We start from the raw sequence: 57,671 nt of genomic DNA, 5'->3' as shown, positions 1-57,671 counted from the left end.
CTCCTTGAGCGCGGCGACCCGCTCCGGGGTGCACAGCTCGGTGCGCAGGCTGACCCGGAACGGCAGGCCCGCCTCCCCCGCACCCTGCAGCTCCGGCACGGCGAGGTCGTTCGCGATCAGCGACACCCGGTCGTCGCGCTTGTTGACCCGGCCCTTGACCAGCACGATCGCGTCCTCGGCCACGTCCACGCCGACCACCTGGTAGGCGCGCGGGAAGAACAGCACCTCGACGCCGCCGACCAGGTCCTCGATCTGCGCCGACGCCCACGGCTCGCCGTTCTTGTTCACCCGGCGGTTGACGTTGGCCAGGATGCCGCCGACGGTGACCTGCGCACCCTCGGGGACCGTCCCGTCGATGATGGCGGAGATCGGGGTGTCGGCCTTCGCCGCGAGGGACTGCTCGAACCCCTGCAGCGGGTGCCCGGAGACGTAGAGCCCGAGCATCTCCCGCTCGACCGCGAGACGGTGCTTGGAGTCCCACTCCTCGGTCGGGACCTTGACGTCGAAGATCCCGCCGAGCTCGTCGCCGCCGTCCGAGGTGCCGTCCATGGAGCCGAACAGGTCGAACTGCCCCATCGAGGCGGCCTTCTTCGTGCTCATGACGGCGTCGATCGCGTCGGCGTGCACGAGCAGCAGGCCCTTGCGGGTGTGCCCGAGCGAGTCGAACGCGCCGGCCTTGATCAGCGACTCGATGACCTTCTTGTTGCAGACCACCGCGTCGACCTTGCGCAGGAAGTCGGAGAAGTCGGCGAACTCCCCCTTCTCCCGGCGCGCGGCCACGATCGCGTCGACGACGTTGAACCCGACGTTGCGGATCGCGCCGAGGCCGAACCGGATGTCCGTGCCGACCGGGGCGAAGTTGCGCACCGACTCGTTGACGTCGGGCGGCATGACGGTGATCCCCATCCGCCGGCACTCGGCGAGGTAGATCGCGGCCTTGTCCTTGTCGTCGCGCACCGAGGTGAGCACCGCGGCCATGTACTCGGCCGGGTAGTTGGCCTTGAGGTAGGCCGTCCAGTAGGACACGACACCGTAGGCCGCCGAGTGCGCGCGGTTGAACGCGTAGTCGGAGAACGGGAGCAGGATGTCCCAGAGCGTCTTGACCGCGGCCGCGGAGTAGCCGTTGTCCTTCATGCCCTGGGCGAAGCCGTCGTACTCCTTGTCCAGGATCTCCTTCTTCTTCTTGCCCATCGCCCGGCGCAGCAGGTCCGCCTTGCCGAGGGAGTACCCGGCGAGCACCTGGGCGATCGACATGACCTGTTCCTGGTAGACGATCAGGCCGAACGTCTCGCCGAGGACCTCCTTGAGCGGCTCGGCCAGCTCCGGGTGGATCGGCGTGATCTCCTGACGGCCGTTCTTGCGGTCGGCGTAGTCGTTGTGTGCGTTCGCGCCCATCGGGCCCGGCCGGTAGAGCGCGCCGACCGCGGAGATGTGCTCGAACTCGGTCGGGGCCATCCGGCGCAGCAGGTCGCGCATCGGGCCGCCGTCGAGCTGGAACACCCCGAGCGTGTCCCCGCGGGAGAGCAGCTCGTAGGTGGTGGTGTCGTCGAGCTCGAGGTGGTCGAGGTCGAGCGTCGGCTTGCCGTTGAGCTCGATGTTCTCCAGCGCGTCGTCGATGATCGTCAGGTTGCGCAGGCCCAGGAAGTCCATCTTGAGCAGCCCGAGCGTCTCGCAGGCGCCCATGTCGAACTGCGTGATGATCGCGCCGTCGGCCTCGCGGCGCTGGATCGGGATGACGTCGAGCAGCGGCTTCGCCGACATGATCACACCGGCCGCGTGCACGCCCCACTGGCGCTTGAGGCCCTCCAGGCCGCGCGCGGTGTCGATGATCTCCTTGACCTGCGGGTCCGCCTCGTAGAGCGCGCGCACCTCGGTCGCCTCGGAGTACCGCTTGTGCGACGGGTCGAACACCCCCGACAGCGGGATGTCCTTGCCCATCACCGCGGGCGGCATCGCCTTGGTGATCCGGTCGGCCACCGAGTAGCCGGGCTGGCCGAACAGCACCCGCGCCGAGTCCTTGATCGCGGCCTTCGCCTTGATCGTGGAGTAGGTGATGATCTGGGCGATCCGGTCCTCGCCGTACTTCTCGGTGGTGTAGCGGATCATCTCGCCGCGCCGGCGCTCGTCGAAGTCCATGTCGATGTCGGGCATGGAGATGCGGTCCGGGTTCAGGAACCGCTCGAAGATCAGCTTGTGCCGGATCGGGTCGAGGTCGGTGATGCCCAGCGCGTAGGCGACCAGCGAGCCGGCCGCCGACCCGCGGCCGGGGCCGCACCGGATGCCGACCGACTTGGCGTGCTGGATGAGGTCCGCGGTGACCAGGAAGTAGCCGGGGTAGCCCATCTTCATGATGACGCCGAGCTCGTAGGTCGCCTGCTGGCGGTACTGCTCGGTGATGCCGTTCGGGAAACGCTGGTGCATCCCCCGCTCGACCTCCTTGACCAGCCAGGACTCCTCGGTCTCGCCCTCGGGCACCGGGGCCTGGGGCTGCAGGTCCTGGCCCTCGGTGAAGTCGACCTGGACGCGCTCGGCGACGAGCAGCGTGTTGTCGCAGGCCTCCGGGTGGATCGGGTCCCACAGACCGCGCATCTCGGCGGCGGACTTGAGGTAGAAGTCCTGCGCGTCGAACTTGAAGCGGTTCGGGTCGTTCATGGTCTTGCCGGTCTGCACGCAGAGGAGCACCTCGTGCGCCTTGGTGTCGTCCGGGTAGGTGTAGTGCAGGTCGTTCGTGGCCAGGCCCGGCAGGTCGAGCTTCTTCTTCAGCGCGAAGAGGTCCTCCTGGACCCGCTTCTCGATCTCGATGCCGTGGTCCATCAGCTCGCAGAAGAAGTTGTCCTTGCCGAAGATGTCGCGGTAGTCGCTCGCGGCCTGGCAGGCACCGTCGAAGTCGTTCTGCTGGAGCAGGCGCGCGACCTCGCCGGACGGGCAGCCGGTGGTCGCGATGATCCCCTTGCCGTAGCGCTCGAGCAGCTCACGGTCCATACGGGGCTTGTAGTAGTACCCCTCGAGGCTGGCCAGCGAGGAGAGCCGGAAGAGGTTGTGCATCCCCTCGGTGTTCTCGGCCAGCAGCGTCATGTGGGTGTACATGAGGTCGGGGTTGTCGCTGTTGCGCCCGAGGCTGCCGTCGAGCGAGACGCGCTTGCGCTCGTGCCGCGACCCGGGCGCGAGGTAGCCCTCCATGCCGATGATCGGCTTGACCCCGGCCGCCTTCGCCTTGCGCCAGAACTCGTAGGCGCCGTAGACGTTGCCGTGGTCGGTCATCGCGATCGCGGACTGGCCCATCTTCTGGGCCTCGGAGAACAGGTCGTCCAGTCGCGCGGCCCCGTCGAGCATCGAGAACTCGGTGTGGGTGTGCAGGTGGACGAACCCGTCGTTCGAGGTACCGCTGACCGCTGCCATGTGTGTTCCAGGCTCCCTTCACGCGCCCTGGGAAGACGCGGTACGACAACTCCCGCGACCCCGTGACCTGGGAGGGAACGTGTCCGGCGTCGGCGCGGTGGGGTCCGCGCCGGACCGGTCACGGTGGGATTCCCTCCGCAGCGTCCACGGGGTCGACGTGAGGACCAGACTAGCTCCGGGCACCGACAGTTCCGCCTACCCGGGCACCGGGGAGGTGAACCCCCAGCTCACCGCGCCGGGGCGTGTCGGACCCGCCTCCGGGCGGGTCCCCCGACCCGCCTCGGGCCCCGTCCCGGGACCCGTCGCGGGCCCGCCTCCGGGCACCGTCGGGGCAGCCCGTCATGCGGCCGCCGTCCGTTCCCGCGCGCGGCGGGTCACCCGGGTGCCGCACACCCGGGCGTAGAGGTCGGTGAACGCGTCCAGGGTGGCGTCCAGGGCGTGCGTGCCGGCCGTCTCGCGGGCGGCGGCGCCCATCCGGGCCCGGGCCGCCGGGTCGGCCAGCAGGGCGCTCAGCGCCGCGGCGAGCGCGTCCACGTCACCGGGCGGGTACAGCCACCCGGTCCGGCCCGGGCGGACGAGGTGCGGCAGCGCGACCGCGTCCGCGGCGACCACCGGCCGTCCGGCGGCCATCGCCTCGAGCGTGACCAGGCTCTGCAGCTCGGCGACGCCGGGGATGGCGAACACGGCCGCGCGCCGGTAGGCGGCCACGAGCTCGTCGTCGTCGACGAAGCCGCGGAATCGGACCCGGCTCTCGACGCCGAGGCGTCGGGCCAGCGCCGTCCACTCCGCCCGGCGGCTCCCGTCCCCGACGATCTCCAGCCGCACGTCCCCGGGGACCCGGGCGAACGCGGCGACCAGCTCCCCGACCCGCTTCTCCTGCTCCAGCCGGCCGACGAACAGCACGGTGGGCACCGGGTCCTCGGCCCCGCCGGCGAAGCGCGCGACGTCGATCCCGCAGGACACGGCCCGTCCGCCGGGCAGCCCGGCGCGCTCGTCGAGCATCCGCACCGCGCACGGGGTGGGCGCGGTCAGCGCGTCCGCCCGGCCGTAGACCCGGGCCAGGTCCCGCCACGCCCACCGGCTCACCCACCCGGCCGCCGAGGCCGGCACCGGGGCGTGGTCGAGCAGGTTCTCCGGCATGAAGTGGTTCGTCGCGACCAGGGGGACGCCCCGGGCGTGCGCGGCCACGGCCAGCCCGCGCCCCACCGAGAAGTGCGACTGCACGTGCACGACGTCCGGGCGCAGCTCGCCCAGAAGCTCGGCCGTCGCCGCGGCGGCCCGCCAGGGCAGGCTCACCCGGAACCGCTCCTGCGACGGGTAGGCGTGCGAGCGCACCCGGTGCACGACCGGATGCCCGGGCGCTCCCCCGCCGCGGCCCGGCGGGCCGGTCGGCGACGGCGCGACGACGTGCACCTCGTGGCCGCGGCCGGCCAGGCCGCCGGCGAGCCGCTCGGTGAAGCGGGCGGCGCCGTTGACGTCGGGCGGGTAGGTGTCGGCGCCGATCAGGACGCGCAGCGGTGAGCTCACGGGACACTCCTTCAGGGACGGGTCGGACGGACGGGATCGGTGAGGCGGGCGGGATCGGTAAGGCGGGCGGGCCCGGGGGCGCGAGCGGTGTCCCGCGCGCGGGCGTCGGGGTGGTGGCGGGCGAGCGCGACGACCCCGGCGACGGCGAGGAGCGCTCCCCCGCCGGCGAGCACGGCGTCGAGGGTCGAGGTGCCGATCCGCTCACCCAGCGCCGTGACGCCGAACCCGACCGCGACCATCGGATCCAGCACGGTCAGGCAGGCGAGCACCAGCGACGGCGGGCCGCTGCGGTAGGCGAGCTGCACCGCGACGCCGCCGACGAGCAGCGCCGCGACCAGCAGCACCCCGATCGCGGCGAGCACCGCCGCGGACGCACCGGGCCCGGTCAGGTGGGCGAGCCCGGCCCGCAGCAGGGCCGAGACCAGTCCGAACGCGACCGCGGCGGCGACCGAGCGGGCCAGGCAGCGGGCAGTGCCGTGCACCCGTCGCGACAGCAGGAGGGTGAGCGCGCCCGCGGCGGCGAGCACCGCGGCGGTCGTCAGCACGGTGCCCGGGTCGAACCGGACGCCGGACGGGCTCCCGGCGGAGACGAGGACGAACACCGCCACCCCGGCCACCGCGAGCGCCACCCCGGCCGTCGTCCCGGCCCCGGCACCGGGCGGGAGCCCCTCGCGGGCGGCGAGGCGGTGCTCGGCCAGTACCCCCAGCGGCACCGCGAGGACGCCGACGGGCTGCACCAGCGCCACCGGCGCGAGCCCGAGCGCGACCGCGTGCAGGCCGGCTCCGGCCACCGCGGCCCCGGTGCCGAGCAGCCACAGCGGGCGCCGGACGAGGGCCCGCAGCGGGGCCGTGCCCGTGTCCCCGGGACCACGGGCGGCGCGGTGCTGGGCCACCGCGGCGACGGCGAACGACGCCGCGGCGAGGACGGCCAGGACGACCGCGACCGTGGTCATCGCGACACCGCCGCGACCCGGGGCGTCGCCGGCGAGCCGGCACGACGCCCGAGCGCCAGGACCTGGCCGCACAGCAGGAGATGGGCCACCCGTTCGACGACACCGAGCAGCGGGAACGGCGGGGCGCCGGAGAGGACGGCCGGCGCGTGGCAGAGCAGGAACACCAGCGCCCCGGCGCCGGCGGCGACCGTCGGGGCCCACGCCGTCACCGGCGCCCCGGTCCGCCGCAGGACCAGCAGCCCGGCGACCGGCGGGAGGGCGAAGACACCGGCCCCGGCCCAGCGGTGCACCGCGGCGGCCAGGTCCGGCGCCGAGCCGGGCGCGTTCGTCGGGAACACCGCGACGAGCACCAGGGCGACGCACCAGGCCGACAACAGGACGGCCACCGCCCGCGGCCACCCGCGGCCCGGGACGGCCCGGACGAGGGCGGCGCCCGCGGTCGCGAGCCCGGCCGCGGCGAGCCCGAGGAGGACTCCTCCCCCGGGGACCGCGACGTAGTCGCTGACGGTCAGGGCGACCGGGTCGAGCGACCCCGCTCCGAGCACGTGCGCGAGGAGCACCGCCGCGACGGCGACCGCGACCCCGGCGGCCACGACGGCCGGTGCCGCGCCGGCGGCCGTGTCCGGTACCGCGCCGGTACGCTCGCCGACCCCCCGACCGCTCATGGGAATCATCGTGCTGACCAGCACGGGGGCGCATCATCGGGAACGACCCCGACCGCGGATCGGGGATGTCCTCCGGGTCCGGGGGCAGGCCCCCTCAGGGTCGGTCGGGTCCGCCCCTCGCCGGAGGGGACAGCGCTCCGCCGGAGGCCGTGAACGACGACCTGCCGGCACGCAGGAGCGATGCCGGCAGGTCGTTCAGCTCGGTCGGGCGGTCACCGGGGGCGCGGGCCTCACGGGACCGCCCGACCGGTTCTCAGGAGCTCGCGGGCGCCGGGCGTCCGGCGGGTCCCTGCTTGTTGTAGTCGGCCACGTACGCGGCCCGGGCGGTGTCGTCCATCTCGTTGAGCAGGACGTTCGGGCTCTGCAGCGGAGGGCACCGCTTCATGTGGTCGAGCGTCCACATGTTCTTCGGGTTCAGGTCCAGGTGCGGCTGGGCCGTCATCGTCTTGTCGTCGTCACGCACGAAGCCCATGTCGGAGACGATGTCGGCCCAGTTCCATCCGTGGTAGAGCGTCTCCCACTCGCGCTTGCCCACCAGGCGGCCCATGTTCGGGGTCTCCCGGCCGTCGTAGGTCGGGCGGAACGCCTCGACGTCGGTCCAGCGGCACACCTCGTGGCAGTAGGTGCGGTGCCGGCCCTCGACCTCGGCGGTGACCATGTCCTCGCGCACCAGGCACGGAACCATGCAGGTCCAGCACCGTGCGGGATAGACGTAGTCGACGTCTTCGAACACGATCGGGTTGTGCCCGTTCGGCTTCGACAGGCGGGCGTAGTTCTCCCACCATGCGCCGTACTTGTCGTACCAGCCCGGGTACTTGTGCTCGAACCACTCGAAGTCGGTGTCGTCCATCGGGTCGATGCGCCAGTAGTTGGCGAGCCAGCCGGTGGCGAAGAACTGCGCGACCTCGTGGACGTAGCCCTTGTTCCAGATCTGGTTCCACGACTCCTCGATGAGGTCGTGCGGGATGACGAGGCCGTACTTCTCGAGCGGGATCAGATAGGCACGGTAGTAGTCGTCGTAGACCCAGCGTCGCCACATCTCGGCGTAGGACTCGCGGTCCTGACGACGGTCCTTCGTGCCGTACTCGATGAACGTGCCGATCGCGGCGTCCACGACACGGTGGTTGTTCCACCACGCGTAGCGCAGGTCGCGCTCGAGCAACGCCCGGTTGTCCTCGTCCGACAGCGCCATCAGGAGCGTCGCGTAGCCGTTGGAGATGTGGCGGGACTCGTCGGACTGGACCGAGTGGAACACCGTCGGCAGCAGGTAGTCACCGTTCGCGGCGGCCTCGGCCGGCATGGCCACGAACAGCGTGTTCGTGAACGCCGTCTCGGCGACGATCGTCAGATAGACGCTGGCCGCGGTGATCGCGTCACCGGTGATGAAGCCCTCGGCGAACTGGCGGCCGATCGTGCCGCAGTAGTCGCTCTGGAACCCGCGCAGGCTGTTGTTGAACCCGGCCGGGTCGATGTAGTTCTGCATGTAGATGCGCTTGAGGTTCTGCTGGATCGTCGAGTGGCGGACCTCGTCGATCATCTGGATCGCCTGGCCGTTGTGCAGCTCCGGGTTCGGGACCACGGAGAACAGCATCGGCATCGAGCGCGCCGCGGAGATCTCGGGCAGCGGGATGATGGACAGGAACAGCTTCTGCCATTCCATCCAGCGTTCCTGGACCTGCCGGAACATGTTTCCGCGGATGGCTCCGTCGGACGCTCCGAAGACGCGGTGGTCCTTCTCCTCCTGCATGGGGAAGTACGACCGCAGCACCTGCTTGAGCGGGTCCTTCTTCGCCGCCTTGCGGAAGGTGTAGTCGGTTCCGTACTTCATGTACGGCTCGTGGTAGGCCGGCTCCCAGGACAGTTCCTGGATCTTCTGATGAGCCTTCGATAAACTCTGCCGACTCACGGCAGCTCCTCATGTCGATGGACAGGTGCCATCACCGGCGGCGTCGCCCTCACGGAACGTCGACGCGCGCGGGTGCGGATGGTGAGGTCCTGCGCCCGCGGCCCCCTGCGGGGACCGGCGCGAGCACCCTCGGCGGCGGCCAGGGCCGCGAGGACCGTTCATCCGTGGCGTACCGGGGTCCTCGCCGAGCGAGGCGTTCGTCCCGGGCCACGGTCCTGTCGGAGGCCGTGCACGTCACCCGCTCTCCTCGCGGAGGGGTCGAGGTGGATGTGACGACCGGCACGGTGGACGCTACCGCCGATCGGCCGGGAAAGATGCGCGCGTACGGGTGCGTCCGGACATGCGGGGTTACCGTGGCGGCGATGACCCCCACCACGGGCCCGACCGTCGTGTTCGACCTCGGCGAGGTCCTCGTCCCGTCCTCCGGGCTGGAACGCGTGCTCGCCGCCGAGCTCGGAGTCGCCGAGCCCGCCCTGCGCGACGCCTACTGGTCGCACCGGCCGCGCCACGACCTCGGCGACCCGCCGGAGCAGTACTGGCGGTCGGTCTTCACGGCGCTGGGCCTGGCGCCCGAGCCGGACCGGCTGGCGCGCGCCGAGGCGCTCGACGTCGCCCGCTGGGCCGCCCTGCCGTCGGCCTCCGCGCTGATGGTCGGTGAGCTGGCCCGGATGCGGGTCCGCCTGGCGGTGCTGTCCAACGCACCGCGCGGGCTGGCCGCCGCGGTCCGGGCCGCGTCCTGGAGCACGCCGTTCGACCGGCTCCTGTTCTCCGCCGACGTCGGGGTGGCGAAGCCGTCGCCGGACATCTACCGCCGCGCCGACCACGAGTTCCGGACCTCGCCGGACCAGGTCGTGTTCTTCGACGACCGGGCCGAGAACGTCCGCTCCGCCCGCGCGCACGGCTGGGACGCCCACGTCTGGACCGGCGCCGCCGGGGCCATGACGACCCTGCGCTCCCGGGGGATCCCGCCCCGGGCCTGACGCCCGCGACGGGTGCGGGGTTCAGGCCTGCGGGACCGGGCCGTCGTCGGGCAGGGGGTCCGCGGCGGTGGTCTGCTCGGGCAGGAGAGGGGCCAGGGCCAGGTCGGTGACCTGCGTCCCGACCGGTGCGGCGTCGACCGCGCGGACCCCCGGGGCGACCGCCAGGGCCTCGAGCCGGGCCCGGTCGGCGCGCACGACGAACGCCGGCAGGCAGGCACACGTCGGCGTGTCGAGCGCCCGCTGCTCGGCCGTCGCGACGGCGGCGGGGCGCCCGGTCAGGCGGGACACGTCCGCGCCGGCGGCGAACGCCGCCCGCTGCCGGGCGACGTCGAGGGCACCGGCGGCGTCCCCGGTGCCGGTGACCGGCTCGAACCGCAGCGCCGTCTGCACCCGCGGCAGCGGGACCCGGAACACGCCCGTGACCACTTCCGACGGTCCGGCCAGCGCGGCCGCGTCCGTCGTGTCGAGCGGGCGGGCGAGCTGCACCAGGGCCAGCGTCTCCTCCCCCGGCGCGGGGAGCCGCCGCGCCAGGTCCGCCCGGTACTCGGCGACGGCCTGGCCGGGGTCCGGGCCCAGGCGCACCGACCCTGCGGTGCGCGCCGGGGTGGGCGCGCCGCCCTCGTTGCCCGCGACGAACGCGGCCAGTACCACCACCAGCGCGAGCCCGGCCAGGACCGCGATCCTCGTCCGAGCGCGCATCAGTCGCGGAGGGTGTCCAGGGCGGCGGCGAGATCGGCCGGGTACGGGCTGGTGAACTCCACCTGCCGTCCGTCACCGGGGTGCTCGAAGCCCAGCATGCGGGCGTGCAGCCACTGCCGGGTCAGGCCGGTGCGGGCGGCGAGCGTCGGGTCGGCGCCGTAGGTGAGGTCCCCGACGCAGGGGTGGCGCAGGGCGGAGAAGTGCACCCGGATCTGGTGCGTGCGCCCGGTCTCCAGCCGCACGTCGAGCAGGCTGGCCGCGCGGAACGCCTCGACCGTGTCGTAGTGGGTGACGCTCGGACGTCCACTGGCGACGACGGCGTAGCGGTAGTCGTGGCGGGGGTGGCGGTCGATCGGGGCGTCGATCGTCCCCGACGACGGGTCGGGGTGCCCCTGGACGACAGCGTGGTAGCGCTTGAGAACGGTGCGTTCCTTGAACGCCCGCTTGAGCGCGGTGTAGGCGTGCTCGGACTTGGCCACGACCATCACCCCGGTGGTGCCGGCGTCGAGGCGGTGCACGATCCCCTGCCGCTCGGCCGCGCCCGAGGTCGACAGCCGCACGCCCAGCGCGGCGAGACCACCGGTGACGGTCGGGCCCTCCCAGCCGGGGCTGGGGTGTGCGGCCACACCGACCGGCTTGTCGATCACGACGATGTCGTCGTCCTCGTGCAGGATCGCCAGCCCGGCGACCTGCTCGGCCGGGGCCGAGATGTCGGCCGGCGGCGCGGCGTCGGGCAGCTCGATCTCCAGCCAGCTCCCGCCGGGCAGCCGGTCGGACTTGCCGGCGACCTGGCCGTCGACGGCGACCCGGCCCTCCTCGGCGAGCCCGGCGACGACGGTGCGCGACAGCCCCAGCATCCGGGACAGCCCGGCGTCGACGCGCATGCCGTCGAGCCCGTCGGGCACCGGCATCTGGCGGAGCTCACCCATCGGAGCGCTCCTCCTTGCCGGGCGCGCGCGAGCCGTCGATCTCGATGCCGCGCACGGCCATCACCACGAGCAGGATCCCGCCGCAGACGATCGAGGAGTCGGCGACGTTGAACACCGGCCAGACGCTCCCGTCCGGCGCGAACAGCGACACCATGTCCACCACGTGCCCGCGCAGCGGGCCGGGTGAGCGGAAGAACCGGTCGATCAGGTTGCCCAGCGCTCCGCCGAGGACCAGCCCGAGGCCGATCGCCCAGCCGGTCGAGGCGAGCCGCCGCGCGATCCGGATGATCACCCCGACGACGACGATCGCGACGATCGTCAGCACCCACGTGTAGCCGGTGGCCATCGACCACGCCGCGCCCGGGTTGCGCAGGAGCACCAGATAGACCGCGCCGCCGAGCAGCTCCAGCGGCGGGCGCTGCTCCAGCGTCGCCACGGCGGCGATCTTGGTCAGCACGTCGAACACGAGCACGGCGGCGGCGATCCCGGCCAGCAGCGGGACGCCGCGCCGGGCGACGGTGCTGCTCACGGTGCCCGGTCCGGCGCGGGGTCCTGCGGGGTCGTCGCGCTCCTCGGTCACCCCACGATTATGCGCGGTCGGCGCGGACGGCCCACACACGCGGGTCAGTCGGGCCGGTCGCCCTCGCGCCAGCGGACCAGGGCACCACCCCGGTCGACCGCGCGGATCCGGCGCTCGGCGGACTCCCGCACGTCGCGGGTGGCGACGACGAGCAGCTGGTCGCCCTCCCGCAGGCGGGTGCCGCCGTCCGGGGTGAACGCGGCCTTGTCCCGCACCACCAGGCTGATCGTCGCGCCGGTCGGCAGCCGCAGCTGACGCAGGTACACCCCGTGCAGCTTCGACCCGCCGGGCACCTTCACCTGCAGCAGCTCGGCGTTGACCTCGTCCAGGGGTGCGGCGTCGACCTCGACCTCGCGGGTGTCGGTCCGCGAGGACACCCCCAGGAGACTCGCCACCCACGGCAGCGTCGTGCCCTGCAGCAGCGTGAGCACCACGACCAGCACGAACACGACGTCGACCAGGGGCTGGTACGTCGGCCCGCCCTCGACCAGGGCGATCAGCGCGAGCACGATCGGCACCGCCCCGCGCAGGCCCGCCCAGGACAGGAACGCCTGCTCGCGCCACGGCATCCGGAACGGCACCGCCGCGACCATCACCGACAACGGCCGCGCGGCCAGCAGCAGCACCGCGGCGGCGATCAGGGCCGGGACGACGGCGTCGAGCAGCCGCGGCGGGCTGACGTAGAGCCCGAGCAGCACGAACAGACCGATCTGGGCGAGCCAGCCGGTGCCCTCGGCGAAGGAGACGACGCCGCCGCGGTGCGGCAGGCTGACGTTGCCCAGCACCAGGGCGCAGACGTAGGTGGCGAGCAGCCCGGACGCGTGCGCCCACTGCCCGCCCGCGTAGGCGAGGACGCAGACCGCCATCGCGGCCAGCGGGTAGAGGCCGGTCGAGGGCAGGGCGGCCCGGCGCAGGGCCCAGCCCCCACCGAACCCGAGCGCCGCCCCGATCACCGCCCCGGCGACGAGCTCGTAGCCGACCAGCAGCGGCGTCGTCCAGCCGATCGCCTCGGTCGAGGCGAGCACCGACACGGCGATGACGACCGGTGCGTCGTTCATGCCGGACTCCAGCTCCAGCGTCCCGGCCAGGCGCCGCGGCACGGCGACGCCGCGCAGCACGCTGAACACCGCGGCGGCGTCGGTGGACGACAGGACCGCGCCCCAGAGCAGCGCGACCCGCCAGTCCAGGCCGAGCAGGTAGTGCAGGGCCGTCCCGGCGACGCCGATGCTGACCACGACCGACACCGTCGAGAGCAGGATCCCGATGCCCAGCGCCGGGCGGACCGCCGACCAGCGGGTCGTCAGGCCGCCCTCGATCAGGATCAGCACCAGGGCGGCGAGGCCGAGGGTCTCGGTGAGGCGGGCGTCGGAGAACTGGAAGCCGAGGGCGGACTCGCCCAGGAGCATGCCGATGCCCAGGTAGAGCAGCAGCGACGGCAGGCCGAGCCCGACCGAGACGCGCACGGCGAGCACGCCGAGCAGGACCACCCCGGCGGCGACGCCCAACACGAGCTCCAGGCTCACCGTCCCCACCTCCGCGCCGTACCGGGACAACCTTATCGGCGCAGGTCGTGGGGTCCTCCGGTCGGGGTTGGCCCGGGGATCGGCGGGTCAGGTGCGCCAGAGCAGCGTGACGGCGTCGCGCCGCCGCAGCGGGACCTCCGCCAGCGCCGCGTCGACCTCACCGGAGCGCTCCGGGGGCAGGCACAGCCGTCGCGTCACCCAGTCCGGGTCGTGCGGGTGGCGCCGGGCGCGCTGCCAGTGCCGGACCTCGGGCTCCACCCCCAGCTCGACCAGCACGGCGATCGCGTCGTCGGCGGTCGCGGACGGCGGTCGGTGCAGATCGTGGAAGCGCACCCAGAGCGGGTCCAGCCAGGCCATCGGGTGCTCGGGCAGCATCTCGACGACGACGCCGCGGGTCGCGGCGGTGGTGAGCGCGGTCAGGAACGGCGCGAGGTCGACGACGTTGTGCAGTACGTGGTGACTCACCACGACGTCGGCGGTCCCGGCGTCGGACGCGACGTCCGGCCACCGCCCGGGCACCGTCGCGCACGGCACCCCGCGCTCCCGGGCGACCTCGGCGAACACCTCCAGCATGTCCGCCTGCTGGTCGGTGCCGACGGCACGTGTCATGGGTCCGAGCAGGGCGAACGCGGCGTCGCCTCCCCCGCACCCGACGTCGAGGACGGTGCCGCCACCGCCCAGCAGCTCCAGTCCGGCGTCGCGGGACGGGGTGTCGGCGGGGACCTCCGGGGCGCGGAAGTCGCGCGGGTCGTGCGTCCACGGGTCGGCCGGGGCGTGCGCCAGGATCTCCGGCGGGATCCCCCGCCCGGACTGCAGCTCCGCCCACCGCCGCGACGCCTCACCCATACCGCGACCCTAGGCCCGTCCGGCGACGACCCTAGGCCCGTCCGGCGACGACACGGCCACCGAGCGGCACACCCCTGCTGTTCGATCATGATTCGGCAGCACTCACGTGCCGCTCGCCGTACTCCGCGGTCAGGCTCGCCGCGGCGGCGGCCAGCGCGGAGAGTCCGAGAGCGATCGGGGGCCGGCCGGCACTGCCGCGGCGGACGCAGGTGAGCAGCCGTCGTCGCGGGGTCGGGCCGTCGCGCAGCGGGATGCGGACGACCGGGAGCTCGCCGGGGATCCGCACGAACCGCGGCACCAGGGCCACCCCGAAACCGTACGAGACCAGCGACGCCACGGCCGCCCACTCCCGCACCTCGTGCGCCACCGTCGGGCGGAAACCGGCGGCCGCACACGCGACCAGGGCCAGCTCGTACTGGTCGCAGCTGCCCGGCGCGGCCAGCACCCAGGGGTCGTCGGCCGCGGCGTCAAGCGTCGTCTCCGGCTCCCGCGCCAGCCGGTGCCCGGCCGGGACGAGCAGGTCCTGCGGCTCGTCGAGCAGCGCCGCCTGCTCGAAGCGCGGATCCTCGGTCGGCGGGCCGTCGATGTTCGGGACGATCACGGCGACGTCGACGTCCCCGGCCAGCACCCGGTCGAACGCCTCGGCCGTCTCGAGCTCGGTGATCGTGACGTCCAGGCGCGGCTCGCGGACGCGCAGGTCGGCCACGGCCGGGGCGACCACCATGTCCAGGCTGGACGGGAACCCACTGACCCGCAGCACACCGCCGGTCCACCCGGCCTCGTCGGCGACCTCCGCCCGCGCGGTCTCCCAGCGGGCGGCGAGCTCGTCGGCGTGCCGGATCAGGGTGTGCGCGGCCGGGGTGAGCCGGACCCCGCGCCCCTCCGGGACCAGCAGCTCCACCCCCACCTCGCGGGCCAGCACACGCAGCTGCTGCGACACCGCGGACGGCGTGAGGTGCAGCGATCCCGCGGCCGCGGTCACGGTGCCGAGGTGATGCACGACGCGCAGCACCTGCACCCGTCGCAGATCAATCATGAAGCCAGTGTGCACGGAACCGTCGAGAAACGTGAGATGGACCTTGACGGTTCCCACGCGGAGCCTGGTGCCATGACCACACCGGCACTGCTCTCACTCGTCGCGCTCGGACTGTTCGTGGCCGCCGTCGCCCGCGCCGGACTCTGGCTCGTCGGGGAACACGGCACCCGCGACGCGGACGTCGCGGCCCTGCGCGCCGGCGCCGTCACGTTCCTCGCCGGGCTCGGGCTCGTCGTCCTGGTGGTGCTGTTCGGCCCGGCGACGCCCGCGGTCCTCGCCACGATCATCGGCGCGGCCACGCTGTACCTCGCCGCCACCCGCGGCCCCGGCCTGCTGCGTCGCTGAGCGCTGCCTCACCGTTCCGCGACTCGCAGTTTCCTCCGGAGAGGAGCCGGCGTCACCGAGCGGGGCGTGAGGGCTGTCCGATCATGGTCGGACAGCCCTGGCGCCCCTCTCGGCACGCCGGGCCACGGGCCGGCGCGGCGGGTCAGGCCCTGGTCACCTCGGCCTGCACGGTGACCGACGTGCCGTCCGGCGCCACGACCTGCCCGGACGAGGCGGAGGTGCCCTCGCCGTAGCCGACCGAGGTCGCCAGCACCTCACCGGCGACGAACGCCTCGTGCGTGCGGACCGCGTCGAGGACCGCGTCCGGCCCGGACAGGGTCAGCCCGATCCGGTCGCTCACCTCGAGGCCCGCCTCGCGACGGGCCTGCTGCACGACCCGGACGACGTCGCGGGCGGTGCCCTCGGCGGCCAGCTCGGGGGTGATCGTGGTGTCCAGCACGACCAGGCCGCTGTTGCCCGGCAGCGACGCGGTGTGTTCCGGGTCCTGGGCCACCAGCTTCTCGGTGAACTCGCCCTCGACCAGGTCGATGCCGCCCGCGGTGACGGTGCCGTCCGGGTTCGCCGTCCAGTCACCGGCCTTCACGGCCCTGATGCACTTCTGCACGTCACCGCCCAGGCGTGGGCCGGCGGCGCGGGCGTTGACGGCCAGCTCGAACCGGCCGTGCCCGGCCACGTCGTCGGTCAGCGCCACGTCGCGGACGTTGACCTCGTCGCGCAGCAGGTCGACGAACGGCTCCAGCGTCGCCGCGTCGGCCGCGGCCACCGTCAGCGTCGGGAGCGGCTGGCGCACCCGGACCTTCGACGACTTGCGCAGCGACAACGCACCGGAGGCGACCTGACGGACCCGGTCCATGGCCGTGACCAGCGCGGAGTCGTGCGGCAGCGCGGCACGCTCCACCGTCGACGTCGACTGGGGGTCCGGTCCGCCCGGCCAGTCGGTGAGGTGCACCGAACGGCCGCCGGTCAGGCCCTGCCAGATCTTCTCCGCGGTGAGCGGCAGCAATGGCGCGGCCACCCGGCACGTCGTCTCCAGCACGGTGTGCAGGGTGTCGATCGCGTCCGCGTCGCCGGCCCAGAACCGGTCCCGGGAACGGCGCACGTACCAGTTGGTCAGCACCTCGGCGTGGTCGCGGATCGTGTCGCAGGCCCCGGCGATGTCGTAGACGTCCATCGCCTCGGTGACCCGGTCGACCAGGTCGGCGGTCTTGGCCAGGACGTACCGGTCGAGGACGTGCGTGGAGTCGAACCGCGTCGTCCCGGTCCGCCCGGCCGCTCCGGCGTAGAGCGACAGGAAGTACCAGGTGTTCCACAGCGGCAGGATCGCCTGGCGCACCCCCTCGCGGATGCCCTGCTCGGTGACGATCAGGTTCCCGCCACGCAGGATGGGGCTCGCCATCAGGAACCAGCGCATCGCGTCGGAGCCGTCGCGGTCGAACACCTCGTTGACGTCCGGGTAGTTGCGGCGCGACTTCGACATCTTCGCGCCGTCGTCGCCGAGCACGATGCCGTGCGCGACGCAGCTGCGGAACGAGGGCCGGTCGAACAACGCCGTGGCCAGCACGTGCAGCGTGTAGAACCAGCCGCGGGTCTGGCCGTTGTACTCGACGATGAAGTCGCCCGGGTAGTGGAACTCGAACCAGTCCGCGTTCTCGAACGGGTAGTGCACCTGCGCGAACGGCATCGAGCCCGACTCGAACCAGCAGTCGAGCACCTCCGGCACCCGGCGCATGGTGCTCGCGCCGGTGGGGTCGTCCGGGTTCGGGCGGGTCAGCTCGTCGACGTAGGGCCGGTGCAGGTCGGTCGGGCGCACGCCGAAGTCGCGCTCGAGCTCGTCGAGCGAGCCGTAGACGTCGGTGCGTGGGTAGCGCGGGTCGTCGGAGACCCACACCGGGATCGGGCTGCCCCAGTAGCGGTTGCGCGAGATCGCCCAGTCCCGGGCACCTTCGAGCCACTTGCCGAACTGGCCGTCGCGGACGTTCGCCGGCGTCCAGTCGATCTGCTGGTTGAGCTCGACCATCCGGTCCCGGAACGCCGTCACCTGCACGAACCAGGAGTCGACGGCGCGCTGGATCAGCGGGTTGCCGCAACGCCAGCAGTGCGGGTACGGGTGGTCGTAGGTCTCGTGGCGGAGCAGGACGCCCTGGACGTGCGGCGACGTGCCGTCGCGCAGGTCGCGGATGATCTGCGGGTTCGCGTCGAAGACCTGCATGCCGGTGTAGGGCGGGACCTCGGTGGTGAACTCGCCGCGGGTGTCGACCGGTACGACCGTCTCGATCCCGGCCGCGTCGGTGACCTCCTTGTCCTCCTCACCGAACGCGGGGGCGATGTGCACCAGGCCGGTGCCGTCCTCGGTGGTGACGTAGTCCGCGGCGAGCACCTGGTGGGCGTTCTCGCGACCGACGAAGAAGTCGAACGGCGGGGTGTACTCGGACCCCACGATGTCCGACCCCTTCATCCGGGCCAGCATCCGCGGCTCCTCGCCCAGCTCACGGGCGTACGCGGCGACCCGGGCCTCGGCGAGCACCCAGCGCTCGCCGTTCGCCTCGACGACGACGTAGTCCACGTCGGGGTTGACGGCCACCGCCAGGTTCGACGGCAGCGTCCACGGCGTCGTCGTCCAGATCAGGGCGAGCGCGCCGTCGAGGTCCTCGCAGTGCGGCGCGTTCAGTCGCAGCCCCACGGTGACGGCCGGGTCCTGGCGGTCGAGGTAGACGTCGTCCATCTTGGTCTCGGTGGCGCTCAGCGGCGTCTCGCAGCGCCAGCAGTACCAGAGCACCCGGAAACCGGAGTAGACCCAGCCCTTGTCCCACAGGGACTTGAAGGCCCAGATCACGCTCTCCATGTAGTCCAGGTCGAGCGTCTTGTAGTCGTTGTCGAAGTCGACCCAGCGCGCCTGGCGGGTGACGTAGTCGCGCCACTCGCCGGTGTAGCGCAGGACCGAGGTGCGGCAGGCCTCGTTGAACGCGGCCACACCCATCTGGTCGATCTCGGACTTGTGCTTGATGCCGAGCTGGTGCTCGGTCTCGACCTCGGCGGGCATGCCGTGGGTGTCCCAGCCGAAGCGCCGCTCGACCCGGCGCCCGCGCATCGTGCGGTAGCGCGGGACGACGTCCTTCACGTAGCCGGTCAGCAGGTGCCCGTAGTGCGGGAGGCCGTTGGCGAACGGGGGGCCGTCGTAGAAGACGTACTCGTTGTCGCCGTTCGTGCCGGCGGGGCGCTGATCGATCGAGGCGCGGAACGTGTCGTCGGCGTCCCAGGCGCGCAGGGTCTCGCGCTCGGCGTCGGGGAAGGACGGGTGCGCGTCGACGGCCGGATAGCCGGACGGGTTCGGGTCGTTCACGGCGGATGCTCCTCGTGCGGGTGCGGTCAGCTCCTCACACGGGGACGACGACGCCTGGCCGGCGATGCCGCGGTACCACCCCGCTTGCACGGTCCCCGCTCACGCAGGGAGCCGTGCCACTTCCTTCGCGCGGCGGTGACGGGCCGCATCCGTCCGGTTCTAGTCCGGACGTCCCGCCCGTGCGGAGGGGACGTCCGTTTCTTCCGGAGGCTCCCCGGTGATGGCCGGATCGACGCCTGTGACACCAGGGTAGCGCGGTCGCGCCACCCGGTTCTCCGGTCCCCCGCGGGGACCGGCGCGGGCCTAGCTGTTCTGCCCAGTGAGGTTGGGGACGCGGCTGGCGGGTGGGAGGCCCTGGAGGGCGGTGTGTCCGCGGTGGTGATTGTAGTGATGCAGCCAGCCGGCGAGGTCTGCTCGCCGGTCGGATTCGCGCTGGTAGGGGCGGGCGTAGGCCCATTCGTCGAGCAGGGTCCGGTTGAACCGCTCCACCTTCCCGTTCGTCTGAGGACGGTAGGGCCGGGTCCGTTTGTGGACGATGTCGTTGTCGCGCAATAGATCGCGCCACGGGTGGGACCGGTAGCAGGCGCCGTTGTCGGTCAGCACCCGGGACACGCTGATCCCTGAGGCGGTGAAGAACGCCTGGGCGCGGGCCCAGAACGCAACCGCGGTCTCGGCCCGTTCGTCGGGCAGGACCTCGGTGTAGGCCAGGCGGGAGTGATCGTCAACGGCGTTGTGCAGGTAGCTGTAGCCGACCCCGCGGGTCCGGATCCGTTTGCCGCGGGCTCGGCCCAGAACCCGGTGCCCGCCGCCGTCGGGGATGTTGCCCAGCTTCTTGATATCGACGTGCACCAGGTCCCCGGGCGCGTCGTGCTCGTAGCGGCGGGGCCGGCGGGTGCGGATCGGGCGCCCGGTGGCGCGATCGAGATCGGCCAGGCGCGGGACCCGGTAGCGGACCAGGACCCGATGCACCGTCGACGGGGCGATCCCGAGCCGGTAGCCGATCCGGGCCGGGCCCCACCGCCTGCTCACCCGCATCGACACGATCCGCCGTTCCCGCCGCGTCGCGGTCCGCGACGGGCTGTAATGCGGGCGGCTCGACCGGTCCGCAACCGCCGCACCGCCGATGCGGTAACGCTGTGACCAGCGGGCGGCGGTGTTCACAGCGACCTGGAACCGCTCCGCGGCCCGGCGCAGCGGCCAGCCCTCATCGACCACACAACGGGCCAGACGTAGCCGGCCGGTCGGGGACAGCGGGGCGTTACCGTGGACCACGAGGGCCTCCTGGGTCGAGGTGTAGATGTCGCAATCCACACCGGACCCGGAGGCCCTCCCTCACGTCAACATCAAACCGCCAGTCCGGATGTACTCAACCTCCGTGGGCAGTACACCTAGCGAACCTGGGCCGGGTGGCGTTCGCCCAGGGTCCGGTTCGGCGAGCACCAGCCGCACGGGGTGAACCCGAGCTCGACGGCCTCGCTGACCGGGAGCGGGATCACGGCCTGTCCGGGCAGGGAACGGCAACCCTGCACGTGGTAGCGCGGGTGCTCGTCGATGACGACGACCTCGTCCGGCAGACGCGCGACCAGGGACGCGGTGGTCGGGTCACGGGGCTCCTCGGGAGCCTCGCCGACCGCCACCGGGACACCGCCGGCCGCCGCGCTCTGCGGATCGAGCATCGCGGTGCGTTCCGCGGAGCCGGTGGATCCGTCCGCGGCGCCGGTCGGGCCGGCACCGGCGTCCCGGGTCTCACCGGTGGCGCCGTCCGCGGCGGCCGATCCGGCCGCCCGGTCTCCGGAGCCGACCGCCCGGTCCCCGGGGACGGAGTCGGCCGCCGATCCCGACGCCGTCCGATCCGGGGCCCGGTCGCCGGTGCCGCCGAGAGGCACCGCCGTGGTCGCTCCGTCGTCCTGCGGGACGACGCTTCCCTGCACCGCGCTTCCCTGTACTGCTCCGGCATCCGGTGATCCGACGGCGGTCGCACCGGCCGGACCCCCGACGACGGAGGTGCTGTCGGCCGTGCCCGTTCCCGGGCCGCCCGTCCCTGTGCCGCCCGTCCCTGCGCCGACCGGCACAGAGCCACCCGGCACCGAGCCGGCGACCGACGACGCCGCGGCCGGACCGCGGTCCGCGGCGGACGCGGGGTCGGACTGTCGAGCCGTCCCGGCCTCGACCGGATCGGCGCCACGAGCCGAGGGCGTGCTGCCGACCGATGACGTGCCGGCGGCCGACGACGTGCTGCCGGCCACGGCGGCCGCTCCGGCCACACCCGCGGCGGCGGCACCGAGACCCGCCGCCGTTCCGGCACCGGGCCGGGAGTCGGAGGCCGGTGAGCCGGTCTGCGGGGCACCCCGATCCTGGGCGCTCGCGCCCTGAGGGCTCGAACCCGCACCGGCACGCGGTACGGATCCGTCCGCGGATCCGTCCGCCGGAGCGAAGGACGTGGCTCCACCGTCCGGACGCGACGTTCCGTGATCAACTTCTGCTGCACCCGAGGCGCCCGTGGACGCCCCGGAGGCCTCCGCCGGGGCGGACGACCTCGACCCTTCCGGGTCGGCCTCGTCCGCCGCAGACGGCGATTCGGTCACGCTCTGTGACGAATTTCCACCCGATCGAGAAACGCCGGAAGGTACGTCAGCAGAGCCGGACGGTCTGACGACCGGCATCACGATCGTCTGGTCGGATGCGTTCTCGGGATCACCGGGGCGCTCGTCCCCGGCCGACGCCGACCCCGCGGACGGCGGGGCCGTCTCCCGGGGGACGACGGGAAGCACCTGGGTGGCCGGTTCCATGTCCGCGGAGTACCGGTCGTCGTACCCGGTACCCGCGGCCCCGGCCGCCCCTGCGGCTCCCACCGTTCCGGCGGCGCCGACTCCCACCGCACCGGCGCCCACGGCGCCGGTGCGGTCCTCATCGGACCCGCGCCCCCTCCCCTGTGCGGAGGAGGAGCCCAGCCGGCCCGCGCGCTCCGCCGACCTGGTCTGCAACCAGTCGTAGAGCAACACGGCACCGGCGACCAGGCTGATCCCCACCGACGTCCAGGCCAGCACCACCATGTGCAGGAACAGGCCGCCGAGCAGGAGGGCGAGCGCGATCACTACGAGAATCAGAACGAGCACCAGCATCGGTGAACTCCGTCGTTCGGCAGCGGCACCCGGCCGCTCCCCCGGTCGTCGTCAGTCGTCCGGCAGAACCGGGGGATCAGCTCCCGGTGTCCGCCCTCTGGCCGTACCCCGACGCGGCGTATCCGCCGTTCGAGGTGGACCGTGCGGCGTCCGAGGCCGGTGCCGCGGACCCACGACCCTCGAGGTCCCGGAGCTGGGACTCCAGGTAGGTCTTGAGCCGGGTGCGGTACTCGCGCTCGAACGTACGGAGCTCATCGATCTTCTTCTCCAGCACGGACTTGTCCCGCTGGATGGCGCCGATGATCTCGTTCTGCTTGCGTTCCGCGTCGCTGACCAGCGTCGCGGACTTCTCCCGGGACTGGCGCTCGAGAGTCTCGGCGCGCGTCCGGGCGTCGTTGAGCATGGTCTCGGCACGCGCACGTGCGTCGTTGACCAGGCCGTCGGACTTGGTCCGGGCGTCGGAGAGGAGCTGCTCGGACTTGGTCCGGGCATCCGACAGCATCGTGTCGGCCTCGTTCTTCGCCTCGGCGGTCAGCCGGTCGGCCATCTCCTGCGCCAGGCCGAGCACCTTCGCGGCCTGGACGTGGTGGTCGCCACCGTCCATGCCGCCGTCGGCCAGCTGCGGGGCCGGAGCACCGGCACCCATGCGCGGGGCCTCGGCAGCACGCTGCATCGGAGGCTCCTGGCGCTGGAGCGCCTGGGTCTGCTGGGCGGGGGCCGGCTGGGACCGGGCCTCCTCCAGGTCGGCCTCGGCGTCGCCGAGTCGCTGCTCGAGCGACGCGACCTGGTCTCGGAGGTCGTCGTTCTCCCCGATCAGCCGGGCCAGTTCGGCCTCGACCAGATCGAGGAAGGCGTCGACCTCGTCCTCGTTGTACCCCCGTTTCCCGATCGGGGGTTTGCTGAACGCGACGTTATGAACGTCGGCGGGCGTCAGCGGCATCGGATCACCTCATGCGGTCCTCGGCGGCAACCCGGGTGACTGGGGCTCACACCGGGAAGGGTGGCTTGGTGACGTTCATCAGGATGAACACCACAAGCAACAACACCATAATCGACAGGTCCAGTCCTACGCCGCCTATGCGGACGACGGGGATCACTCTCCGCAGCAACTTGACGGGAGGGTCGGTCGCCGTGAAGACGACCTCCATCGCCACCGCGCTGCCACCGGCCGGACGCCACTGGCGCGCGAAGGTCCGGACCATCTCCACGACGATCCGGGCCGCGAGCAGCAGCCAGAAGAAGAACAGGACGTAATAGATCAAGAGCCTGATGAGGTCACCCACGGCTCAATCCTGCCGGAAAGACCCGCGCTCGGCGATCCTGCGGGCGTCGTCGGCCGACACCTCGATGTCGGCCGGGGTGAGGAGGAACACCCGGCTGGTGACCTTGTCGATCGATCCGCGGAGCGCGAACGCGAGCCCGGCAGCGAAGTCCACCAGGCGTTTTGCGGCCGCGTCGTCCAGTTCGGTCAGGTTCATGATGACCGGCACACCGTCGCGGTAGCGCTCGCCGATCGTCCGCGCCTCGTTGTAGCTGCGGGGCTGCAGGGTGGTGATCGTCGCCGGCGCCGAGGGCGTCCGGTCGCGCTGCTCGGGCACCGCCGACGGGGCCGGCACAGGGGCCACCGGACGCTCCGCACGGACCGGCTCACGGGTCGCGTGGATGCTCTCCGGATCCATCGCCAGAGCGCCCCGGACGGGCGGCGTGGAGCCGCCCGAGAAGCCTCCGGAACCGTGCCCGGACAGGCCCGTGGGCTCCCTGTCCAGGCGCGATTCGGCCCGGACGGCCCGCGCCGGGCGGGAAGCCTCGCGCGCCGGGCGGCCGGACCAGCCGTCGTCGAACGACGACGCGGAGTCCGACGCGTACTCGTTGTAGTCGTCGGGATCGGTGAACCGCCCTCCGGCGGGCGCCCAGCGGTCGCTGCGGTGCCCACTGTGGCCGGTCCGGGACGAGGCGTAGTGCTCCGGCTCGTCCACGAAGTCCATCTCGTCGGCAGGAACCATGCCGAAGTAGGCCTTGAGCCGGTACATCGCGCTCATCCGCTGCTCCCTCACACCCTCATGTCCCCGCCACGCATCCCCGGTAAATGTGATCTTGACGACTCTTCTACCAGCGATTACTGCGAGGCTATCCGCCGGTCCCCCACAAGGGCCGTTCCGACACGCACCACTGTCGATCCGTGACCGACGGCCGTCTCGAGGTCTCCGCTCATTCCGGCCGACATCTCGGTCGCTCCGGGGTGGCCGGCGCGGAGCCGTTGTGCCGCACCGGCGATCGCACCGAACGCGCCGTCCGGCTCGGAACCGAGCGGCGCGACGGCCATCAGGCCCTGCAGTTCGAGGCCCGGCAGGCCTCCCACCAGGTCCGCGAGCTCCATCAGCCCGTCGTCGGCCACGCCGCCGCGCTCGGGGTCGCCGTCGACGCTGTACTGCAGCAGCACCGGCAGCGGGCCGGTCCGGGAGCCGTCCTCGACGGCCGCGGTGGCCGCCCGGTCCAGGGCGCGGGCCAGACGGGGCGAGTCGACCGACTCCACGCGTGTCACCCACGGGAGCACCATCTTGACCTTGTTCCGCTGCAGTCCGCCGACGAAATGCCAGCGCGGCGACGCCTCCGGACGCAGTTCGGCGACCTCTCCGGCCTTCGTCGCGGCCTCCTGGGCCCGGTTCTCGCCGAGCGCGGTGACGCCGAGGTCGAGCAGCGCCGCGACGTCGGAGGCGGGGACGGTCTTCGTCACCGCCAGCAGGGACACCGACGCGGCGTCCCGCCCGGCGGCGGCACACGCGGCGTCGATCCGCTCGCGCACGGCGGCCAGGTTCCGTGCCAGCTCGGCCGATCGGTCGGTGTGATCGTTCATGGCCTCATCGTGCCCCGACCGGGAGGCGGGCGGCACTCTCGCACGAGGGCTCAGGGACGGCGCGGGTCCAGCCAGGTGACCGCGGCCTGGCGTCCGCAGCGGCCGTCGCGGCGGTGGCTGAACAGGTCCGGGTCCTCCATGGTGCAGCGCGGGTCGGTGCCCACGCGGGTCACGCCGAGGTCGGCGAGCCGGCGGGTCAGCCCGGCGCGGAGGTCGAGCCCGGCGGTGCCGGTCCGGGTCCTCGACGCGCTGCCGGGCAGCGCGGCCTCGACCTCGTCGCGCATGACGGCCGGGACCTCGTAGCACCGCCCGCACACCGCGGGCCCGAGCAGGACCTCGAGCCGGTCGGCCCGGGCCCCGAGCTCGGTCATCGCGGCGACCGTCGCGTCCAGCACCCCGGCCGCGGCGCCCTTGCGCCCGGCGTGCGCGGCCCCGACGACCCCGGCCTGCGGGTCGCCGAGCAGGACCGGGACGCAGTCGGCCGCGAGCACCGCCACCCCGAGTCCGGGTGTGGTGGTGACGACGGCGTCGGCGTCCGGACGGTCCGGCGCGGTCGGGCGCGGGGCGTCGGTGACGACGGCGACGGTGGTCCCGTGTACCTGCTGCAGGAACACCGCCCCGGTCAGACCCAGCTCGCGCACCAGCCGATATCGATTGCCCGACACGGCGTCCGGGTCGTCACCGACTCCGCGGCTGAGGTTGAACCGGGCGAACGGGCCGGTGGACCGGCCGCCCGCCCGGGTGGTCGTCACCCGGCGGACGCGCACTAGCGACGCATGAACGGCGGGACGTCCACCTCGTCGTCCGGGCCGTTGTCGACGGCCGGACGCGACGAGGAACCGACGGCCGGCTCGGAGGCGTACTCGCCGACGTGGCGGGTCGGCTCCGGGGCGCGGGCGACGTCGGGCTGGCGCGGGGCCGGCGGGGCGTAGGGCGCGGCGGGCGGGAGCGTGCCGGTCTGGGCGGCGGACGCCGGGGCCGGGACGCTGGCCGGCAGCTCCGGTGCCGGCGGACGCGCGGCCGGGGCCTGCGAGGTCAGCGGGTACTGCCCGTTCGTGGCCGAGGCGTAGGACCCGTTGCCGTTGCCGGTCACCGGCGCGGCCGGGGCCGTCGGGGCGGGCGCCGCCGCCGGAGCGGCCGGGGCCTGCGGTGCGGCACTCGACCCGGTGTTCTGCTGGGCCGTGTTCTGCTGCGCCGTGTTCTGCTGGGCCGTGTTCTGCTGCGCCGTGTTCTGGGACGTCTGGGCCGACGCCGAACGGAACGCGGCCGGCTCGAGCTTCTTGTGCGTGGGCGTGCCGCCCTCGAACCCGGCTGCTATCACGGTGACGCGCACCTCGTCGCCGAGCGAGTCGTCGATCACCGTCCCGAAGATGATGTTCGCCTCGGGGTGTGCCGCCTCCTGGACGAGCGACGCGGCCTCGTGGATCTCGAACAGGCCCAGGTCGGAGCCGCCGGCGACGGACAGGAGCACGCCCTGGGCGCCGTCCATCGACGCCTCGAGCAGGGGCGAGTTGATGGCCTTCTCGGCGGCCTGCACCGCCCGGCCCTCGCCGCGGGCGGACCCGATGCCCATCAGGGCGCTGCCCGCCCCGGACATGACGGACTTGACGTCGGCGAAGTCCAGGTTGATCAGGCCGGGGGTGGTGATCAGGTTCGTGATGCCCTGCACGCCGGAGAGCAGCACCTCGTCCGCGGAGCGGAAGGCGTCCATCAGGGAGACCCCGACGTCGCCGAGCTGCAGCAGCCGGTCGTTCGGGATGACGATCAGGGTGTCGCACTCGTTGCGCAGCGCCTGGATGCCGTCCTCGGCCTGGCCCGCGCGGCGGCGGCCCTCGAACGTGAACGGGCGGGTGACCACACCGATGGTCAGCGCACCGAGCTTGCGGGCGATCGAGGCGATGACGGGCGCGCCACCGGTACCGGTGCCGCCGCCCTCCCCCGCGGTGACGAAGACCATGTCGGCCCCCTTGAGGACCTCCTCGATCTCCTCGGCGTGGTCCTGCGCCGCGCGTCCGCCGACGTCCGGGTTGGCCCCGGCGCCGAGGCCCCGGGTCAGCTCACGGCCGATGTCGAGCTTGACGTCGGCGTCCGACATCAGGAGGGCCTGCGCGTCGGTGTTCACCGCGATGAACTCGACGCCCTTCAGGCCGACCTCGATCATGCGGTTGACGGCGTTCACGCCGCCGCCACCGATGCCGACGACCTTGATCACGGCCAGGTAGTTGTGCGGGGGCGTCATGCGCGGCACCTTCCTCATCGCTCGGGGTCCGGTCCAGCTCCGGGCACCCCGGGCCTTCAGGGGCGAACGCTAGGTCCCGTCCGGTCGGCGGTCCAGCAGGCGCGCCGCGCGGGGACAACAGCCCGTGTGGGTGTTTCTGCAGCGTCCGGCACCTGTCCGTGCACGTCCGGGCACGCGCAGCGACATCGCGCAAGCCCCGTGTCCGGGTGATCACAGTTCACCCGGACGGCATCCGGCGGCCGTCGATCATCGACGGACGGTCGGCAGCGAGGGGCTGGAGACGTCGTAGACGCTGCCCTCCCGGGACAGCAGCGGACCGAGGATCGCGGCCTTCCGCGCCGTCTCGGAGGCCTGCGTGTCGGTCGGGCTCCAGCGGCCCCAGAGGACCCGGCGGCCCTCGGTGAGGGTCAGCTCCAGCGTCGTCCCGCCGGGGCCGGTGACCACCGTCTCCACCTGGTCGCGGACCGGGACCGGCAGCGCGGTGAGCAGGCCCACGGCGGCGAGCGTCGCGGAGTCGTCCGGCGTGACCCGGGGCAGGGTGAGCAGTGGGAGCCGCGGCACCTCCGGCGGGGCACTCCGGTAGGCCAGCCCCGTCGCGTCGACGAGGCGGCGCACGCCGGGTGCGTCGACGACCGCGACCGGCGTGCGCTCGGTCACCGCCACGGTCAGCGCGTCCGGCCAGCTCCGCCCGACCTCGACGGTCGCGACGCCGGGGATGCCGGACACCCGGGCCTGCACGCCCGCGGTGTCGACCGAGGCCAGCGGGGTACCGGGTTCGACGTCGGCGGCGGCCCGCACGTCGGCGGTGGTCACGGCACGGTTGCCGGTGACCCGGACCTCGGACACCGACGGCCCGAACCGTCCGAGCGCCCACCACCCTGCGGCCGCCAGGACGACCAGCAGCACCGCGGCCGCCACCAGGCCGGCGACGATCCGCCGTCGCCGGTAGCGGGCGGTCTCCGCCGACGGTCGCGCGGGACGGGCGGCCGGGCGGTTCCCGCCGGCACCGGCGGTGCCCGTGTCGGAGTCGGCACCGTCCTCGCGGGCGGCCCGCTCGGCCGCGCGTCGTTCACGGACCTTGCGCGCCCGCTCGGCCGCGCTGCGCTGCTGTTCGGGGGTGCGGGGGCTCTTCTCCCCCACACGGTCGGCCGCCCCGGCCCTCCCGGCGCTCTTCCGCTCCCCGGTGCCCTTCCGGCCTGCCGGGCTCGTGGTCTCCGCCAAGCTTCCCGGCTCGGCGGCGTCCGTCCGCTCCGGCGCGACCTTCCCGTCCGCCGGCGCGCCCGCGGTCGCCCGGCCCCGCGCGGGGACGTCCCGGCCGGACCGGCGCCCGCCGCGTCCGCCCGGGCCCGTCATCGCTCCCGGCCGTCCGGGTCGCCCGTCAGCTCGCGCAGGATCTCCGGGCCGAGGACGGTCACGTCGCCGGCGCCCATGGTGATCACCATGTCGCCGTCGACGGCGAGCGCGGCGATGGCGGCCGGGACCTTCTCCCACGACGGTGCCCGGTGCACCCGCTCGGCCGGGAGCCGGACGGCGTCGGTCACCAGCGCGGAGCTGACGCCTGGCTCGGGGTCCTCCCGGGCGCCGTAGATGTCGAGCACCATCACCTCGTCGGCCAGCGACAGCGCCTCGCCGAACTCGGCGGCGAACGTGCGGGTCCGGGAGTAGAGGTGCGGCTGGAACGCGACCAGCACCCGGCCCCTGCGGCCGTGCCCGGTACCCGCGGCCTCGCGGGCGGCGCGCAGGGTCGCGGCCACCTCGGTCGGGTGGTGGGCGTAGTCGTCGTAGACGGTGACGCCCCCGGCGCGGCCCTTGAACTCGAACCGGCGCTGCACGCCGTCGAACCCGCTCAGTCCCTCGGCCAGGCAGTCCGGCGTCACGCCCAGCTCGATCCCGGCCAGGTAGGCGCCCAGCGCGTTGAGCGCCATGTGCTCTCCCGGGACGCCGAGACGCAGCTCGAGCTCCTCGCCGCGGTGGCGGAACCGGACCCGGGAGCCGAAGCCGTCCGGGACGAACTCCAGCAGCCGCGCGTCGGCGCCGCCGGCGACGCTGCGCCCGTAGCGGCGCACCGTGGTCCCGGCCCGCTCGGCGGTGGCGGCCAGCCGGTCCGCGCCCGGGTCGTCGCCGCAGGTCACGAGTACGCCACCGGGGGTCAGCCGCTCCAGGAACCGGTCGAACACGGCCCGGTAGGCCCGCTCGTCGCCGTGGTGGTCGAGGTGGTCGGGCTCGATGTTGGTGACCACCGCGACCGACGGCGCGAACGCGGTGAACGACCCGTCGCTCTCGTCGGCCTCGACGACGAACACGCCACCGGTGCCGTGGTGCGCCCCGGTGCCGGACGCGGTGAGGTCGCCGCCGATCGCGAACGACGGGTCCACGCCGCAGTGCTGCAGCGCGACCGTGGCCATCGAGGTGGTCGACGTCTTGCCGTGCGTCCCGGCGATCGCGACCAGCCGGCGGCCCTGCGTCAGGGCGGCCAGGGCCGTCGCCCGGTGCACGACGGTCAGGCCGCGCTCGCGGGCCGCGGCCAGCTCCGGGTTGGTCTCGCGGATCGCGGTGGAGACCACGACCGTCACGGGCCCGTCGAGCTGGTCCAGGTTCGCCGCATCGTGCCCGACCGCCACATGTGCCCCGAGCGTGCGCAGGGCGAGGACGGGACGCGAGTCGCGGGCGTCGGACCCGGACACCGCGACCCCGCGGGCCAGCAGGATCCGGGCGATGCCGCTCATCCCGGCGCCGCCGATACCGATCAGGTGGACGTGCGCGCCCAGGCCGGGGACCGACGGCTCCGGCGTGGCGGGAACGGACGGCCCGCGCTGTGCCGATGGTTCGTTCGCAGGCTCTCTCACCGCCCGATCACGTCCAGCACGATCCGCGCCATCCGCTCGTCGGCGTCGCCGTGCCCGGCGGCCCGGGCGCGACGGCCCATGTCCAGTGCCCGCGACGGGTCGGTGAGCAGCGGCATCAGCTCGGACAGGGCGCGGTCGCCGGTCAGCTCGTCGTCGGGCACCAGGCGCCCGCCGCCCGCCTCGACGACCGGCCCGCAGTTCAGGGCCTGCTCACCGTTGCCGTGCGGCAGCGGCACGTACACCGCGGGCAGCCCGACGGCGGTCAGCTCGGCCACCGTCGTCATCCCGCTGCGGCCGAGGACGACGTCGGCGGCGGCGTAGGCCAGGTCCATCCGGTCGATGTAGGGCAGTGGCCGGTAGCCCGGCATCGGCGGCGCGGGCGTCCCGCTCCGGCCGTGCGCGTGCAGCACTGCGACCCCGGCGTGCACCAGCGCGGGCAGGGCGTCGGCGACGGCGGTGTTCAGCGTGCGGGCGCCCTGCGAGCCGCCGAAGACCAGCAGAACCGGCCCGCCCGGGGGCAGCCCGAAGTGCCGGCGGGCCTCGCCGCGCAGCGCGGCCCGGTCCAGGCCGGTGATCGAGCGGCGCAGCGGCATGCCGACGACCTGCTCGTGCGCCAGCCCGGTGCCCTCCACGGCCACGCCGACGGCGGCGGCGAACCGGGCGCCGACCTTGTTCGCCAGCCCGGCGCGGGCGTTGGCCTCGTGCACCACGACCGGCACCCGTCCGCGGGCGCCGAGGTAGGCCGGCAGCGAGACGAATCCGCCGAACCCGACGACGACGTCGGCGTGGACCTGGTCGAGCACCTCGCGGACCCGCGAGACGGCGCCGCGGACGCGGCCCGGGAGCTTGAGCAGGTCACCGCTGGGCTTGCGCGGCAGCGGGACCGGCGGGATCAGCTCGAGCTTGTAGCCGCGCGCCGGGATGAGCTGGGTGTCCAGGCCCTTCTCGGTGCCCAGCGCGGTGACCGTGGCCGAGGGGACCAGGCGCCGGATCGCGTCGGCGACGGCCAGCGCGGGCTCGATGTGCCCGGCCGACCCGCCTCCCGCGACGACGATCGACGGGCCGTCGGCGCCGTTCCCGAGGCCGCGGATCTCCATCGTGCGGTCCTCGGGACCGGGATACCGGGGGCCGCTCATCGCGCCACCGACCGCGGTGCGGGCGGGCCCGGGGCCCGGTAGGGCTGCGGCATCGGCAGGCCGAGGATCCTGGCGACGCGGCCCTGCCCGTGCTTGCGCAGGGCGGCCACCGCCTCCGGCTCGTGCCGAGCGGCGTTGGTCATCAGACCGAACACGAACATGGTCACCACCAGTGAGGTGCCTCCGGACGAGATCAGGGGCAGCTGCAGGCCGGTGACCGGCAGCAGGCCCACCACGTACCCGATGTTGATCGACGCCTGGACCACGAGCCAGGTCGTCGACGTGGCCACGACGATCCGCAGCCACGGGTCGGCGCTGCGCGCGGAGATCCGCATGCCGGTGTAGGCCAGCGTCGCGAACAGCCCCAGCACGGCGAACGCGCCGACCAGGCCGAGCTCCTCGCCGATGATGGCGAAGATGAAGTCGTTGTGGGCGTTGGGCAGGTAGTCCCACTTCGCCCGCCCCTGGCCGAGGCCGACGCCGAACAGGCCGCCGTCGGCGAGGGAGTACAGCGCCTGGGTGGCCTGGTAGGCCGGGCCCAGCGGGTCGGCGGTGTTCGGGGCCAGGAACGCCGAGATCCGGCTGGCGCGGTAGCCGGCCGTCAGGCCGAGGATCACCGCGCCGAGCAGACCGCCGCCGGCCAGCGCCGCGAGCAGCTTCATCGGGGCGCCGCCGAAGTACAGCAGCGCGATCATCACGATCCCGGTCGAGATCGTCATGCCGAGGTCGGGCTGCAGCACGAGCAGCGTGAAGATCAGCAGGGTGACCGGGACGACCGGGTTCAGCGCGTGCTTCCAGCGGTGCATCACCGCGCGCCGGGCGACGAGCACGTGCGCGCCCCACAGCGTCAGCGCGACCTTGACCGCCTCCGAGGGCTGCAGCGACACCGGGCCGAACGCGAACCACGCCCGGGACCCGCCGCGCACCGCCCCGATCCCCGGGATCAGCACCGCGACCAGCGCGACGATGCCGGCCAGCAGCAGGAACGGGGCCATCGCCCGCAGCACCCGCGGTGGGATCCGCAGCCCGACGTAGAACAGCACGAACCCGACCGCGCAGAACAGGAGCTGCTTGGTGAACACCGAGTAGGACGAACCACCGTCGGCGAGTGCCTCGACCGACGACGCCGAGAGCACCATGACCAGGCCGAACAGCGTCAGCAGGCCGAACACGCCGAGCACCAGGTGCAGCGAGGTCAACGGGCGGCGCAGCCACTTGCGCAGCCGGCGCACGGCACCCTGGGTACCGGAGCCGACCGACGCGGCGACACCTTGCAGGGTGGGCCCGTCCTTCTCCCCCGCCGCCCGGCTCATGGCCGGGCCCCGGACGCCGCGGGAGCCGACAGGTCGTGCACGGCCGCGGCGAACGCGTCCCCGCGGTGGGCGTAGTCGCGGAACTGGTCCATCGACGCCGCGGCCGGCGCGAGCAGCACCACGTCGCCGGGGCCGGCCAGCTCGGCGGCGCGGCGCACGGCCTCGGGCATCGGGTCCTGCGGCGTCTGCTGCATCCCCTCATGGTCACCCGTGGTGACCTCGCCGACGGGGAGGTCGGGGGCGTGTCGCGCCAGGGCGTCGACGATCGGAGCGCGGTCGGTGCCGATGACGACCACCCCGGCCAGGTGCGCGTGGTGGCGTCGCGCCAGCTCGCCGAGGGTGTCCGCGGAGACCCCCTTGAGCAGGCCGCCCACGATCCAGACGGCGCGGGCGCCGGGCACCCGGGCCGGGACCGCGGCGAGCGCGGCGTCGGCGGCGTGCGGGTTGGTGGCCTTGGAGTCGTCGACGAACGTGACGCCGGCGACCCGGCCGACCGGGGCGCTGCGGTGCGGTCCCGGGGTGAACCCGGCGAGGGCGTCGCGGATCGCGGGAGCCGGGACGCCGTGCGCGCGGGCCAGCGCGGCCGCGGCGAGGGCGTCGGTGACCCCGGGCGGCCCCGCCGGGACGACGGCCGCGGCTCCGAGCAGCTCCCCGCCGCCGAACGCGCGGTCGACGAGCATCCCGTCCCGCACGCCGAGCTGGTCCGGGCCGGGCTCGGCCAGGGTCACCCCGATCCGGCGCGGAGCCGGTGCAGCCTCCAGCAGCCGCGCGGCGACCGGGTCGTCGACGCCGGCGACCGCGACGTCCCCGAGCAGCGCGCGGGCCTTGGCCGCGGCGTAGCCGTCCATCCCGCCGTGCCAGTCGAGGTGGTCCTCGGCGACGTTGAGCACCACCCCGGCGGCCGGGCGGACCGACGGCGACCAGTGCAGCTGGAAGCTGGAGAGCTCGACGGCCAGCACCGCGTGCCCGGCCGCGACCGCGGAGACGACCGGGTAGCCGATGTTGCCGCAGGCCACCGCGTCCTCACCGGCGGAGCGCAGGATCGCGGCGAGCATCTCGGTGGTGGTGGTCTTGCCGTTGGTGCCGGTGACCACGAGCCACACCGGCGGCCGGTCACCCTCCGCGCCCAGGCGCCAGGCCAGCTCCGGCTCGCCGATCACCTCGATCCCGCGCGCGGCGGCCGCGGCGACCAGGGCGTGGTCGGGGCGACGGCCCGGGCTGGTGACGATCACCTCGGTACCGGCGGGGATCTCGTCGGAGGCGCAGCCGCCGACCCCGTCCGGGAGGGCGGCGAGCTTCGTGGGGTCGTCGTCGGACACGGTCACGAGCGCACCGCCCGCGACGAGCGCGTCGACGGCGGCGAGCCCGGAGATCCCGGCCCCCGCCACCAGCACCGCCCGGCCGCCGAAGGGGCCGGTGCCGCCGGGGCCCGTCACTGCCCCGCCGAGGCGCTCAGCCACTCGCTGTAGAAGATGCCCAGCCCCATCGCCGCGCACATCGCCGCGAGCAGCCAGAACCGGATGATGACGGTGGTCTCGGCCCATCCGGCCAGCTCGAAGTGGTGGTGGAACGGTGCCATCCGGAACAGACGTCTCCGCGCCGTCCGGAACACGATGATCTGCAGCGACACCGACAGCGCCTCCACCACGAACACGCCGCCGATGACGACCAGCAGCAGCTCGGTGTGGGTCACCATCGACAGCCCGGCCAGCAGCCCGCCCAGGGCCAGCGAGCCGGTGTCGCCCATGAAGATCCTCGCCGGGGAGGCGTTCCACCAGAGGAACCCGATGCACCCGCCCATCGCGGCCGCGGCGACCAGCGCCACGTCGAGCGGGTCGCGCACCTCGTAGCAGCCCGCGCTGGCGACGACGGCGCAGCTGTTGCGGAACTGCCAGAAGCAGATGATCACGTAGGTGGCCAGCACCATCGCCGACGTGCCGGCGGCCAGGCCGTCCAGGCCGTCGGTCAGGTTCACCGCGTTCGACCAGGCCGCGACGATCAGGTTGCACAGCAGCACGAACCCGACCACGCCGAACGAGAGCACCGTGATGTCGCGGACGAACGAGAGGCTGTCCGAGGCCGGCGTCAGGTTCCGCGAGTTCGCGAACCGCAGCGCGAGCACACCGAAGATGGTCGCGGTCAGCACCTGGCCGACGATCTTCGACGTCTTGTTCAGGCCGAGGTTGCGCTGGCGGCGGATCTTGAGGAAGTCGTCGATGAACCCGACGACGCCCAGGGCCGTGGTCAGGAACAGGACCAGCAGCGCCGAGGCGGTGATGTCCTCGCCGGTGAACAGGTGCGAGCCCAGGTAGCCGACCCAGATCGCCAGCAGGATCGCGACGCCGCCCATGGTCGGGGTGCCGCGCTTGGACTGGTGGCTCTGCGGCCCGTCGGCCCGGATCTCCTGCCCGAACCCCTGCCGGGCGAAGAACTTGATCAGGTACGGCGTGAGCAGGATGGACAGGGCCAGGGCGATGCCCGCGGCCAGGAAGACGCCTCTCACCGGGACACCAGCCCGTCGTTCTCCAGGAGCCCGGCCGCGACCCGCTCCAGCCCGGCGCTGCGCGAGGCCTTGACCAGCACGACGTCGCCGGGCTCGATCTCGGCGCGCAGCAGCGTCAGGGCCTCGGCGACGTCGGCGACGTGCTCGGCGCGCTCGCCGTAGTCCGGACAGCCCAGGGCGACCAGGCGGTCCGCGCCCAGCTGCCCGGCCAGGGCGGCGATCTCGGCGTGCACGCCGGCGCTGCCCTCCCCGATCTCGGCCATCGGTCCCAGCACGGCCCAGCTGCGGCGGTGCCCGGCCCCCTCACCCGTCATCGACTGCAGGGCTCCGAGCGCGGCACGCATGGCCTCCGGGTTCGCGTTGTAGGCGTCGTTGACGACGGTCACCCCGTCGGCCCGGTCGGTGACCTCCATCCGCCAGCGCGACGCGGGCTCCGCGGCCGACAGCGACGCGGCCACCCCGTCGACGTCCGCCCCCAGCTCGAGGGCGACCGCGGCGGCGGCCAGGGCGTTCGACACCTGGTGCCCGCCGACCAGCCTCAGCGCGACGCGGGCCTCACCGTGGGCGGTGACCAGGCGGAACCGGGCGCGGCCCGCGTCCAGCACCACGTCCTCGGCCCGGACGTCCGCCCCGGCCGCGCGGCCGAACGTGACGACGCGGGCGACGGTCCGCGAGGCCATCGCGGCGACGGCCGGGTCGTCGGCGTTGAGCACCGCCACTCCCCCGGCGCCGCTCGTGACACCGGGCAGCGTGGCGCCGGGCGGGAGGGCCTCGACCAGCTCGCCCTTGGCCTGCGCGATCGCGGCCGGCGAGCCGAACTCGCCCAGGTGCGCGCTGCCCACGTTGAGCACCACCCCGATCCGGGGCGGGGCGATCGCGCACAGCGACGCGATGTGGCCGGGCCCGCGGGCGGAGAGCTCCAGGACCAGGTGCCGGGTCGACGGGGTCGCGCGCAGCGCCGTGTACGGCGTGCCCAGCTCGTTGTTGAACGACTCCGGCGGCGCGACCGTCGAGCCCAGCGGGGCCAGGACGGCGGCCAGCAGGTCCTTGGTGGAGGTCTTGCCGGCGCTGCCGGTCACCCCGACCACGGCCAGGCCGGGCAGCGCGTCGACCACGTGGCGCGCGAGCCTCCCGAGAGCGGACAGGACGGCGGCGCCGTGCCCGTCCGGGTCGGTCGCGCCCAGGTAGGTGCCGGTGTTGCGGCCGGGCACCGGCGGTACGACGACGGCGGGCGCGTCGACCTCGCGCCCGGCCAGAACGCCGGCCGCTCCGCGGGCCACCGCCGCGGCGGCGAAGTCGTGCCCGTCCGCGCGCTCGCCGGGCAGGGCCAGGAACAGCCCGCCGTCGGTGATCGCGCGGGAGTCGAACTCCACCGCGGTCACCGTCTCCTCGCCGGAGGCCCGGCTGACCCGACCGCCGGTCACCGCGGCGATCTCGGACAACGTCATCGCGATCATCGCCGCACCTGCCGTCCACCCGTCCCGGCCGCGGTGATCGCCGCGGCCAGCTCGTCGGCGTCGTCGAAGGGGTACTTCACCCCGTGGATCTCCTGACCCGTCTCGTGTCCCTTGCCCGCGACGACGATCGCGTCGCCGGGGCGGGCGGAGGCCACCGCGGCCTCGATCGCCGCGCGCCGGTCGCCGATCTCGACGACCTCGCCGCCGGCCGGTTCGTTCGCGGTCCCGGCCAGCATCTCGGCCCGGATCGCGGCCGGGTCCTCGGAGCGCGGGTTGTCGTCGGTGACGATCAGCAGCTCGGACCGGATGGTCGCGGCCGCCCCCATCATCGGGCGCTTGGCCGTGTCCCGGTCGCCGCCGCAGCCGAGCACCGTGATCACCCGCGCGGTCGGCCGGACCTGCGCGCGCAGGGCATCGAGCAGCGCGGCCACCGCGCCGGGCTTGTGTGCGTAGTCGACGACGGCCAGGAAGTCCTGCCCGGCGTCCACCCGCTGCATCCGGCCCGGGACGTCGAGCGTCGCGAAGCCCTCCGCGGCGACGGCGGGAGGCACCCCGTCGGCGTCCAGGCAGGCCAGCGCGACGAGGGCGTTGGCCACGTTGAACGGGCCGGGCAGGGCCAGGGTGACCGGCTGGGCCAGGCCGTCCGGGCCGTGCGCGACGAACGTCTGGGTGCCGTCGGCGTGCGCGGCCACCCCGCGGGCGGTCCAGGTGGCGTGCACGCCGGGGGTGGTCGCGACCGTGACCGCGTCGCCCTGGCGATCGGCCAGCTGACGGCCCCACTCGTCGTCGATGCACACGACCCCGCGACGGGCCGGCTCGACACCCGCGGCGCCGCCGCCGAACAGGGTGGCTTTGGCCTCGAAGTAGTCGGTCATCGTCGGGTGGAAGTCCAGGTGGTCCTGGGACAGGTTGGTGAACGCGCCGACGGCGAACCGGGTGCCCCCGACGCGCCCGAGCGCGAGCGCGTGGCTGGAGACCTCCATCGCCACGTCGGTGACGCCGGCCTCGACCATCACCGCGAACAGCGCCTGCAGGTCCGGGGCCTCCGGCGTGGTGAACGCGCTGGAGAGGGCGCGCGGCTCGGAGCCGGGGACCGCGACCCGGGTCCGTACCGTCCCGAGCAGGCCGGTGGCCCGCCCGGCCGCGGCCAGACCCGCCTCCAGCAGGTGCCCGACGGTGGTCTTGCCGCTGGTGCCGGTGACGCCGAGGACGCGCATCCGGGCCGTCGGCTCGCCGTAGACGGCGGCCGAGACCGGGCCCAGCACGTCCCGCGGACACGCCGCGACCAGGACCGGGACGCTCGCGCCGCGCACGTCGGGGCGCTCCAGCCCGGCCGGGTCGGTCAGGATCGCGGCCGCGCCGGCGGCCAGGGCCTGCCCGGCGAAGTCGGCGCCGTGCACCCGGGCGCCGGGCAGGGCGGCGAACAGGTCGCCGGGGCGGACGGCGCCGGCGCGCAGGGTGGCGCCGGTGACCGCGGCCGGGCCGTCGAGCAGCGGGCCGGGTCCGGACTGCGCGGCGCGGGGGTTCAGCTCGGCGCCGGCCACCCGGGCGAGGACCGCCACGTCGACGGGGCGCACGTCGGAGGGCCGGTCCGGCAGGGCCGACGCGACGGCCGGCGGCACCGGGGCGGATGCCGTCGTCGGAATCGGGGCCGTGGACACGTCGCGGAGATTACCGGCGGGTCGGATCCGGTCCGGCGGCAGCACCGCCCCCGCCGGGCCGTTCACGGCCCCGTCCGCCGCGCGGGCGCGACCGGGGTCCGCACGGCCGCACGGCGGCGTCCATCCGGCGCACACAGCCCCCCGGTCAGCGGTCCCCCGATCCGGTGGCCGGGCCGCGGCACGGCGGGAGATCCACCCGGTGACCACGGGGACACGCCCGGTGACCACCCGCCGACCGCGCTCGACATCTCACCGGCGCCGGGCGCCGGTCCTCACTTGATCTGCAGCGTCTGCACCGCGGGCGGGGCGACCTGGACCGGGATCGCGTCGCGCTGGGCGATGTAGGTCGCGATCTGGTGGAACAGGCCGGCGGCGCTGGTCCCGCCGCGCGGGGCGTCGAGCTCGATCCCGATCACGAAGCGCGGGTCCTGGGCCGGGAGCATCCCGGCGAAGGTGATCCAGTACTTCGAGTTCGAGTAGCACCCGCAGGCCGGGTCGACCTGCTGCGCGGTGCCGGTCTTGCCCGCCACCTCGTAGCCGGGCACGGCCGCCGCCGGCCCGGTGCCGTTCTGGCCCCGCGCCTTCTGGGTCACCGCACTGAGCATCGTGCGCAGCGTCTTCGCCGTCTCCGGCGAGGTGACCCGCACCTGCTCCGGGGCCGGGGTCGGGACGCGCGTGCCGTCCGGGCCGGTGGTCGCCGCGACGATCCGCGGCGGGATCCGGACACCGTCGTTGGCCACGGCCTGGTACATCCCGGCCATCTGCAGCACGGTCATCGACAGGCCCTGCCCGATCGGCAGGTTGCCGAACGTCGAGCCCGACCAGGTGGCGCGCGCCGGGACGCTGCCCGCGCTCTCCCCCGGCAGGCCGACGCCCGTCTTCTGCCCGATGCCCATCTTGGCCAGCATGTCCGAGAACCGGTCCGGTCCGACCTTCTGCGCGGTCATCAGGGTGCCGACGTTGGAGGACTTCGCCAGCACGCCGGTCAGCGTGTACTGGTCCACCCCGTGGTTCCAGGCGTCCTTGACCGTGCGGTCGGCGACCTTGATGCTGCCGGGCACCGAGAGCACCTCGTCCGGGCGGGCGACGCCGGCCTCCAGTGCCGCGGCCATGGTGACGATCTTGTTCACCGACCCCGGCTCGAACGGCGTGGTGACGGCCTGGTTGCCCAGGCTCTTCGGGTCCGCCGAGAGCAGGTTCGCCGGGTCGAACGAGGTGTTGTCGGCCAGGGCCCGCACCTCGCCGGTCTTCGAGTCGAGCACCACGGCCGACCCGCTCTTCGCCCCGGACGCGCTCACGTAGTCGGCCAGCATCCGCTGAACCTGGAACTGCAGGTCGGAGTCGATCGTGAGCTGCACGTTCGAGCCGGAGACGGCGGGCTGCTCGGAGCGGGTGCTGCCGGGGATGACGGTGTTGCTGCCCTCGGCGGTGTCGGCGATCTGGAAGCCGTCCTGACCGGCGAGCAGGTCGTCGTCGGAGCTCTCCAGGCCGATCCGGCCGATCAGCTTGCGCGCGTCGGCGCTCCAGGTGGCGGCACCGATGATGTTCGACGCCAGGTCCCCGCCCGGGTACTGGCGGGCCTCGCGGTCCTCCTCGGCGATCTCCGGGTACTTCTCCCGCAGGTCGCGCGCCGGGCCGGGGTCGACCTTGGTGCCGAGCACGATGTAGCCACGGTCGGACTCCAGCTGCCCGCGCAGCTCGTCGACCTTGCCGCCGGTGACGGCCGCGACGTCCGTGGCCATCTGCGCCTTGTAGGCCTGCGCCCCGGCCCCCTTGACCGAGTTGATCAGGCGCGGGTTCGTGACCAGGGCCTTGGACTCGGTGGAGAAGGCCAGCAGGTTGCCGTCCCTGTCCGAGATCGCGCCGCGCTCGGCCGGGATGGTGATGCGGCTGGCGCGCTGCTTCTCCGAGTCCGCGGTCAGCGAGCCCGCCTGCACGGTCTGGATCATCACGAGCTTGGCCCCGGAGATGACGAGCAGCGCCGCCAGCAGGACCCAGCCCACGCGCAGCCGGAACCGCGGGTCGTCGGCCGGTGACCGGCGACGCCGCGGGCGGCGCGGAGGGCTGCTGCGCCGGCCCACCGGCCGCGGCGGGGCGGCGGTCGGCATCAGCCGGCCTGGGTGGCGCCGGGCGCCGCGTCGGTGTCGGAGGTGTCCGCGGGCGGGGCGGTGGTCCCGGCCGCGGCAGCGGCGGGGGCGGCAGCGGCGGGGGCGGCAGCGGCGGGGGCCGCGGGCGCCGTGGAGGGGGCCGGGGCGGCGGGCGCGGCGGCAGCGGGCGCGGGGCCTGCCGGGGCACCGGTGGCGGGCGCGGCCGGCACCGCGGGCGCGGTGGCGTGCGCGGCGGTCGGCTCCCCGACGACGTCGATGCGTCCGTCCGGTGCCACCACCAGGCGTGCCGGGTCCTGCACCGGCACCAGGCCGAGCGCACTCGCGCGCTGGGCCAGTGCGGCGGGACTGTTCATCGTCGACACCTGGCGGCGCAGCGTCTCGCTCTGCTCGGTCAGGGTCTGGGCCTGGGCGCGCGCCTCCTGCAGCCGGTAGGAATCACCCGCGGCGGCGGTCGAGAGCCACAGCGTGGTGACCAGGCCGATGACCAGCAGCGTCATGACGACGAGCACGAACTTCGCGCGCCCGGCACTGGCCTGCGCCCGCGCGCCGACGATCCGGCGCAGGCGGTCGTCGCGCTGGTCGCGGGCCCGCTGGGCGCCGGCACCGGCCTTGCGCGTGGTGGCCTGCTTCTTCAGGGCCGCGACGCGGTTCGCCCCGCGCTGGACGGGGATCCGTCCCGGCGCGACCGCTCCCGACCGTCGGGGAGCCTGCTCCCGGGCCGGTGCCCCGCCCCGCCGCTCGATGACCGGAGTACTCATGGCCCCTCACCCCTACCCCTGCTCGTCCCTGCACTGCTGTTGCTCGTACCGCTGCTGCTCATGCCGCCACCCGCTCGGCGGCGCGCAACCGGACCGACGCGGCCCGGGGGTTCTCCTCGATCTCGGCGTCGGTCGCCGGCTCCGAGCCCCGGGTGAGGAGCCGGAACTCCGGCCCGTGCCCGGGGAGCTCCATCGGCAGGTCCACCGGCGTCCGGGAGCGGACGCGCTCGGCCAGCTCGCGCTTGACCATCCGGTCCTCGAGCGAGTGGTAGGCCAGCACGACGATCCGGCCCTGCGGTGCCAGCGCGTCCAGGGCCGCGGGAAGCGCGGCACCCAGGGCGTCCAGCTCGCCGTTGACCTCGATCCGCAACGCCTGGAACGTGCGCTTGGCCGGATGCCCGCCGGTGCGCCGCGACGCCGCCGGCACGGCCCCGTAGAGCAGCTCGACCAGCTCGGCGCTGCGCCGCAGGGGGGCCTTGGTGCGGGCCCGGTCGACGGCGGAGGCGATCCGCCCGGCGAAGCGTTCCTCGCCGTAGTCGCGCAGGATCCGGCGCAGCTCCGGCACCGGGTAGGTGTTGAGGACGTCGGCCGCGGTCGGGCCGGTCGTCGGGTCCATCCGCATGTCGAGGTCGGCGTCGCGGGAGTAGGAGAAACCCCGCTCGTCGGCGTCGAGCTGCAGCGAGGAGACGCCGAGGTCGAACAGCACGCCGTCGACCTGTTCGATGCCCAGCTCGTCGAGGGACTCGGCGATCCGGTCGTAGACGGCGTGCACCAGGTGCAGGCGGTCGGCGTGGGCGGCGAGCCGGCGCCCGGCCATCTCCAGTGCCTGCGGGTCACGGTCCAGACCGACGACGGTCAGCTCGGGGTGCGCGGCCAGCAGCGCCGCGGAGTGCCCGCCGAGTCCGAGCGTCGCGTCGACGAACACCGCCGGTCGCCCGGTGAGGGCGGGGGCGAGCAGGTCCGACACGCGGTCCAGGAGGACCGGCACGTGCCGGGCGGGGGTGTCGTCGTCGGTCGTTGCGTCCATCCACCCACCCCCTGTCGTTCGCGCTCCCGGCGGTACTGCGGTCCGGGTGCACCGGTCGGTCCCCGGTCCCGGCCCGCCGTGGCGGCCCGGGACCGGAGGTGGCCGGTCCCGCACCGACGCCCCGATCCCTACCGGCTCCCACAGCCGGCGCGGACCGTCAGCGCCTGCGGTCCACCTCCCACCCGAACTCCCCAGTCGAGGTGACCGACGCCGTCCCCATCTCAGATGCCGTGTCGGCGGACCTGGCACCGGGGAAGGTGCGCCAGGGCCTCCGTGGAGTCCGCGGGGAAGCCGCGGTCACGGCACCTGAGATGGAGACGGCGGCGTAGAGGTGTCGTCCTCTGCAACGTCGTTCTCACCATGCGCAGGTGGCGATGGCTAGAACATGCCGGGCAGAACCTCCTCCTGGGCCTTCGCGAACTCGTCCTCGTGCTGTTCCTGGTACGACTGCCAGGCCTGCGCGTCCCAGATCTCGGCGCGCGTGAACGCGCCGATCACCACGCAGTCCTTCGACAGCCCGGCGTACCGGCGCAGCTCGGGAGTGATCGCGATCCGCCCCTGGGCGTCGGGGTTCTGCTCGTCGGTGCCCGAGAAGAGGTTGCGCTGGAAGACCCGCGCCGACTCGTTCGTCAGCGGCGCCGCGGCGATCTTGCCGGCCATCTCGGTGAAGGCCTCACGGGTGAAGACGTAAAGACAGTGGTCCTGCCCTTTCGTGATCATCAGCCCGCCTCGCAGCTCGTCGCGGAATTTCGCGGGCAGCGTGAGCCGCCCCTTGTCGTCCAGCTTCGGGGTGTAGGTGCCGAGGAACACCTGACCCCACCTCCCCTGGAGCCCCGTTTCGCTCCAGCGATCACCACACTACCCCACCATGACCCACCGTCAACCCGAGCTGACCATGCCGTACCGCATCTTGGGTACGTCTGCGCAGGTCACGGGCGGTGGAGGAAGGTGGGGCCGGTGCGGCGGCACCACCCGGACGCGGGACCCCGCTCCCCCGAAACCCTTCGGCGCCCCTTTTCACCCCCACCGGCGTCACGACCGCATCGCCGCAGGTCAGCGGCATGCCGTCGCCGATGTGGCCGGATCCGTGCGGGATCGGGGGGCGCGGTGGGGAGAGCGGTGGGGAGCCCCGGGGGGCGTCGCGGGGGCGCCGGTGGTGGGCGGTGGGGACGGCGGTGGTGGGTCGTGGGGGACGCGGTGGGCGACGGTGGGGACGGGCTCTCCCCGGAGCGGCCGGGACCACGGCCCGCCACCCGATCGGGCACGGTTTGACAGACTGGGTGCGGAGTCCATCCCGAGGAGGCCCGTTGTCGTCGTCCGCGCTGTCCGCCGGATCCCTGTCCGGAACCGCGGCACCCGGAGCCGCCTCGGGCGCGACCCGGGTCGGCGGGGCCGACCCCGCCCGTCCCGAGCCCGGGCCCGAGCAGATGGGCCCGGCCGCCGTCGCCGACCTGTCCGGACGGATCGCCGCGGCGATGGCCCGGATCATCGTCGGCAAGCCCGAGGCCATCCGGCTGGCACTGGTCTCGCTGCTGTCCGAGGGCCACCTGTTGCTCGAGGACGTGCCCGGTGTCGGCAAGACCTCGCTGGCCAAGGCCCTCGCCCGCTCGATCGATTGCTCGGTGAGCCGGGTGCAGTTCACCCCGGACCTGCTGCCCGGTGACATCACCGGCACCTCGGTGTTCAACCGGCAGACCTCGGAGTTCGAGTTCCGCCCGGGCCCGGTGTTCGCCAACATCGTGATCGCCGACGAGATCAACCGGGCCTCGCCCAAGACGCAGTCGGCGCTGCTGGAGTGCATGGCCGAGCACCAGGTCACCGTCGACGGCGGCACCTACCCGCTCGGGGACCCGTTCATGGTCGTCGCCACCCAGAACCCGGTGGAGATGGACGGCACCTATCCCCTGCCCGAGGCCCAGCGCGACCGGTTCACGATCCGGATCAGCGTCGGCTACCCGGACCCGGCCGCCGAGCTGGCCATGCTCGACGAGCACGGCGCGGCCGAGCCGCTGGACCGGATGCGCCCGGTCACCGACGTCCGGACGCTGCGGGCGATGATCGCCTCGGTCCGGAACCTGCACGTGGCCGCCGAGGTGCGCCGCTACTGCGTCGAGATCGTCGGGGCGACCCGCAAGCTGCCCGAGGTGCGTCTCGGCGCGTCGCCGCGCGCGACGCTGCACCTGGTCCGGGCCGCTCGCGCACACGCCGCGACGGCCGGGCGCGGGTACGTCGTCCCGGACGACGTACAGGCCGTCGCCGTGCCGGTCCTGGCGCACCGCCTGCTGCTCGGGCCGGAGGGGGTCGCCGCCCGCCGGTCGGCCGCCGACCTCGTCCGCACCTGCGTCGGGCGGATCGCCGTGCCGTCCCCTCCCCGTGGCTAGTGCTCCCGGGGCCGGGAAGCGCCGCGTCGGGCTCACCGTCCGCGGGCGCTGCCTGCTGGCCGGCGGGGCCGCGATGGCCGTCTCGGCGATCGTGCTCGACGAGCGGGACCTGGTCCGGATCGGGCTGTTCGTGATCCTGCTGCCGCTGCTGGCGCTGGCGTTCTCGTTGCGCGCCAAGCGGACCCTGCAGGTCTCCCGGAGCCTGTCGCCGGCCCGGGTCCCCGCCGGGGACACGACGACGGCCGGGCTGCGGATCGCCGGCGGGGCGCTGCTGGGCTCGCTGCGGATCGCCGACACGGTGCCGGACGCGGCGGGCCCGTCCGACCGGCACCCGCCCCGGTTCACCGTGCACCGCCTCGGACGGCGCGGCGCGCGGGTGACCTATCCCCTGCGCCCGCAGGTCCGCGGCGCCTACCGGGTCGGGCCGCTGCGCGGCCGGGCCACCGACCCGCTCGGCCTGGCCGAGTTCAGCAACGACCTGCTCGACGCCGACCGCCTGCTCGTGCTGCCACGCGTCGTCCCCCTGACCGGACGCCCGGTCGTCGCCTCGACCGCACTCGGCCGGGCCACCGACGGCGGCTCCCGCCAGGGCTCGGGCCGCCCGGACGTGCTCATCCGGCCCTACCAGCAGGGCGACGAGATGCGACGGGTGCACTGGCGCTCGACCGCCCGGCGCGACGAGCTCATGGTGCGCCTCGACGAGCGCCCGGACCCGACCGGCGTCACCGTCCTGCTCGACCGCCGCGACGACGCCCACCGCGGGCACGGCGCCGCGTCGAGCCTGGAGTTCGCGGTGTCGCTGACCGCCAGCATCTGCGTGCACCTGCTGGGCCGCCGCGAGTCGGTGGAGCTGATCACGGAGGACGGGGCGGTGCTGGCCCCGGCGCCCACCGGCTCGGCCGGGACCGAGGACCGGATCGCCCGGCACCTCGACGCGCTGGCGCTGCTGCGCCCGTCGGCCGCCGGTGAGCTCGGCGGGGGCGTGTCCACGCCGGCCGACGCCGGCGTCCTGGCCGTGCTCGGGGCGATGACGCCGGATGCCGTCGCCGGTCTCGTCGCCGCACACCCGCGCGGCGGGCACGCCGTGCTGCTCGACGTCGAGGGCTGGGCCGCCCGCGAGGCGGTCCCGTCCGCGCGCCGGCCGGTGCGCAGCACGGTCGAGGACGCCGCGGCCCGCCTGCGCCGCGCCGGATGGCACGCGAGCGTGGTCACCGCCGGGACGCCGGTCGAGCAGGCCTGGGCCGCCGTGTGCGGCACCGCCCCGATGGCCGGGGCGCCGGCGTGAGCGCGCCGGCCCCTCCCCGTCCGCGGACGGAGGAGCGCGGCGCCCCGGACCGGGACCCCCGCGCCCTGCTGCGCAGCTTGCTGGCCCCGCTCGGTGTCGCGGTCGCGGTGCTGCTGGCCGGGGCCGCGGTCGGGACCGCCGTGCAGGGCGCGGCCTGGTTCGGCCACGCCGTGCTCTCCGTCGTCGTGGTCGTGGTCGTCGGGGTCGCGCTGCTGCGCACCCGGTCCTGGCTGGTCGCGCCCGGGCAACTGGTCGCCCTGCTGCTGCTGGTCACGGCGTTGTTCACGGAGAACGGCCTGCTCGGGCTCGTGCCCGGACCGGCCGCGTTCGGCGAGCTGGGGACACTGCTGGCCGGGGCCGGGGAGCAGATCAACTCCGGCATTCCGCCGGTGCCGGCGAGCCCGGAGATCCTGCTGCTGGTCACGCTGGCGTTCGGCGTACTCGCGATCGCGGTGTTCGGGCTCGCGGTGACCGTCGGTGCCCCGGCCGCGGCCGGGGTCCCGCTGCTGTGCGTGTTCGCCGTCCCGACCGCCCTGGACGACCAGTTGCTGCCCTGGTGGTCGATGGCCGCGGCCGCCGCCGGGTTCGGCATCCTGCTCGTCGCCCGCGGTGACCGGCTGCGCCAGGCCCCGGGCGGGGTCGCGATCGCCGCCCTCGCCGTCGTCGGGGCACTGCTCCTCGGGACCGCGGCCACCGCCGTCGGGACGGCCGGGCGGTTCGAGTCCGGCACCGACGGCGCCGGGTCCGACGGCGCGATCGGGCTGAACCCGTTCACGTCGCTGCGCGGGCAGCTGACCCGCTCCGAGCCGCGGGACCTGTTCCGGGTCTCCGGGCTCGAGCAGCCCGTCTACATGCGGGCGCTGACGCTGCAACGCTACGTGCCGCAGTCCGGCTGGCAGGCCGGGCGCCCGCTGCCCGGCGTGCCGCTCGCCGGCCCGCTGCCCCCGAGCACGTCCGGCCCGGCCCGCGACGCGACCGCGCAGGTCGCGAACCTGGGCTTCGAGGACTACTGGCTGCCGGTGTTCGGCGACCCGACGTCGATCGTCGGGCCGTCGGAGACGGACTGGTCCTACGACGCCGCGGGCGGGATCGCCTACAGCAACAGCCCGTTGCAGGAGGACGGCTGGACCCAGCGGATGCGGCTACCCGACCCGTCCGCGGGCGCGCTGCGTGCCGCGACCGGCGGGTCCGGTGTGGACCCCGCCTATCTGGATACCGACGGCGTCGACCCGCGGGTGACCGCGATCTCCCGCCAGGTCACCGCAGCGGCCTCGACCCCGTTCGACCGGGCGATGGCGCTCAACGAGTACTTCTCCGGGCCGGGCAGCCGGTTCCGCTACAGCCTGCAGACCGCGCCCGGTGGCGGCGGCGACGCGCTGGTGGACTTCCTGACCCGCGGCCGGACCGGCTACTGCGAGCAGTTCGCCTCGGCGATGGCGGTGATGCTGCGCGCGGTCGACGTCCCGGCCCGGGTCGCCGTCGGGTTCACCGCGGGAACCGCCGGCCCGGACGGGCGCACGGTGACGACGAACGACGCCCACGCGTGGGTGGAGGCCTGGTTCCCCGGTTACGGCTGGCAGACCTTCGACCCCACCCCGCTCGCCGACGGCCGCACCGTGGAGCCGCAGTACGTGCAGCAGGCCCGTGCCGAGGCCGGCGGTGCGCCCGCGCCGGACGATCCCGCCGCCGCCGTGCCGCCGCCCCCGGCCGCCCAGCAGCCCGCTCCGCCCACTCCCGAGGCCGCGCCGACCCCCGAGCCCGCCCCGGAGGACGGGGACCCCGCCGCGACCGGCGGCGGTTCCGTCCTGCCGACCGTGCTGACGGTGCTCGCCGTCCTGGTGGCGCTGGCCGTGCTCGGTGCGCTGCCGTTCCTGCTGCGCCGCCGTCAGCAGCAGCGACGCACCGGGCTGGCCCGCGCGGGCGGCGAGGGCGCGGCCGCGGCGGCGTGGGCGGAGGTGCTGGCCGTGTCCCGCGACCACGGTGTCGCGCCGCGGCCCGGGGACACCGTCCGCACCACCGCCGAGCGCATCGGGGACGCCCACGACCTCGGCGAGCCGGCGCGGCGCAGCCTGTCCGAGCTCAGCGACCGCGTCGAGGCGGCCTGGTACGGCGGGATGCTCCCCGAGCCGGGGGCACTCGACCCCCTCGTGGCCGAGGTCAGTGCCGGGATCACCGCGGCCGGGACCCCGCTCACCGCGCGGCTGCTGCCCCCGTCGGTACTCCCGGCACCGCGGCCGGGCCCGGACACCGAGCCGGCCGACAGCACACCCTGAGGTCCCGACGCAGGAGAACCGGCGGTGGGCCGCGTCGGCGCCGTGCCCGGACGACGACGGGGCCGGGTCGATCAAGGGGCTGTACGACCAAGGGCGGGACGACGAAGGGGCGGGACACCGTGATGGTGTCCCGCCCCTCCGGTCAGGTACTGGTCCTTCGCGCAGCGTCCGCCTGCGTCACTCCTGCTCGAAGCGACGCCGGAAGCGCTCCTCCATGCGGCCGGTGAAGCCACCGCCGTCGGCCGGGTCGTCGGTCGAGGACGCCTTCGCGTCCTTGCCGTCCTTCTTCCCGCTCGCGCCGATCGAGGTGACGGCCAGCAGGCCACCCCCGAACATCGCGAGGAACCCCACGACGCTGAGGAGCGGCACCCCGCCGGGTGTCAGCACGTCGATCTGCACCGCGATACCCACGATGAGCAACACCAGGCCGACGACGAACAGGACCGCGCCCTGGATACGGCGGCGACGAGCGGGTTTACTTCGCCCTCCGCTCACCGAGGACGCGAACTTGGGGTCCTCGGCGTAGAGAGCCCGCTCGATCTGTTCGAGCAGTCGCTGCTCGTGCTCGGAGAGCGGCATGCCTTCACCTCCGGCACACGATTCGGTCTGTCGAGTCATCTTCCATGGTGCCGGAACGACACGACGACGCCCAGATGGACGTCTAGGGACAAGAGTACGAGTACTTCAGCCGGTCGACTACCCGGACCGGGTAAGACCTTCCACTGATCGTCGAGCGGACGGCGTGGCGCGGCGTGTCGTTGGTCACGAGCGGGTCGATTCCGCACCCGGACGGGGCCGGAACGGTCACTGCCGCCGGGCGAGCAGATGCAACCGCGGGGCGACGGCGCCGAGGGCCGGCACCGCCGAGGCGAGCTCGTCGAGCTCGTTGATCTCACGGGGGGTCGTCTCGCCGTCCCCGGACGGGCCGGGCCACCAGCCGTCCAGGGTCCCGTCGCCCTGCAGCAGCTCCACCCGCAGCGACGGCACGCCGCCGGCCAGCTCGCCGAGCGTCCCCGGGTCGAAACGGCGCCGCAGCGGGTCCTCCGGGCCGGCGCACCCGTCCGGGTCGACCAGGAGCCGGCGAGCCTCGGCGAGACGCCCGGCCATCACCCGGCTCAGGAACGCGCCGTGCCGCCCGACCGTGAGAACCGACACCGCCCCGCCCGTGGCCGCGGCGGCGGCGAGCCCGGCCAGCGCGGCCCGCGGATCGTCGACGACCTCGAGCAGCCCGTGCCCGAGCACCAGGTCGGCCCCGCCGACCGGGACGAGGTCGGCCAGCGCGTCCACGTCGCCCTGCACCGGGGTGACCCGCTCGGTGACCCCGGCCTCGCGGGCGCGCCGCGCCAGGGTCGCCAGCGCGTTCGGGCTGGTGTCGACGACGGTCACCGTGCATCCGGCCGCGGCAAGGGGCACCGCCCAGGTCCCGCTGCCACCGCCGACGTCGAGGACGCGCGGGGAACCCCCGCCGGCCTCCGCCCGTACACGGCCGACCTCGGCCTCCAACGCCCGGTGGACGGCCGCTCCACGCGCCGCACCGGCCTGCTCCCGCGTCGCCGAACACACAACTCCGCACCCTAGTGCTCGACCCGGCGACCGGGGTGGGGGCGGGCGTTCACCCACACGGTAGGTTGATCGTGTGCAGGTCGTGGCCACTCTCAGCCTCAAGGGCGGCGTTGGGAAGACCACGGTCGCGCTCGGTCTGGCCGGCGCGGCGCAGCGCCACGGGGTGTCCACCCTCGTGGTCGATCTCGACCCTCAGGCGAACGCCACCACCGCCCTGGACCCCGAGCCCACCACGGCCACCGTCGCCGACGTGCTCGACGACCCGCGGCCGGGCGTCCTGCGGCGTGCGATCGCCCCGTCCGGCTGGGGCGAGGGCCTCGACGTGCTCGTCGGCGCGGAGCAGACCGAGCGCCACAACCACCCGGACCCCGGCATCAAGCAGCTGCACCGGCTCGACCGCGCCCTGCAGCGCCTGGCCGCCGGCGCCGAGGACGACGGCGAGCCCGACGGGGACGACGGCGACGGGACCGAGGACCGCTACCGCCTGGTGATCGTCGACTGCCCGCCCTCGTTGGGCCAGCTCACCCGCAGCGCGCTCTCGGCGGCGGACCGGGCGATCCTCGTCGCCGACCCGACGATGTTCTCCGTCTCCGGCGTGCAGCGTGCCTTCGACGCCGTGCAGACCGAGCGGGAGCGGTCGAACGCCCGCCTGCAGCCGCTCGGCGTGCTGGTGAACCGGGTGCGGCCGCGCAACTCCGAGCACGACTTCCGGATCGGCGAGCTGCGGGAGCTGTTCGGGCCGCTGGTGTTCAACACCGTGGTGCCGGACCGCTCGGCCGTGCAGCAGGCCCAGGGCGCGTGCCTGCCGATCCAGTCCTGGGACACCCCCGGTGCGCGGGAGGTCTCGGCCGTGTTCACCACGCTGCTCGGCCGGGTGCTGCGCAGCGGGCGGACCCGCACCGCCTCCTGAGCCGTCCGTCGCCCCGCGCCCGGGCCCTCAGCGCGGCGGGAGCAGCTCCCCCACGAGACGGACGAACTGCTCGGCCTGCCGCAGCAGGTCGTCGGCGTCGCGCTGCCCCACGAGCCGGCTGATCCCGGCCTCGGCCGCGGACCGGGTGCGCGAGCAGGACGCGAAGAACGCCGACCACTCCCCCAGCTCCGGGGCCACCTCGGCCAGCAGCTGCCAGACGTCGCGCGGGGCGCCCCGGCGCGGACGCGGGCGGGCCCGCATCGCCAGCACCGCCGCCCCGGCGCGCAGCGCGGCGAGGTACGCGGCCGGGTAGCGGCGCACCGGGTCCGGCTCCCGGTGCCCCTCGGCCAGGCAGTCGGCGGCCTGACGCAGCAGCGCCAGCGCCTCCCGCGAGACCGGGACCTCCCGCGGGGCCGGGGCCTCGCGCCGGGAGGGGACGTCACGTCGAGGCGGGTCCCGCCGCGCGGCGGGCGCCGCCCGGGAGGCCGGTGCCGGACCGGACCGGCGCGGCGCCGGGATCCCCCCGGCCTGCTCCCCCGTCGGGTCACCCGTCAGCTCGGCGCGCCCGAACATCGGCTCGGTCATCGGTTCGGTGGTGACGGTCATCCCTCAGGTCCCCTCTCCCGTGCCCATGAAGTCCGCTCTCATTCGTTCGTCCGCACCAGGTCCCAGACCCCGGGCCCGGCGCGCATCCGCAGGACCACCTCGCGGGCGGGCTCCTGCGGCTCCTCGACCGACCGGGCCAGCACCCGCCAGCAGCTCAGCCGGTCGCCCCCGACCGGCATCGGCGACGGGAACGGCCACGGGGACTCCTCGATCCACTGCTCACGGATCCCGGTGACCAGGAACCGCTCCCCGCGTCGCAGCGGCCGGCGCTGGAACTCCACCGGCTCCCCGTTCTGCCAGCGGACCTCGATCGACGCCGGCTGCCGGGTCCGGAACAATCGGGAGAAGCCGCTCACGTGAACCACGTCCCCTCTTCACCGACACCTCCGCGGTGCGCCCGGCGGAGGTGTGCTTCCCCCACACCGTCGCCGGACGCCCGCCGTCGAACGCGTGTTCGACCTGTTCAGTAGAACGCCTGTTCGATCGGTCGTCAAGTCACGGCGGCGTGTCCGGTGTCGACGTGTCGGTGGCGCCCGCGATGCGGCCGTGGGCCACCGGTCGTGATGTGATGGGACGGTGAGGCACGACCGGAGGCGACCGTGACCGCGGCGCCCGCCCAGCCGCGGCTGGTCGGGCTCAGCCGCAGTGAGTTCGCGGACCGGCTCGGCGACGCGATCGACGTCTACATCACGGCGATGGGCTACCCGCGCGGGACCGCCAAGCAGCGCCGCACGCTCTGGCTCGAACACTCCTACCGGCCCGGATGGCGCGCGGTGGCCTGGCTCGGCGAGCGCGACCGGCTGCTCGCCGTCTCCTACGGCTACTGGGGCGGCCCCGGTCAGTGGTGGTTCGACGAGGTGCGCCGCGGCCTGCGGTCGCTGCGCGGCTCGGGCACCGACAACTCGGACTGGCTGGCCGACTACTTCGAGCTGACCGAGCTGCACGTGCACCCCGACGCCCAGGGCTCCGGGCTCGGTGAGGGCCTGCTGCGTGCCCTGCTCGACGGGGCCGGACGGTCCCGGGTCCTGCTCTCCACCCCCGAGCACGGGCCACAGCCGCCCGGACGGGCCTGGCGGCTCTACCGCCGCCTCGGGTTCTCCGACGTGCTCCGCGAGCACCTGTTCACCGGCGACCCGCGCCCGTTCGCGGTCCTCGGCCGTGAGCTCCCGCTGCCGGCTCCGGACCACCGACGGTCCTGACCGGTTCCGAACCCCCCGACACACCCGGCGTCGCCCCGGCGTGTCCGGGGCCGGGTGGCACGATGAGCGCCATGTCGTCCGCGCCGCCCCCGCCGAGCACCGCCGCCGACCCGGTAGAGGTCCGGCCCGGACGTTCCCCCCACCCCTCGGCGGGCCGGCGACGGCCCCTGGCCGTCGCCGTCGTCGCGCTACTGGCGCTGCTCGCGCTGAGCGGCTGCACCCGGGTGAACGCGGGCCTGGCCGTACAGCCCGACGACACCGTCAACGGCGACATCGTGATCGCCACCCCGGACGGCGCACCCGGCGGCAAGGGCCCGCAGCTGACCATCCCGCCGGAACTGGCCGACGACGTCGAGCTGACGCCCTACGACGAGGACGGCTACATCGGCTCCACCGTCCGGTTCTCCGGGCTGACGTTCGAGCAGCTCAGCAGGCTGAGCTCGATCGGCGGCGTCGCGGGTGGACGCGCGGACCTGCAGATGCGACGGGTCGGCGGCCGGATCGCGGTGCAGGGCCGGGCCGACCTGACCACCGTCGCGGTGGACCGGGCGGACTTCCAGCTCAAGATCAGCTTCCCGGGCGAGGTCGTGGAGACCAACGGCGAGGCCGACGGCGGGACCGTCAGCTGGCAGTTCACCCCCGGCGAGGTCGGGCAGATCACCGCCTCGGTGGCCTCGACCGACCCGAACGCCCCGTCCACGCTGGGCTGGACGCTGTTCCTGGGCCTGCTGGTGGCCGTGGCCGGCGGCGCCGCGGTGGTACTGGCGCGACGCAACCGGAACCCACCGGTCCACAGCTGACACGACCCCACGTCCGACACGGCACCGCCCGGACGAGAGGTCCTCGTCCGGGCGGTGGTGGCTGTCGTACCGGGAGGCGTTCGTCAGACCTCGGCCCGGCGCGCGACCAGGCCCAGGCGCTCGACGAGCTCGGTCGTCGCCGTCGAACGGTTCAGCGAGTAGAAGTGGATCCCGGGCACGCCCTCGGCGATCAGGCGTTCACACAGCTCGCCGGTGACCTCCATGCCCGCGGGCCGGAACGTCTTCTGGTCCCCGGCGTAGGGCTCGAGGCGCTTGACCAGCGCCTCCGGCAGCGGAGACCCGGACAGCTCCGGACCCTTGTGGAACGTCTTCTCCGACGTCAGCGGCATGATCCCGGGGATGATCGGCTGGTCGAAGCCCAGCGCGGCGACCCGGTCGCGCAGCCGCAGGAAGCCCTCGGGCTCCAGGAACAGCTGGGTGACGGCGAACTCGGCGCCGGCCCGGAACTTGCCGACCAGCTTCTCCGTGTCGGACTCCAGGTCCGCCGAGCGCGGGTGCCCGTACGGGAACGCGGCCACCCCGACGCAGAACGGGCCGGACTGCTTGCACAGCTCGACCAGCTCGTCGGCGTAGTTCAGGCCCTCGGGGTGCGCCTCCCACTCGTCGAGCGGGTCCTTCCCGGGGGGATCACCCCGCAGCGCCATGATGTTGCGGATGCCGTTCGCGGCGAGGGACCCGATCACGTGGCGCAGCTCGTCCACCGAGTGCGACACCGCGGTCAGGTGGGCCATCGCGACGAGCGTGGTGTCGCTGGCGATCCGGCCGACGGTCCGGACGGTGCGGTCCCGGCTGGAACCGCCCGCGCCGTAGGTCACGGAGACGTACGCGGGGTCCAGTGCCTCCAGCCGGCGGATCGCCCGCCAGAGGTCCGCCTCGCCCTGGTCGTCCTTGGGTGGGAAGAACTCCACCGCGAAGAACGGGCGGTCGACACTGATCCGATCGGTCACTGTGGGTGCGGGGGTCAGCGTGCTCACGAGGGTCACCTTACGGTCCCGATGCCGCCTCCGCGGAAAAGAGCACGTCGGCGGTCATTACGGTCTCCGAGCCGACTTCCGCGACCACGGATAGCCTGGGCACGTGCCCCCTTCCACCGGACGAGACGTCCCCCCAGCGCCCGTCGAGACGGGCGGGAACACCCCCGAGACCGGCCAGACCAGCGTCGACGGGGACACCGGTGACCTCGGCCTGACCGCCGTCTCCGGTGCGCCCCTGGACGAGGCACTGCCCCAGCACGTCGAGCGGATCCTGGCCGGCTACCTCGACCGTCGCCGGGTGGACGTGCTCGCCGTCGACGCCGAGGTCACCGAGGCCGCGGACGCCCTGGCCGGGTTCGTGCTCGGCGGCGGGAAGCGACTGCGGCCGACGTTCGCCTGGTGGGGCTGGCGCGGCGCGGGCGGCGACCCGTCGTCGCCCGAGGCCGAGGAGGTGCTGACGGCGCTGTCGTCGCTGGAGCTGATCCAGGCCTGCGCGCTGGTGCACGACGACCTGATGGACGCCTCGTCCACCCGGCGCGGGCGCCCGACGGTGCACGTCGAGTTCGCCCGGATGCACGCCGGCGCCGACTGGACCGGCCCGCCGGCGCGGTTCGGCGCCGCGGTCGCGATCATCATCGGCGACCTGGCCCAGGTCTGGGCCGACGACATGTTCCACGCCGCCGCGCTGCCCGAGGGGGCGCACGCGCGGGCGGCCGAGCCGTGGCGCGGGATGCGCACCGAGGTGCTCGCCGGGCAGTACCTCGACGTCCTGGCCCAGGCTTCGGGCGACGAGGGCGAACGCACCGCGCTGCGGATCGACCGCTTCAAGACCGCCGCCTACACCGTCGAGCGCCCGCTGCACCTGGGCGGCGCGATCGCCGGGGCGCCTCCCGAGCTCATCGCCGGGTACCGCCGCTACGGCGCCGACATCGGCGTGGCCTTCCAGCTGCGCGACGACCTGCTGGGCGTGTTCGGCGACCCCCGGGTCACCGGCAAGCCCGCCGGGGACGACCTGCGCGAGGGCAAGCGGACGCTGCTGATGGCGCTGGCCCTGCAACGGGCCCGCCAGCGCGGCGACGGGGCCGCGGAGCAGGTCCTGGTGCGCTCCCTCGGCGACCCGGCGCTGGACGGCGCCGGCGTCGAGCGGGTCCGCGGGGTGCTCGGTGAGCTGGGCGCGGTGCAGGCCGTGGAGCAGCGGATCGCCGCACTCACCGGCTCCGCCCTGGACGCCCTGGACGCCTCACCGGTCGCGGGCGAGGCCCGCACGCAGCTGTTCGAGCTCGCCGAGCGCGCCACCCGGCGCCAGTGGTGACGCGCGGCAAGGCCAGGATCCCGGGACGGACCGACCACGTCGTCGTCGTCGGGGCGGGGCTGGCGGGGCTCTCCGCCGCGCTGCACCTGCTCGGGGCCGGACGGCGGGTGACGATCGTCGAACGCGACCCGCACCCGGGCGGGCGGGCCGGGCGGATGGACGTCACCGACGCCCACGGCACGCACCTGCTCGACACCGGCCCGAGCGTACTGACCATGCCCGAGCTGCTCGACGACGCGTTCGCCGCGGTCGGTGAGTCCACCTCCGACCGGATGGAACTGGTCCGCATCGACCCGGCCTACCGCGCCACGTTCGCCGACGGCTCGGCGATCTCGGTGCACCAGGACCCCGGGAAGATGGAGCAGGAGGTCCGCACCGTGTGCGGGCCGGACGCGGCGGCCGGGTACCGGCGGCTGCGGACGTGGCTGAGCGACCTCTACCGGGTCGAGTACTCGACGTTCATCGACGCCAACCTCGACTCCCCGCTGGACCTGCTCGGCCCGCAGCTGGCCCGTCTCGTCGCGCTCGGCGGGTTCGGCCGGCTCGGCCCGAAGGTCGCCTCGATGATCCCGGACGAGCGGCTGCGCCGGATCTTCTCGTTCCAGGCGCTCTACGCCGGGGTCGCGCCGGAGAAGGCGCTCGGCGCCTACGGCGTCATCGCCTACATGGACACGATCGCCGGGGTCTACTTCCCGCGCGGCGGCATGCGCGAGATCGGGAGTGCGATGGCCGCGGCCGCGCAGGCGGCGGGCGCGGAGATCCACCTCGGACGCGAGGTCACCGGGCTGGACCGCTCCGGCGGGCGGGTGCGGGCCGTGCGCCACCGCGCGGCCGGCACCTGGGACGGTCCGGACCGGATCGAGTGCGACGCCGTCGTGCTCACCCCGGAGCTGCCGGTGTCCTACCGGCTCGTCGGGCACGCCCCGCGGCGCCCCGGGAAGATCCGCTGGGCGCCGAGCGCGTTCGTCGTGCACGCCGGCCTCCCGGCCCCGACGGCGGAGCACTTCCACCACACCATCTCCTTCGGTGGTGAGTGGTCCCGCACGTTCGACGAGATCATCGACCGGGGCGAGCTGATGAGCGACCCCTCGCTGCTGATCACCCGTCCCGGCGTGACCGACCCGGCGCTGCAGCCCGCCGGGCGGGAGCTGATCTCGGTGCTGGCGCCCTGCCCGAACACCGAGGTCGGTGAGCAGGACTGGGCGCGCCTCGGACCGGCCTACGCCGAGGAGCTGTTCGGCGTGCTGGCCGGGCGCGGGCTCGTCGACCCCGACGTGGAACCGAGCTGGACGCGGCTGTTCACCCCGGACGACTGGGCGGCCGCCGGGATGGCGGCCGGCACCCCGTTCTCGGCGGCGCACACGCTCGCCCAGACCGGGCCGTTCCGTCCGCGGAACCTGGTGCGCGGCCTGGAGAACGTCGTCCTCGCCGGGTGCGGGACGACACCGGGCACGGGCATCCCGCCGGTCCTGATCTCGGGCCGCCTGGCCGCGGAGCGGATCGCCGGGACGCCGCAGGACGGACGCGTCCGGCGGAGCGCGGCACGTCCCTCCCCCGTGTGAACCCCGGGTCGCGGACAGCGCCCTGACCTCCTCGTGGGAGCATCGACACCGCCATGACCGCGCAGCCATCGCCCCCGATCCCCCGGCCGGACGCACCCGAACCGGTGACGTCGTCGAGCCCTCCCGCCGCCGGGAGCCGGGGGACCACCGGCGCCGTGGCGTCCGCCTCGCCGTTCTCCGACCTCGCGCAGCGGCTGGGGCACCCGCCCCGGTCGATCCTGCTGCAGGGGTCGCTGGCGTCGGTGCTGATGCTCGTCGGCGGCTTCGGCGGCGGCGGGATCCTGATGCGGGACCCGATCCTCGGCAGCTCCGCGCTGTCGTTCTGGCGCTACGGCCACGGCACCCAGATGGCCGGTGCGCTGATCTACATCGGGTTGTTCCTGATGGTGTGGGCGTGGGTGCGGCTCGGCCGTGAGGTGTTGGCGCGACGGGTCACCGGACGCGCGGTGCTGACGGTCTCGCTCGCCTGGATCACGCCGCTGCTGATCTCGCCGCCGCTGTTCACCCGGGACCCGTTCAGCTACCTGGCCCAGGGCGCGCTGCCGCTGGCCGGGTTCGACCCCTACGCGGTCGGCCCGGACGCGATGGGCGGCGTGTTCACCGACAACGTGCACTACTTCTGGCAGGACACCCCGGCGCCGTACGGGCCGCTGTTCATCCTGCTGGCCAAGGGCATCGTCTCGATGATCGGGACGAACGTGATCGCCGGCGTGCTGCTGATGCGCGCGCTGCTGCTGGTCGGGCTGGTGCTGCTGGTCATCGCGCTGCCCGCGCTGACCCGTCACCTCGGCGGGCGCCCCGAGGTCGCGCTGTGGATCGCGGTGGCGAACCCGGTGATGGTCGTCCACATGATCGGCGGCGGACACAACGACCTGCTGGTCGTCGGCATGATCCCCTGCGCCGCGCTGCTCGCGCTGCGCCGCCGGTTCCTGCTGGCGATCGTGGTGGCCACGCTGGCGATGGCGGTCAAGGCCTCGGCCGGGATCATCCTGCCGTTCCTGGTGCTGGTGTGGGCGGCGACGCTGACCGGGCC

Annotated in this window: 48 protein-coding genes (2 of these 48 only partly in view); 11 read left to right on the top strand and 37 right to left on the bottom strand. The window is 74.3% G+C overall.

Annotated elements, in window-relative coordinates; translation table 11 throughout:
- The 5 genes from dnaE to EV383_RS10225 form a co-directional block, all read right to left on the bottom strand.
- Window positions 1–3,399, bottom strand: the 5' portion of a protein-coding gene (gene dnaE, locus EV383_RS10245) for a DNA polymerase III subunit alpha (protein ID WP_130289698.1). It extends 159 nt beyond the left edge of the window; only the first 3,399 of its 3,558 coding nucleotides appear in the window; it begins with the start codon at window positions 3,397–3,399; its stop codon lies beyond the left edge, outside the window.
- Between the two features lie 339 nt (window positions 3,400–3,738).
- A complete protein-coding gene (locus tag EV383_RS10240; protein WP_207223481.1) occupies window positions 3,739–4,926 on the bottom strand; it encodes a glycosyltransferase in 1,188 nt (395 codons plus the stop codon).
- 11 nt (window positions 4,927–4,937) lie between these two features.
- Window positions 4,938–5,879 carry a DMT family transporter gene (locus EV383_RS10235; RefSeq protein ID WP_130289697.1) on the bottom strand — a complete coding sequence of 314 codons (942 nt, stop codon included), beginning with the start codon at window positions 5,877–5,879 and terminating at the stop codon, window positions 4,938–4,940.
- A complete protein-coding gene (locus tag EV383_RS10230; RefSeq protein ID WP_165438296.1) occupies window positions 5,876–6,544 on the bottom strand; it encodes a DUF998 domain-containing protein in 669 nt (222 codons plus the stop codon). The genes EV383_RS10235 and EV383_RS10230 overlap by 4 nt, the downstream gene beginning before the upstream one ends.
- Before the next feature lie 253 nt (window positions 6,545–6,797).
- Window positions 6,798–8,450 (bottom strand): ferritin family protein, encoded by a 1,653-nt coding sequence (locus tag EV383_RS10225; RefSeq protein ID WP_130289695.1) that lies wholly within the window; start codon window positions 8,448–8,450, stop codon window positions 6,798–6,800.
- Window positions 8,451–8,812: 362 nt separating this feature from the next.
- Here EV383_RS10225 and EV383_RS31110 point away from each other — a divergent pair, with 362 nt between their 5' ends.
- Window positions 8,813–9,430: an HAD-IA family hydrolase gene (locus EV383_RS31110; RefSeq protein ID WP_165438295.1), complete on the top strand. Its 618-nt coding sequence runs from the start codon at window positions 8,813–8,815 to the stop codon at window positions 9,428–9,430.
- Between the two features lie 21 nt (window positions 9,431–9,451).
- Here the strand turns inward: EV383_RS31110 and EV383_RS10215 are convergent, their stop codons facing one another.
- The 6 genes from EV383_RS10215 to EV383_RS10190 form a co-directional block, all read right to left on the bottom strand.
- Complete coding sequence (locus tag EV383_RS10215; protein WP_130289693.1) at window positions 9,452–10,129, bottom strand: hypothetical protein; 678 nt, start codon at window positions 10,127–10,129, stop codon at window positions 9,452–9,454.
- Window positions 10,129–11,058 carry an RluA family pseudouridine synthase gene (locus EV383_RS10210; protein WP_130289692.1) on the bottom strand — a complete coding sequence of 310 codons (930 nt, stop codon included), beginning with the start codon at window positions 11,056–11,058 and terminating at the stop codon, window positions 10,129–10,131. Before EV383_RS10210 ends, EV383_RS10215 begins: the two co-directional genes overlap by 1 nt.
- Window positions 11,051–11,587 (bottom strand): signal peptidase II, encoded by a 537-nt coding sequence (lspA, locus tag EV383_RS10205; protein WP_242623437.1) that lies wholly within the window; start codon window positions 11,585–11,587, stop codon window positions 11,051–11,053. The genes EV383_RS10210 and lspA overlap by 8 nt, the downstream gene beginning before the upstream one ends.
- Before the next feature lie 95 nt (window positions 11,588–11,682).
- On the bottom strand, window positions 11,683–13,161 hold the full coding sequence (locus tag EV383_RS10200; RefSeq protein WP_130289690.1) for a potassium/proton antiporter: 1,479 nt from the start codon (window positions 13,159–13,161) through the stop codon (window positions 11,683–11,685).
- A gap of 87 nt (window positions 13,162–13,248) precedes the next feature.
- Window positions 13,249–14,007, bottom strand: a complete 759-nt coding sequence (locus EV383_RS10195; protein WP_130289689.1) for a class I SAM-dependent methyltransferase — start codon at window positions 14,005–14,007, stop codon at window positions 13,249–13,251.
- Window positions 14,008–14,092: 85 nt separating this feature from the next.
- The gene (locus tag EV383_RS10190; protein ID WP_130289688.1) at window positions 14,093–15,043 is read right to left on the bottom strand and encodes a LysR family transcriptional regulator; all 951 of its coding nucleotides are present in this window, start codon (window positions 15,041–15,043) and stop codon (window positions 14,093–14,095) included.
- A gap of 72 nt (window positions 15,044–15,115) precedes the next feature.
- On the opposite strand from EV383_RS10190, the gene EV383_RS10185 reads away from it, so the two are divergent.
- Complete coding sequence (locus tag EV383_RS10185; RefSeq protein WP_130289687.1) at window positions 15,116–15,388, top strand: hypothetical protein; 273 nt, start codon at window positions 15,116–15,118, stop codon at window positions 15,386–15,388.
- Between the two features lie 142 nt (window positions 15,389–15,530).
- Here the strand turns inward: EV383_RS10185 and ileS are convergent, their stop codons facing one another.
- The 21 genes from ileS to mraZ all read right to left on the bottom strand — a co-directional run bounded on the left by ileS (window position 15,531) and on the right by mraZ (window position 42,562).
- Window positions 15,531–18,728 (bottom strand): isoleucine--tRNA ligase, encoded by a 3,198-nt coding sequence (gene ileS / locus EV383_RS10180; RefSeq protein WP_130289686.1) that lies wholly within the window; start codon window positions 18,726–18,728, stop codon window positions 15,531–15,533.
- Between the two features lie 303 nt (window positions 18,729–19,031).
- Window positions 19,032–20,000 (bottom strand): IS481 family transposase, encoded by a 969-nt coding sequence (locus EV383_RS10175; protein ID WP_130289685.1) that lies wholly within the window; start codon window positions 19,998–20,000, stop codon window positions 19,032–19,034.
- 116 nt (window positions 20,001–20,116) lie between these two features.
- Window positions 20,117–20,659, bottom strand: a complete 543-nt coding sequence (locus tag EV383_RS10170) for a hypothetical protein (protein ID WP_130289684.1) — start codon at window positions 20,657–20,659, stop codon at window positions 20,117–20,119.
- Window positions 20,660–21,926: 1,267 nt separating this feature from the next.
- Window positions 21,927–22,790 (bottom strand): DivIVA-like cell division protein Wag31, encoded by an 864-nt coding sequence (gene wag31 / locus EV383_RS10165; protein WP_130289683.1) that lies wholly within the window; start codon window positions 22,788–22,790, stop codon window positions 21,927–21,929.
- Between the two features lie 46 nt (window positions 22,791–22,836).
- A complete protein-coding gene (locus EV383_RS10160; protein ID WP_130289682.1) occupies window positions 22,837–23,133 on the bottom strand; it encodes a YggT family protein in 297 nt (98 codons plus the stop codon).
- A 3-nt stretch (window positions 23,134–23,136) separates the two neighbouring features.
- Window positions 23,137–23,889 (bottom strand): cell division protein SepF, encoded by a 753-nt coding sequence (locus tag EV383_RS10155; protein ID WP_130289681.1) that lies wholly within the window; start codon window positions 23,887–23,889, stop codon window positions 23,137–23,139.
- Between the two features lie 77 nt (window positions 23,890–23,966).
- Window positions 23,967–24,704 carry a YggS family pyridoxal phosphate-dependent enzyme gene (locus EV383_RS10150; protein WP_130289680.1) on the bottom strand — a complete coding sequence of 246 codons (738 nt, stop codon included), beginning with the start codon at window positions 24,702–24,704 and terminating at the stop codon, window positions 23,967–23,969.
- A gap of 50 nt (window positions 24,705–24,754) precedes the next feature.
- Window positions 24,755–25,471: a peptidoglycan editing factor PgeF gene (gene pgeF / locus EV383_RS10145; RefSeq protein ID WP_130289679.1), complete on the bottom strand. Its 717-nt coding sequence runs from the start codon at window positions 25,469–25,471 to the stop codon at window positions 24,755–24,757.
- Window positions 25,471–26,943 (bottom strand): cell division protein FtsZ, encoded by a 1,473-nt coding sequence (gene ftsZ / locus EV383_RS10140; protein WP_130289678.1) that lies wholly within the window; start codon window positions 26,941–26,943, stop codon window positions 25,471–25,473. Before ftsZ ends, pgeF begins: the two co-directional genes overlap by 1 nt.
- 246 nt (window positions 26,944–27,189) lie before the next feature.
- Complete coding sequence (locus tag EV383_RS10135; protein ID WP_130289677.1) at window positions 27,190–28,296, bottom strand: cell division protein FtsQ/DivIB; 1,107 nt, start codon at window positions 28,294–28,296, stop codon at window positions 27,190–27,192.
- A complete protein-coding gene (murC, locus tag EV383_RS10130) occupies window positions 28,293–29,711 on the bottom strand; it encodes a UDP-N-acetylmuramate--L-alanine ligase (protein WP_278044864.1) in 1,419 nt (472 codons plus the stop codon). The genes EV383_RS10135 and murC overlap by 4 nt, the downstream gene beginning before the upstream one ends.
- Window positions 29,712–29,785: 74 nt before the next feature.
- A complete protein-coding gene (locus EV383_RS10125) occupies window positions 29,786–30,886 on the bottom strand; it encodes a UDP-N-acetylglucosamine--N-acetylmuramyl-(pentapeptide) pyrophosphoryl-undecaprenol N-acetylglucosamine transferase (RefSeq protein ID WP_207223780.1) in 1,101 nt (366 codons plus the stop codon).
- A gap of 35 nt (window positions 30,887–30,921) precedes the next feature.
- Window positions 30,922–32,238, bottom strand: coding sequence for a putative lipid II flippase FtsW (gene ftsW / locus EV383_RS10120; protein ID WP_130289675.1), 1,317 nt, complete (start codon window positions 32,236–32,238; stop codon window positions 30,922–30,924).
- The gene (gene murD, locus EV383_RS10115) at window positions 32,235–33,698 is read right to left on the bottom strand and encodes a UDP-N-acetylmuramoyl-L-alanine--D-glutamate ligase (RefSeq protein WP_242623003.1); all 1,464 of its coding nucleotides are present in this window, start codon (window positions 33,696–33,698) and stop codon (window positions 32,235–32,237) included. Before murD ends, ftsW begins: the two co-directional genes overlap by 4 nt.
- Window positions 33,671–34,741: a phospho-N-acetylmuramoyl-pentapeptide-transferase gene (gene mraY, locus EV383_RS10110; protein ID WP_130289673.1), complete on the bottom strand. Its 1,071-nt coding sequence runs from the start codon at window positions 34,739–34,741 to the stop codon at window positions 33,671–33,673. Before mraY ends, murD begins: the two co-directional genes overlap by 28 nt.
- On the bottom strand, window positions 34,738–36,198 hold the full coding sequence (locus EV383_RS10105) for a UDP-N-acetylmuramoyl-tripeptide--D-alanyl-D-alanine ligase (RefSeq protein WP_130289672.1): 1,461 nt from the start codon (window positions 36,196–36,198) through the stop codon (window positions 34,738–34,740). The genes mraY and EV383_RS10105 overlap by 4 nt, the downstream gene beginning before the upstream one ends.
- Entirely contained in the window at window positions 36,195–37,859 is a 1,665-nt protein-coding gene (locus EV383_RS10100; protein ID WP_242623002.1) for a UDP-N-acetylmuramoyl-L-alanyl-D-glutamate--2,6-diaminopimelate ligase, read from the bottom strand. The genes EV383_RS10105 and EV383_RS10100 overlap by 4 nt, the downstream gene beginning before the upstream one ends.
- A gap of 272 nt (window positions 37,860–38,131) precedes the next feature.
- Complete coding sequence (locus EV383_RS10095; protein ID WP_130289671.1) at window positions 38,132–39,967, bottom strand: peptidoglycan D,D-transpeptidase FtsI family protein; 1,836 nt, start codon at window positions 39,965–39,967, stop codon at window positions 38,132–38,134.
- A complete protein-coding gene (ftsL, locus tag EV383_RS10090; protein ID WP_130289670.1) occupies window positions 39,967–40,725 on the bottom strand; it encodes a cell division protein FtsL in 759 nt (252 codons plus the stop codon). Before ftsL ends, EV383_RS10095 begins: the two co-directional genes overlap by 1 nt.
- 58 nt (window positions 40,726–40,783) lie before the next feature.
- A complete protein-coding gene (rsmH, locus tag EV383_RS10085) occupies window positions 40,784–41,752 on the bottom strand; it encodes a 16S rRNA (cytosine(1402)-N(4))-methyltransferase RsmH (protein WP_130289669.1) in 969 nt (322 codons plus the stop codon).
- Window positions 41,753–42,130: 378 nt separating this feature from the next.
- A complete protein-coding gene (gene mraZ, locus EV383_RS10080; protein WP_130289668.1) occupies window positions 42,131–42,562 on the bottom strand; it encodes a division/cell wall cluster transcriptional repressor MraZ in 432 nt (143 codons plus the stop codon).
- Between the two features lie 497 nt (window positions 42,563–43,059).
- Here mraZ and EV383_RS10075 point away from each other — a divergent pair, with 497 nt between their 5' ends.
- From EV383_RS10075 to EV383_RS10065, 3 genes are read left to right on the top strand one after another with little or no spacing between them, the layout of a single operon-like run.
- Window positions 43,060–44,133, top strand: a complete 1,074-nt coding sequence (locus EV383_RS10075) for an AAA family ATPase (protein ID WP_242623001.1) — start codon at window positions 43,060–43,062, stop codon at window positions 44,131–44,133.
- Window positions 44,126–45,418 (top strand): DUF58 domain-containing protein, encoded by a 1,293-nt coding sequence (locus tag EV383_RS10070; RefSeq protein WP_130289667.1) that lies wholly within the window; start codon window positions 44,126–44,128, stop codon window positions 45,416–45,418. Before EV383_RS10075 ends, EV383_RS10070 begins: the two co-directional genes overlap by 8 nt.
- Entirely contained in the window at window positions 45,415–47,691 is a 2,277-nt protein-coding gene (locus EV383_RS10065; protein WP_130289666.1) for a transglutaminase TgpA family protein, read from the top strand. The genes EV383_RS10070 and EV383_RS10065 overlap by 4 nt, the downstream gene beginning before the upstream one ends.
- Before the next feature lie 177 nt (window positions 47,692–47,868).
- Here EV383_RS10065 and EV383_RS10060 read toward each other — a convergent pair whose 3' ends face one another.
- Window positions 47,869–48,270, bottom strand: coding sequence for a DUF3040 domain-containing protein (locus EV383_RS10060; protein WP_130289665.1), 402 nt, complete (start codon window positions 48,268–48,270; stop codon window positions 47,869–47,871).
- Window positions 48,271–48,495: 225 nt separating this feature from the next.
- On the bottom strand, window positions 48,496–49,254 hold the full coding sequence (locus EV383_RS10055; protein WP_130289664.1) for an SAM-dependent methyltransferase: 759 nt from the start codon (window positions 49,252–49,254) through the stop codon (window positions 48,496–48,498).
- Between the two features lie 73 nt (window positions 49,255–49,327).
- On the opposite strand from EV383_RS10055, the gene EV383_RS10050 reads away from it, so the two are divergent.
- On the top strand, window positions 49,328–50,164 hold the full coding sequence (locus EV383_RS10050) for a ParA family protein (RefSeq protein ID WP_130289663.1): 837 nt from the start codon (window positions 49,328–49,330) through the stop codon (window positions 50,162–50,164).
- 27 nt (window positions 50,165–50,191) lie between these two features.
- Here the strand turns inward: EV383_RS10050 and EV383_RS10045 are convergent, their stop codons facing one another.
- The gene (locus tag EV383_RS10045; RefSeq protein WP_207223480.1) at window positions 50,192–50,770 is read right to left on the bottom strand and encodes an SAV_6107 family HEPN domain-containing protein; all 579 of its coding nucleotides are present in this window, start codon (window positions 50,768–50,770) and stop codon (window positions 50,192–50,194) included.
- 38 nt (window positions 50,771–50,808) lie between these two features.
- Window positions 50,809–51,126, bottom strand: coding sequence for a hypothetical protein (locus EV383_RS10040; protein WP_130294185.1), 318 nt, complete (start codon window positions 51,124–51,126; stop codon window positions 50,809–50,811).
- Window positions 51,127–51,369: 243 nt separating this feature from the next.
- Between EV383_RS10040 and EV383_RS10035 the strand changes: the two genes are divergently transcribed.
- Window positions 51,370–51,969, top strand: coding sequence for a GNAT family N-acetyltransferase (locus EV383_RS10035; RefSeq protein ID WP_242623000.1), 600 nt, complete (start codon window positions 51,370–51,372; stop codon window positions 51,967–51,969).
- 62 nt (window positions 51,970–52,031) lie between these two features.
- Window positions 52,032–52,769: a DUF3153 domain-containing protein gene (locus EV383_RS10030; protein WP_242622999.1), complete on the top strand. Its 738-nt coding sequence runs from the start codon at window positions 52,032–52,034 to the stop codon at window positions 52,767–52,769.
- 83 nt (window positions 52,770–52,852) lie between these two features.
- Here the strand turns inward: EV383_RS10030 and EV383_RS10025 are convergent, their stop codons facing one another.
- A complete protein-coding gene (locus EV383_RS10025; RefSeq protein WP_130294179.1) occupies window positions 52,853–53,755 on the bottom strand; it encodes a methylenetetrahydrofolate reductase in 903 nt (300 codons plus the stop codon).
- 220 nt (window positions 53,756–53,975) lie between these two features.
- Between EV383_RS10025 and EV383_RS10020 the strand changes: the two genes are divergently transcribed.
- The 3 genes in view from EV383_RS10020 to mptB are tightly spaced (at most 53 nt apart) and all read left to right on the top strand, a layout consistent with a single transcriptional unit that may run on beyond the window.
- Window positions 53,976–55,076: a polyprenyl synthetase family protein gene (locus EV383_RS10020; protein WP_130294177.1), complete on the top strand. Its 1,101-nt coding sequence runs from the start codon at window positions 53,976–53,978 to the stop codon at window positions 55,074–55,076.
- On the top strand, window positions 55,073–56,638 hold the full coding sequence (crtI, locus tag EV383_RS10015; RefSeq protein WP_130289662.1) for a phytoene desaturase family protein: 1,566 nt from the start codon (window positions 55,073–55,075) through the stop codon (window positions 56,636–56,638). The genes EV383_RS10020 and crtI overlap by 4 nt, the downstream gene beginning before the upstream one ends.
- 53 nt (window positions 56,639–56,691) lie before the next feature.
- A protein-coding gene (gene mptB, locus EV383_RS10010) for a polyprenol phosphomannose-dependent alpha 1,6 mannosyltransferase MptB (RefSeq protein ID WP_242622998.1) crosses the window boundary here: on the top strand, window positions 56,692–57,671 show its 5' portion. The gene runs 694 nt beyond the window's last position; 980 of the gene's 1,674 nt are visible here — the first part of the coding sequence; it begins with the start codon at window positions 56,692–56,694; the stop codon falls past the right edge of the window.

Origin of the sequence: Pseudonocardia sediminis, from assembly GCF_004217185.1 — a bacterium.
GTDB lineage: Bacteria > Actinomycetota > Actinomycetes > Mycobacteriales > Pseudonocardiaceae > Pseudonocardia > Pseudonocardia sediminis.
The sequence above is the reverse complement of the archived record's forward strand: the minus strand, read 5'-3'. Positions and strand labels throughout refer to the sequence as shown.

What these genes read in the sequence shown, in the direction of transcription:
- EV383_RS10235 (WP_130289697.1), bottom strand. Translation starts at nt 5,879, where the DNA reads ATGACCACGGTCGCGGTCGTCCTGGCCGTCCTCGCCGCGGCGTCGTTC.
- EV383_RS10230 (WP_165438296.1), bottom strand. Translation starts at nt 6,544, where the DNA reads ATGAGCGGTCGGGGGGTCGGCGAGCGTACCGGCGCGGTACCGGACACG.
- EV383_RS31110 (WP_165438295.1), top strand. Translation starts at nt 8,813, where the DNA reads ATGACCCCCACCACGGGCCCGACCGTCGTGTTCGACCTCGGCGAGGTC.
- EV383_RS10215 (WP_130289693.1), bottom strand. Translation starts at nt 10,129, where the DNA reads ATGCGCGCTCGGACGAGGATCGCGGTCCTGGCCGGGCTCGCGCTGGTG.
- EV383_RS10210 (WP_130289692.1), bottom strand. Translation starts at nt 11,058, where the DNA reads ATGGGTGAGCTCCGCCAGATGCCGGTGCCCGACGGGCTCGACGGCATG.
- EV383_RS10195 (WP_130289689.1), bottom strand. Translation starts at nt 14,007, where the DNA reads ATGGGTGAGGCGTCGCGGCGGTGGGCGGAGCTGCAGTCCGGGCGGGGG.
- EV383_RS10190 (WP_130289688.1), bottom strand. Translation starts at nt 15,043, where the DNA reads ATGATTGATCTGCGACGGGTGCAGGTGCTGCGCGTCGTGCATCACCTC.
- EV383_RS10185 (WP_130289687.1), top strand. Translation starts at nt 15,116, where the DNA reads ATGACCACACCGGCACTGCTCTCACTCGTCGCGCTCGGACTGTTCGTG.
- wag31 (WP_130289683.1), bottom strand. Translation starts at nt 22,790, where the DNA reads ATGCCGCTGACGCCCGCCGACGTTCATAACGTCGCGTTCAGCAAACCC.
- EV383_RS10155 (WP_130289681.1), bottom strand. Translation starts at nt 23,889, where the DNA reads ATGAGCGCGATGTACCGGCTCAAGGCCTACTTCGGCATGGTTCCTGCC.
- EV383_RS10150 (WP_130289680.1), bottom strand. Translation starts at nt 24,704, where the DNA reads ATGAACGATCACACCGACCGATCGGCCGAGCTGGCACGGAACCTGGCC.
- ftsZ (WP_130289678.1), bottom strand. Translation starts at nt 26,943, where the DNA reads ATGACGCCCCCGCACAACTACCTGGCCGTGATCAAGGTCGTCGGCATC.
- EV383_RS10135 (WP_130289677.1), bottom strand. Translation starts at nt 28,296, where the DNA reads ATGACGGGCCCGGGCGGACGCGGCGGGCGCCGGTCCGGCCGGGACGTC.
- EV383_RS10125 (WP_207223780.1), bottom strand. Translation starts at nt 30,886, where the DNA reads ATGGAGATCCGCGGCCTCGGGAACGGCGCCGACGGCCCGTCGATCGTC.
- ftsW (WP_130289675.1), bottom strand. Translation starts at nt 32,238, where the DNA reads ATGAGCCGGGCGGCGGGGGAGAAGGACGGGCCCACCCTGCAAGGTGTC.
- EV383_RS10105 (WP_130289672.1), bottom strand. Translation starts at nt 36,198, where the DNA reads ATGATCGCGATGACGTTGTCCGAGATCGCCGCGGTGACCGGCGGTCGG.
- EV383_RS10095 (WP_130289671.1), bottom strand. Translation starts at nt 39,967, where the DNA reads ATGCCGACCGCCGCCCCGCCGCGGCCGGTGGGCCGGCGCAGCAGCCCT.
- ftsL (WP_130289670.1), bottom strand. Translation starts at nt 40,725, where the DNA reads ATGAGTACTCCGGTCATCGAGCGGCGGGGCGGGGCACCGGCCCGGGAG.
- rsmH (WP_130289669.1), bottom strand. Translation starts at nt 41,752, where the DNA reads ATGGACGCAACGACCGACGACGACACCCCCGCCCGGCACGTGCCGGTC.
- EV383_RS10060 (WP_130289665.1), bottom strand. Translation starts at nt 48,270, where the DNA reads ATGCCGCTCTCCGAGCACGAGCAGCGACTGCTCGAACAGATCGAGCGG.
- EV383_RS10045 (WP_207223480.1), bottom strand. Translation starts at nt 50,770, where the DNA reads ATGACCGTCACCACCGAACCGATGACCGAGCCGATGTTCGGGCGCGCC.
- EV383_RS10030 (WP_242622999.1), top strand. Translation starts at nt 52,032, where the DNA reads ATGAGCGCCATGTCGTCCGCGCCGCCCCCGCCGAGCACCGCCGCCGAC.